The sequence below is a fragment of the Vallicoccus soli genome, from assembly GCF_003594885.1.
GTDB classification, from domain to species: domain Bacteria; phylum Actinomycetota; class Actinomycetes; order Motilibacterales; family Motilibacteraceae; genus Vallicoccus; species Vallicoccus soli.
Map to the genome: position 1 here is coordinate 55,142 of NZ_QZEZ01000001.1, position 55,897 is coordinate 111,038.

A 55,897-nucleotide genomic window follows, 5' to 3' on the forward strand; every position below is an offset into this window, starting at 1 on the left:
GGCTTGCGCACGTGCAACTCGGTGACGACGTTGGGGTTCCCGTCGACGAGCCGCGCCTGCTGGGCCCGGTGCCAGTCGCTGCCGGCGCGGATGCGGGCTAGCCAGTCGGGCAGCCCGCGGCGGACCGGGGGCACCGCGTCGGCGGCCCGCGCGGCGGCGGCCACCTCGTCGGCGTGGCGGGCGGCGTCGGAGGCGGCGTCGGCGGCCTGGACGCCCTTGTTGACGGCCTTGCCGCCGGTGGCGAACCAGCCGGCGACCGGGATGGCGCCGGCGGCGGAGAGCCCGGCGTTGAGCTCGTCGCCCTCCGCGCCGTACCAGGCGGCGTTGGCCAGGTCGGCGGGCTCGCCGACGACCGGGATGAGCCCGGCGCCGTCGAGCAGGAGGTGCCCGGCGTCGCTCCACCAGGGCCGGTCCTCCTCCGGCGGCGGGGGTGGCGTCGGCGGTGCGGGTGGGCGCGCGGTCATGGCCGCGAGCTCGGCCGTGAGCCCGTCGAGGGCTGCGGCGGCGGCCGCGCTGGCCTGCGCCTCGCGCTGCACGGCGGCGTCCATGTCCGCGGCGGCGCCGCTGACCCGCCCGGCGGCCCGGGAGAGCTGGTCGCGCACGTCGGGGTCGTTGCGGACCGCGGGCGCCAGCGCGGCGACGCTCGCGCGCAGCTCGGACTGCGCGCCCAGCGCCGCCCGGTGCGCGCTGCTCGCCGCGTCCCAGGCGGCCTGCGCGGCGCGCAGCTCGGCGGCGTACGCCTCCAGGGCGGTCGCCGCGTCGGGGCAGACGTCCCCGCCGACGGAGGTGCGGTGCCCGAGGAAGGTGATGCCGTCGAGCGCGGCGTCGGCGGCGTCGCCGGTCCACTCGGCGGTGACGTCGAGCGCGTGCACACCGACGGACACGGCGGCGTCGGCGAGCCCGGCGCCGGCCTGGCGCAGGGTGCGCGCGGCCGCCTCGACGGCGGCCGGGTCGCCGGGGATCACGTACGAGCCTCCTTCAGCGGCCGAGCAGCTCGGCCGCGCCGGTGTCGGTCGCCCAGTAGACGCAGGCGTTGCCGGCGAGCGCCTGCCCCGCCGTGGCGACCGCGGCGCTCATCTCCCCGCTGCGCGCGCCGAGCTCGGCAGCGAAGGCGTGCAGGGCGCCGACGACCGGCCCGGGGGCGCAGGCGCCGGCCGCGGCGGTCGCCGCGGCCGCACCGGCGCTGCCCTCGGTGCCGATCGCCTCGCCGTCCTCGGCGAGCCAGCCGGCGCCCGCCTCGAGGACCGGGGGGCGGACGTCGTACGACCCGCCGCCCCCGCTCTGCGCGCCCATCAGCCCCAGGACGCCGTGTTGGCGGCCTCGCCGGCCTGGTAGTCGGCGTTGGCGACGTCCGTGGCGCGCTGGAACTGCCCGAGGGCCTCGGTGAGGTCCTGCCAGGCGGCGTCCCACTTCTGCTGGTGCGCGTAGTACGCCGTCTGGGCGGAGCCCTCCCACGTCGCCACCATCGGGGCGATGTCGGCCTTGAGCTCCTGCAGGCGCTGGCCCTGCGCGGCGACACCGGCGGCGATGTCGCCGACCGCGGTGTCGAGCGAGCCGAAGGTCACGCGGATCTGGTCAGCCATGGTGCTCGTCCTCTCGTCGGTCGGTGCTCAGAAGCCGGGCGCGTCGAACGCCGCGCCGGAGGTGCTCAGGCCGCTCTGCGCCTGCGCGTCGTCCGCGGAGTAGCGCGCCTCGTTGGCCTTGATGAGCTCGCCGATCGCCGTGAGCGCCTGGTTGAGCCGGGCGTTCGCCGACTGGTAGCGCGCCTCGGCGCCGACGAAGGCGGTGCGCCCGTCGCCGAGCCACTGCCCCTCGAGCGCCATGAGGCGGTTGAGCAGGGCGTTGAGGTCGGCGCGGATCGACTCCGCGTCGGAGAGGACCTTCTGCGAGGTCGCCTGCATCGTCGCGGTCGAGGTGTCGAACAGACCCGCCACCGGGTGCCTCCCCTGCTCGTCGGTCCGGGGATCCGGCACCCGGGCACGGGGGCGCGACGGCAGCCCCCGTACCGGGTCACCCCGGTCTGCGGGCCGCAATCTGTCACACAGCGGGGCACGACGGGAAGCCCGCCGAGGGTCAAGCGCTCGTCAAGGAGCGCGCTCAGCCCTGGGTCTCGACCACGGCGCCGGTCGGCGCGAGCGCGAGCCAGGCCCCCGGCAGCAGCACGGTCTGCTCGCGCCGGTAGCCGAGCGCCCGCAGGGCGTCGAGGTCGGCCACCTCGTGCGCCAGGCCGTCGGCCACGAGGCGGATCCCGCCGCTGCCCCGCGCGCTCGTGCCCGCCGGCGGCGGCGCGTCGAGGTCGGGCGGCCCGACCAGGGCGCCCTGGCCCGGCGCGAGGTGCCAGCGCACGGTGACCGGCGGGTCCGTCGGCGCCTCGCGCGGCGTCGACGGGCGCGTCCCGCGGTCCTGCGCGCTGCGCAGCAGGGACAGCTGCCCGTCCGAGCTGCGGGTGCACGGGACGACCGGCGTCGACGGGTCCGGCACGGCGGGCGGCTCCGCCGGGGCGCCGGGGACGCCGACCGGCGGACCCTCCGGCGCGGCCTCGAGCGCGGCGTCGGGCACGGCGCGCACCGGGCGCGGGGCCAGCAGCTCGCTCGTGCGGTCGAGGAACGGGCGGACGGTGCCGCGGCTCACGAGGTACGCCCGCCCCGTGCCCCGGCTCGCCACCACCTCCCCGCCCTGCCCCACGCCGCGCACGCCCTGCCCGGCCGGCTCGGGCGGCACGGCCAGCGGTCGCAGCGCGGGCCCGCTCGGGACGAGCGCGAGCCACGCCGCGGGCACCTCCCGCACCTGGGCCGGGAAGAGGCCCAGCGGGGCGAGGGCGTCGCCCGCGACCGGGTGCGCCCGCGCACCGGCGAGGAGCACGAGCTGCGTGCTGCCGGGCGTGCGCACCAGCAGGCCGGTGGCGTCGGCGGGCGCCCCGCCCGGCGCCCCCGCGTGGACGTCCACCGCGGCCGGCGCCGTGAGGCAGGCGGTGAAGCCGGTGGGGCGCTCGGGGAGCCCCGGCGGGGCCTCGGGCAGGCCCGCCCCGCCCAGCGCCGCGCCGAGGGGGGCGGCCGCGACGGCGTCGTGCGGGACGAGGACGGGGTCGGTCCGCCCGCCCGCGAGGAGCACGCTCGTGAGGGTCGGCGCGGGGCGCAGGCGCCCGTCCTCGGCGAGGAACCGCGCCCCCGTCTCGCGGTCGAGCACCAGCGTCCCGTCGCGCTGCCAGCCGGAGGGCTCGCGCCCGGTCACGAAGGCGGTGCCGGCCGTCGCGGCGGCGGCGAGCAGGGCGAGGACGACGCCGGCGGCGAGCGCGGCGTTGGGGCGGCGCGGCACCTCCTCGACGTCGAGGCTGTCCCCGCGCAGCAGCGCGGCGACGCCGCGGCGGCGCGCGAAGTCCTCGGCGTCGATGAGCACCCGGCGGCTGGCCACGGCAGGAGCGTAGGCGCCCGGTCGCGCACCGCACGTCCCCCTCGTCACCCCTTGACCCGGTCCGCCCAGCCGGTACGGTCTGCGCCGTGCACGAGGAGCAGCGGGGGAGCGCGCGGCCGGGGTCCGGCGCGGTGCGCGGTGCCAAGGGGGCCGGCGGCGGGCTCGTCGTCGGCCTGACGCTCGGCCTGGCCGTGGCCGCGGCCGCCAGCGGGCTCGGCGGCGGGGGCGACACCATCTCCGCGTCGGGCGCGCCGGCCCGCGAGATCAGCCGCGCCCTCGCCGAGGAGCCGCTGCCCGTCGAGGCGCTGCCCGTGGAGGACGTCCCGGCGCTCACCGCGGCCGCGACGGCGCCGCTGCCGCAGCGGCCCCCGGCGCCGCGCCGCACGGCTCCGGCCGCCGCGCCGGCGCCCGACCCGGTGGCTGCCGCGGCCCCCGCCCCCGCGCCCGTCGAGACGCAGGTCGTCGTCGTGCGCGTGGAGGTCCCGGCGGCCGAGCCGCCGGCCGCCGCGCCCGCCGCCCCCGACGCCGCGCGGGACGCCGCCCGGCAGGCCGCGCTGCGCGAGCAGCGGGCGCAGGCGGTGCGCGAGCGGCGGGCCCTCGTGGCCGAGCAGCAGCGGGCGCAGGCGGTGCGGGCGCAGCGCGCCGCGGCGGTCCGCGGGCAGCAGGCGCTCGCGGCCCAGGAGCAGCGGGCTGCGGCGGTGCGGGAGCAGCGGGCTGCGGCGGTGCGAGAGCAGCGGGCTGCGGCGGTGCGGGAGCAGCGGGCTGCGGCGGTGCGGGAGCAGCGGGCTGCGGCGGTGCGGGAGCAGCGGGCTGCGGCGGTGCGCGAGCAGCAGCGGGCGGAGCAGCGCCGGCGGGACGGGCGCGACGGGGCCGGCGCGCCCCTCACGGCGTACGAGCGCGCGACGTGGCGCCACGTCGTGGAGCCCGCCCTGCTGCGCGGGACGGACCGGCCCGCGGCGCGGCGGCTCGTCGAGCGCCTCGAGGGGTCGGGGCAGGCGCTGCACGTGCAGCGCGCCGCCGCGCGCGTCGTCGCGGAGGGGCACCGCCGCGCCCTGGTGCGCGCGCTGTCGCGCCACGGCGCGGCGCGCGCCACGCACGTCGGGGCCCTGCGCGACGCGGTCCTGGACCGGGTCCGGCAGGTGGCCCGGGCCGAGGGCGTCGACCTCTGGCCGGCGCAGCCGGTGCGCGGCGACCGGCGCTGACGCACGGGCGCGCCGGGCGCCGGCGGCCAGGAACATCCGGGGCCCGGGTCCGGTTGCGGGGGCGACCGAGGAGGGAGCCCCATGACCAGCACCCCGGGGACCGGCACCCCGCCGACGACCACCCCGCCGGCGACGTCAACCGCCCTCGCCGCGCCCGCCGCGCTGGCGGCGCTCGTCGCGCCGGCGCAGGACGACGCGTACGCGGCCTACCGCGAGGCCGAGCTGCTGCTCGACGCGGGCCGCGCCGCCGAGGCGGCGCGGGTCGCCGCGACCGTGGTGGCGGCCGCGCCGGGGGACGTGGCCGCGCTGGAGCTGCACGCGCGGGCCCTCTTCGCCTCCGCGCAGCTGCGCCGGGCCGAGGCGGCGCTGCGCGCGCTCGTCGAGCGCCGGCCGGACGACGGGTGGGCCCGCTTCGCGCTGGCGCGCACCCTCGAGCGGCAGAGCCGCGGCGCCGAGGCCGGCGAGCACCGGCGCCTGGCGGCCGCGCTCGGCGTCACCGGCTGAGGGGGCCCCTCAGGCGGCGGCAGCGCGGAGCGGCGCCGGCTCGTCGAGGGCCCGCAGGGCGCGGGCGAGCTCGCGCCGGGTGAGCGCCAGGGGCGCCTGCCCGGGCGCGAGCAGCTCCCACAGGTCGCGGCGGGGCTGCACGCGCACGTGCGCGGGGCCGAGCAGCGCCACCCAGCCGTGCGGCGTGCGGCGCAGGTCGCGCAGGGCGCCCGGGCCGCGGAGCCCCGCCTCGGCGGCGAGGTCGAGGAGCACCTCGGCGACCCGCCGCCCGGCGAGCCGCTCGACGAGGTGGTGCGCGTACGAGCCCATGCGGTCCTCCGGTCCTGCGCGTCGCTGGTCGTCCCCCATCGGCGCGCGGGCGCCGCGACCTGAGCGGGCCGGGCGGCGTCAGCCGCGCGCCACCCGGACGGCGGACAGCGCGTCGAGGGCGCGCCCGTACGAGGCGGGGGCGGCCCGGGCGAGCAGGTCCGGCACCCGGGCGCTCGCGCCGACGAGCACGCGCGGGCGGCGCCGTTCGACGCCGCGCAGCACCGCCTCGGCCGCCGTGCGGGGCGCGATGGTGAGCAGCCGGGCGAAGGCGGCGCGGGCCGCCGCCGCGCGCTCGGGGTCGACGCCGGCCCCGACGCGCGCGGTGGCCGCGATGCGGGTGGCCACGCCGCCGGGGTGCACGCACGTGACGCCGACCTCGCCCGCGAGCTCGTGGCGGAGCGCCTCGGTGAGCCCGCGCAGCCCGAACTTGCTCGCCGCGTACGCCGCCTGCCCCGCCGGGGCGACGAGGCCGTACACGCTCGACACCGTCACCAGGTGCGCGCCGGGGTTGCGCCGCAGCACCGGGACGAGGGCGTGCGTGAGCACCACCGCCGCGCGCAGGTTGACGTCGAGGACCCACTCGACGTCCTCGAGCGACACCTCGTCGTAGCGCCCGGCCAGGGCGACGCCGGCGTTGCTGACGACCAGCGTCGTCCCCGGGTGCCCGGCCGCGACCGCCCGGGCGGCGTCGACGGCGGCCGCGCGGTCGGCGAGGTCGACGACCCGGGTGGCGACCTGCAGGCCGGGGTGCCGCGCGCGCAGCCCGGCCGCGACCGCCCCCAGCCGCCCGCCCTGCCGGTCCAGGAGCACCAGGTGGCTGCCGCGCCGGGCCAGGCCCTCGGCGAGCGCCTCCCCGATGCCCCCGGCGGCCCCGGTGACGATGGCGGTGCCGCCGGCGAAGGCGTACGGCCCGAGCCGGCTCACGCCGCCCGCCCGGGCGCCGGCGCGTCGAACCGCACCCCGTCGGTGAGCGGGCCCCAGCGCAGCAGCCGCAGGTCGCGCAGGTAGTCCTGGTGCAGCCGCCACGGCGCCGCCGGCCCCTGCCGCGGCAGCCGGCCCGCACCCCGCAGGACGTAGCCGGACCGCAGGTCGATGAGCGGCACGAGGTCCTCCTCGGGCAGGTCGGGCGCGACGGGGACGACCGAGCGGTGCCCGGTCCGGTCGAGGTGGCGCAGCAGCCGGCTGACGTACGTCGCCACGAGGTCGGCCTTGAGCGTCCAGGACGCGTTGGTGTAGCCGACCGTGAGGGACAGGTTGGGCACGCCGCCGAGCATGAGCCCCTTGTACGCCAGGGTGCGCGCCGGGTCGACCTCCTCGCCGTCGACGACGAGGCGCAGGCCGCCGAGCGCCAGGAGCTCCAGGCCCGTGGCGGTGACGACGACGTCGGCGGGCAGCGTACGGCCGCTGGCAAGGGCTATCCCGTCGGTCACGAACCGCTCGACCGCGTCCGTGACCACCTCGGCCCGGCCCTCGCGCACGACGCGGAACAGGTCGCCGTCCGGCACGACGCACAGCCGCTGGTCCCAGGGGTCGTACGACGGCGTGAAGTGGGTGGCGACGTCGTAGCCGGGCGGCAGCTGCGCCGCGGCCCGCCGCTGCAGGAGCGCCGCGACCCGCTGCGGCCGGCGCCGGCTGGCGCGGTAGAGGGCCCGGCTCAGCAGCACGTTCTTCCAAAGGACGACGGGGCGGACCACCGGCCCGGGGAGCGCCCGCCGCAGCCGGCGCGCCAGCGGGTCGTCCGACGGCAGCGCCAGGACCCACGAGGGCGAGCGCTGCAGCATCGTCACCCGCGCCCCCCGCGCGGCGAGCGCCGGGACGAGCGTGACCGCCGTCGCGCCGCTGCCGACGACGACCACGTCGCGCCCGGCCACCTCGAGGTCCTGCGGCCAGTGCTGCGGGTGCACCACGTCGCCGCGGAACGCCTCCCGCCCGGGGAAGGCCGGCGCGTACCCCGCGTCGTAGCGGTAGTAGCCCGTGCAGGCGGCGAGCCACGAGCAGGTGAGGCGCAGCTCGTCCCCGGTGTCCCCGCGCGCGACGGTGAGGGTCCAGCGGGCGTCGGCGGACGACCACGCGGCGGCGACCACGCGGTGGTGCAGGCGCACGCGCCGGTCGACGCCGGTCTCCGCGGCGGTCTCGCGCAGGTACGCCAGGATCGACGCCCCGTCGGCGATGGCCCGGGGGCCCCGCCAGGGGCGGTCGGCGTACCCCAGGGTGTGCATGTCCGAGTCGGAGCGGACCCCGGGGTAGCGGAACAGGTCCCAGGTCCCGCCCGTCGCGCCCCGGGCCTCGAGCACGGCGACGCTGCGGTGCGGGTGGTCCCGCAGCAGGCGCGCGGCCATGCCGGTGCCGGACAGCCCGGCCCCCACGACGACGACGTCCACGTGCTCCACGCTGCGGGCCCTCCTCCTCGACGGCCCGTCCACGCTAACCCGTTGCCTCAGGCCACGTCCCGCCGCCGGTAGCCGGCCAGCGCCCCCGCCGCCAGGGCGGCGGCGAGGGCGGTGAGGACGGCCAGCGGCAGCACCCGCAGCGGCGCGGCCGGCAGGCCGGGCACGTGCCAGAACGGCGAGAGCGCCGCGACGGCGTCGGGGAGGGACAGCAGGTCGCCGAGCCAGCCCACCACGAAGCACCCCGCGAGCAGCGCCCACGCCGCGAGCGCGGCGCCCGGCGCCCAGCCGACGAGCAGCGCGGCCACGCCCGCCACGACGAGCACGGCGGGCACGTGCGCCAACGCGGCGCCGAGCAGCCCGGGGACGGCCGACGCGTCGCCGGTCGCCAGGGCGTGCGAGGTGCCCGCGCCGAGCCCGCCCGCCGCGACCACGAGCACGGTGCCCGCGACCGTGACGCCGAGCGAGCCGAGCAGCCAGCGGCCGCGGGAGAGCCCGGTCGCGAGCAGCGCCTCGGCGCGCCCCGCCGCCTCCTCGGCGCGCACCCGCAGCACGGAGCCGACGGCGTACCCCGTGGACAGCAGCGCGAGCAGCAGCACCACGGTCGCGAAGAACGCGTCCACGACGTCGGCGCCGCCCGCCGCGAGGACCTCGCCCAGGTCCGGGTTGCCCTCGACGATCGACTCCACCTCCCGCCCGAACGCCCCGAAGGCGAGGCCGGCCAGCAGGACGCCGGCCGTCCAGCCGAGGAGCGAGCCGCGCTGCAGGCGCAGCGCGAGGCCGGCGCCGCTGCCCAGGAGCGCGCCCCCGCGCGCAGGGCCCGGCCGGTCGGCGACGAGCCCGCCGCCGAGGTCCCGCCGGCCGAGCAGCGCCACCGCGGCCGCGGCGAGGAGGACCGTGGCCGCGAGGCTCGGCAGCAGCGGCCACCAGCGGTCGCCGCCGTACGCGTGGACCCCCTGGGACCAGCCCAGCGGGGACGCCCAGGACCAGGCGGTCCCCGTGACGTCGCCGACCGCGCGGAGCAGGAAGGCCGCCGCGAGCACCGCGCCGGCGAGCCCGAGCGCCCCGCGGGAGTGCGCGGACACCTGCGCCGCGCACGCGGCCACCGCGGTCAGCACGAGCCCGGCCGCGGCGACGGAGGCGCCGTACAGGAGCGAGCCCCGGGCCGGCAGGCCGAGGGGGAGCAGCGAGAGCGCGATCCCGGCCCCGACGACGAGGCAGGCGGTGCCCACCACCAGCAGCGCCGCGGCGAGGGGCGCCGCCCGGCCGACGGGGGCCGAGCGCAGCAGCTCGGTCCGCCCCTCCTGCTCCTCGCCGCGCGTGTGGCGCACGACGAGGAACACGCCCATGAGGCAGGTGGCGAGCAGCGCCGTCGTGCTGGACTCGAACACGACGATGCCGCCGAGCGTGTCGAGCGCGACGGGCGGGCCGTTGAGGGCCGTGCTGGCCGGGCTGCTGCCGACGGTCCGCTCGTACGCCGCCACCTCCTCCGGCGTGCCGTAGAGCGACGGCAGCGCGGCGGCGGTGGCGTGCACCAGCCCGACGACGGCGACCACCCACACCGGCAGGCGGACGCGGTCGCGGCGCAGGGCGAGCCGGGCCAGCGCGCCCGTGCCCGCGAGCGCGTTCACGGCGCCACCGCCGCCGGCTCCTCGACCCGGTCGCCGTAGTGGCGCAGGAACAGCTCCTCGAGCGTGGGCGGGTGCGCCGTCAGGCTCCGCACGCCGAGCGCCGCCAGGTGCCGCACCGCCCCGTCGAGGTGGTCGGCGTCGACGTCGAAGGACACGCGCCGGCCCTCGAGGCGCGGCGAGCGCACGCCCGGGACCGCGCCGATCCCGACCGCCGGCCGCTCGGTCTCGGCCACCACCGTCGTGCGGGTGAGGTGGCGCAGGTCGGCGAGGGTGCCGCTCTGCACGGTGCGCCCGGCCCGGACGATGCTCACCCGGTCGCAGAGCGCCTCCACCTCCGCGAGGACGTGGCTCGACAGCAGGACGGTGCGGCCCGCGCCGCGGGCCTGCGCCACGCAGTCGCGGAACACCGCCTCCATGAGCGGGTCGAGCCCGGACGTCGGCTCGTCGAGGACGAGCAGCTCCGCGTCGGACGCGAGCGCAGCGACCAGCGCGACCTTCTGCCGGTTGCCCTTCGAGTAGCCGCGGGCCCGCTTGGACGGGTCGAGCTCGAACCGCTCGAGCAGCGCGTCGCGCCGCCGGGGGTCGAGCCCGCCGCGCAGCCGGCCGAGCAGGTCGACCGCCTCGCCGCCGGTCAGCTGCGGCCACAGCGTGACGTCGCCGGGGACGTACGCGAGCCGGCGGTGCAGCGCCACCGCGTCGCGCCACGGGTCGCCCCCGAGCACCCGCGCGGCGCCGCCGTCGGCCCGCTGCAGCCCCAGCAGCACCCGGATCGTCGTGGACTTGCCGGCGCCGTTGGGGCCGAGGAAGCCGTGCACCTCGCCGGTGCGCACCCGCAGGTCCAGCCCGTCGAGGGCGCGGGTGCGCCCGAACCGCTTGACGAGCCCCTCGGCCACGATCGCGTCGTCCACGGCGCCGAACGTACACAGCCTTCACCACCTTGTGAAGATCGAGAAGGTCGTGCACAGTGAGCGCCACCGGCGAGGGGAGCGGGCGTGGAGCAGGACGACGGGCGCGACGACCTGCTGCGGGCGGTCGAGCTCGTGGCGCAGTCGCTGGAGTCCTCGGGCATGCCCCGGATGGCGGCTCGCGTCTTCGCGTACGTCCTCGCCGAGGACGCCGAGCGCTACACCGCCGCGGACCTCGCCGAGGGCCTGCGGATCAGCCCGGCCGCGGTCTCCGGGGCGGTGCGCTACCTCGTCCACGCCCGGATGCTGTTCCGCGAGCGCGAGCCGGGCCGCCGGGGCGACGTCTACCGGGTCTACGACGACGACGTCTGGCGGGCGATCATGCTCGCCCAGCTCCCGGTCATGGAGCACTGGGAGGCGGTGGTCGGCGAGGCGGTCGCCCTCGTGGGCGCCGACCGCCCGGGCGGCGCGCGGCTCGCCGAGACGCAGGAGTTCTTCCGCTTCCTGCGCGAGGAGATGGCCGGGGTGGTGGCGCGGTGGGGCGAGCACCGGGGCCGGCTCCGGGCGCCTGGCACGATGGGGCCGCCGGGAGGGCTCGCCTAGTGGCCGATGGCGGCGGTCTTGAAAACCGCTAGGGGCTCGCGCTCCTCGTGGGTTCGAATCCCACGCCCTCCGCCGGGAGGACGGCGCCGCAGGTACCCCCTGGGGGTACTTGCGGCGGCCGTCCGGGCGGCGTACCGTCGTACCCCGTAGGGGTACCCGTGCCGCGGGTGCCCGCACCCGACCGGGGAGGACCCCATGAGGACGCCGGTGAAGGTCGCCGCGTACGTCGCCGCGCTCGGCGCGGTCCTCGCCGCCGCCACCGGCGTGGGGGCCGCGGTGGGGCCGCTCGACGAGCCCGCGCCGCCCGCCCACGCGGCCGGGCACGCCGCTGGGAACGCGACCGGGCACGCGACCGGGCACGCCGCCGCAGAGCCCGTGCGGGCCCCGGCGCCCGGCGGCCTGGCGGTGGCGCAGGACGGCTACGCGCTGCGCCTCGCGCAGCGGGCGTTGCCGGCCGGGGAGGGCGTCCCGCTCGCGTTCCGCCTCGAGGGGCCGGACGGGCGTGCCGTGACGGCGTACGACGAGCGCCACGAGCGCGACCTGCACCTCGTCGCCGTGCGCCGCGACCTCACCGGCTTCCAGCACGTGCACCCCCGCCTCGGCGCCGACGGCACCTGGAGCGTGCCGCTCGACCTGACGCCGGGGGCGTGGCGGGTCGTCGTCGACACCGCCCCCCGCGGGTACGACGGCTCCCTCGTCCTCGGCGCGGACCTGCTCGTCCCCGGCGACCACGAGCCGGAGCCGCTGCCGGCGCCCGCGACGGCCGCGACCGCCGACGGCTACGAGGTCACCCTCGACGGGGGGCTCGTGCCCGGCGAGCCGTCCACCCTCGCCTTCACCGTGACCCGCGACGGCCGCCCCGTGACCGACCTGCAGCCCTACCTCGGCGCGTACGGCCACCTCGTCGCCCTGCGCGACGGCGACGTCGGGTACCTCCACGTCCACCCCGAGGGCGAGCCCGGGGACGGCACCACCGAGCCCGGGCCGCGCGTCGCGTTCACCGCGACGGCGCCGTCGCCCGGGGACTACCGCCTGTTCCTCGACCTGCGGCACGGCGGGACCGTGCGCACGGTGGCCTTCACGGTCCGCGCGGGTGAGCCGGCCGGGGACCCCGCCGCCGACCCGGCCGACCCGGCCGACCCGGCCGGAGCCCCGCGCACCGACCACCCCGCCGACCACCCCGCCGACCACGACCACTGAGGGGACCCCCGTGAGCACCACCGACGACGGCACCCGCGTCGAGCTCGCCATCGGCGGGATGACCTGCGCCTCCTGCGCCGCCCGCGTCGAGAAGCGCCTCAACCGGCTCGAGGGCGTGACGGCCACCGTCAACTACGCGACGGAGAAGGCGCGCGTCACGCACGACGGCAGCGTCCCCGTCGAGGACCTCGTGGCGGCCGTGGAGCGGGCCGGGTACACCGTGCGGGTCCCCGAGCCGCCCCGGCCCGCCACCCCTGAGGGGGCCCCCGAGGCGGCCGCCGACCCCGTGCGGCCGCTGCGCGAGCGCCTCCTCGTCTCGGCCGCCCTCGCCGTGCCCGTCGTGCTGCTGGCGATGGTGCCGGCGCTGCAGTTCACGTACTGGCAGTGGCTCTCGCTCGCCCTCGCCGCGCCCGTCGTGATCTGGGGCGCCTGGCCGTTCCACCGGGCCGCGTGGACCAACCTGCGCCACGGCACCTCGACCATGGACACGCTCGTCTCGGTGGGCGTGCTCGCCGCCTTCGGGTGGTCGCTGTACGCGCTGTTCCTCGGCACCGCCGGCGAGCCCGGGATGGTGCACGGCTTCACGCTCGCGGTGGAGCGCGGCGACGGCAGCGACGACGTCTACCTCGAGGTCGCCGCCGGCGTGACGACGTTCCTGCTCGCCGGGCGCTGGCTCGAGGCGCGCTCGAAGCGGCGGGCCGGCGCGGCCCTGCGCGCCCTGCTGGAGCTCGGCGCCAAGGAGGTGACCGTGCTCCGCGGCGGTCGCGAGGAGCGCGTCCCGGTGGAGCAGCTGCGCGTCGGGGACGCGTTCGTCGTGCGGCCCGGGGAGAAGCTCGCGACCGACGGCACGGTCCTCGAGGGGTCCTCGGCCGTCGACGCGTCGATGCTCACGGGCGAGTCCGTGCCGGTCGAGGTGGGCCCGGGCGACGCGGTCGTCGGCGCCACCGTCAACGCCGGCGGCCGGCTCGTCGTGCGCGCCACCCGGGTCGGCGCGGAGACCCAGCTGGCGCAGATGGCCCGGCTCGTGGAGGACGCGCAGGCCGGCAAGGCCGAGGTGCAGCGCCTCGCCGACCGCGTCTCCGGGGTGTTCGTGCCCGTCGTCATCGGCCTGGCCGTCGCCACCCTCGGCTTCTGGCTCGGCGCCGGGGCGGGCACGGCCACCGCCGTCACCGCCGCCGTCGCGGTGCTCATCATCGCCTGCCCCTGCGCGCTCGGGCTCGCGACGCCGACCGCCCTCATGGTCGGCACCGGCCGCGGCGCGCAGCTCGGCATCCTCATCAAGGGCCCCGAGGTCCTCGAGCAGACCCGCCGCGTCGACACCGTCGTCCTCGACAAGACCGGCACCGTCACGACCGGGCGCATGGCGCTGCTCGACGTCGTGCCCGCGGCGGGCGAGGACCGCGAGGAGGTCCTGCGGGTCGCCGGCGCGCTCGAGGCCGCCTCGGAGCACCCCGTCGCCCGGGCCGTCGCCGAGGCGGCGGCGCAGGCCGGCCCGCTGCCCGCGGTCGAGGGGTTCGCGAACGTCGAGGGGCTCGGCGTGCAGGGCGTCGTCGAGGGCCGCGCCGTCGTCCTCGGCCGTCCCCGCCTGCTCGCGGACTGGTCCCAGGAGCTGCCCGACGACCTGGCCGCCGCGCGGGCGTCGGCCGAGTCCGAGGGCCGTACGGCGGTCGCGGTCGGCTGGGACGGGCGGGCCCGCGGCCTGCTCGTCGTCGCCGACGCGGTCAAGCCGACCTCCGCGGAGGCCGTGCGCCGGCTCCGCGCGCTCGGCCTGCGCCCGGTGCTGCTCACCGGCGACAACGCCGCCGTCGCCCGCGCCGTCGCCGCGGAGGTCGGCATCGACGCCGACGCCGTCGTCGCCGAGGTCCTGCCGCAGGACAAGGTCGACGTGGTCGCGCGGCTGCAGGCCGAGGGCCGGGTCGTCGCGATGGTCGGCGACGGGGTCAACGACGCCGCCGCGCTCGCCCGGGCCGACCTGGGCCTGGCGATGGGCACGGGCACGGACGTCGCCATCGAGGCCTCCGACCTCACCCTCGTCCGCGGCGACCTGCGCGCCGCCGCCGACGCGATCCGGCTGGCCCGGCGCACGCTCGGCACCATCAAGGGCAACCTCTTCTGGGCGTTCGCCTACAACGTCGCCGCCCTGCCCCTCGCCGCCGCGGGCCTGCTCAACCCGATGCTCGCGGGCGCGGCGATGGCGCTGTCGTCGGTCTTCGTCGTCACGAACAGCCTGCGGCTGCGCCGCTTCCGACCGCTCGCGGACGACGCGGTCGACGGCGGGGCCGGGGCCCAGCGGCCGGTCCCCGCGCCGGAGGGGGTCGGGGCGGCCCGCCGCGGGTAGGCCGCCGACGCCCGTACCACCGGACCCCGGAGCCCGACCGTGGCGTTCCTCGCCCGCCTCACCGCGTACGCCCTCGCCGGCGCCGTCCTCGGCCTCGCGGCCGGGCTGCTCCTGCGCGCGCTCGGCGTCGTCGACAACCCCTTCTGGGCCGCGAGCGCCGGCATCCTCGCCGGCGCCGTCCTCTGCCCCCTGCAGGAGCAGCGGCGCCGCCGGCCCGGCGGCTGAGGCGATGACTCCGCGCCCGCCCGGCGGTCCACCGTCGGGCCGGTGAGGACCGGCGGCGACCGGCGAGGGCGAGGAGGGGCCGTGGTCATCGTGGCAGGGGCGTTGTGGGTGGACCCCGCGGCGCGGCAGGCGTACCTGGAGGACTGCGCGGACGTCGTCCGCCAGGCGCGGCGGGCCGAGGGCTGCCTCGACTTCTCCCTCGCCCCCGACCTGCTCGACCCGGGGCGGGTGGACGTCTACGAGCGGTGGGCCGGCGAGGCCGAGCTGCACCGCTTCCGCGGCGCCGGCCCCTCCGGCGGCGCGTGGGACGCGATCCGCGAGGCGCGGGTGGAGGACTACCGGGTCGTCGTGGCGGACTGACCCGGCGCCGCGGGGCCCGCGGGGCCCGCGGGCTCCCGCACTCGGCGCTCGGGCGTCTCGTACGGTCCCCTGTCCGGTTTGCGCAACGGATGCGCGGCGCGTCGCGCCCGCAGGCCGCCGACACGCCGCTCCGGGGGCACCGTCGCGTGCGCAGGACGGGCACGGGGTGCGCGCAGCGTGCGCACACCCGGGTCCCGCCGCCGGCCGGGCACCGTCGTGTGCGTACACCCCCGGGGGACGCGCCCGGCGCCGGGCCCCTGTCCGGTTTGCGCAACGCATGCGCGGCGTGTCGTGCGGCTAGGCCCCCGACACGCCGCTCCGGGAGCACCGTCGTGTGCGCAATCCGGGCAGCTGCGGCGGACGCGCCGCTCCGGGTGCCCCGTCGTGTGCGCAAATCGGGCAGTTGCGGCGGACGCGCCGCTCCGGGTGCACCGTCGTGTGCGCAATCCGGGCGGTTGCGGCGGACACGCCGCTCCGGGTGCACCGTCGTGTGCGCAATCCGGGCGGCTCCGGCGGACACGCCGCTCCGGGAGCACCGTCGTGTGCGCAAGTCGGGCAGCCCCGGCGGACACGCCGCTCCCGGTGCCCCCGTCGTGTGCGCAATCCGGGCAGCCCCGGCGGACACACCCCTCAGCGGGCGCAGTCGATGCAGCGGGTGGCGCCGGGGCGGGCCTCGAGGCGGGCGGGGGCGATGGGGCGGCCGCAGGAGGCGCAGGTGCCGTACGTGCCGTCGGCCACCCGGCGCAGGGCGCCCTCGAGCTCGTCGCGGGTGCGCAGGGCCTGCTGGAGCAGGTGGTCGACCTGGGCGCGCTCGAAGGCGATGGTGGCGCCCTCGGGGTCGTGCTCGTCGTCGGCGTTGGACGCCTCGGAGGCGGCGACGATGCCGGCGTGCTGCGCCTCGAGGGCGGCGACGTCGGCGCGGACCTGCGCGAGGCGGGCCCGCAGCCCGTCCTCGGGGGTCACCCGGCGGCCCGTACGGCGTCGGGCTCCGGCTCGGCCTCCAGGGTGCGGCCGGTGAGCTCGGGCAGGCCCCACGCGGCGAGGGCGGCGAGCGCGAAGGCCGCGGCGAAGACGCCGAACACCAGGCCGTTGCCGCCGGCGTCGCGCAGCGGCGGGACGGCGAGGGGGGCGAGGATCGAGGCGATGCGCCCGAAGCCGGCGGCCCAGCCGGCGCCGGTCGCGCGCAGGGCGGTCGGGTAGACCTCGGGGGTGGCGGCGTACAGGGCCCCCCAGGCGCCGAGGTTGAAGAAGGACAGCGCCATCCCCCAGGCGAGCACCGTGGTGGTGCTCCCGGCGGTGCCGAAGAGCGCCGCGGCGACGGCCGAGCCGGCGAGGAACGCCGACAGGGTGCGGCGCCGGCCCCAGCGCTCGACGAGCCAGGCGGCGACGGCGTACCCCGGGAGCTGGGCCAGGGTGATGACGAGGGTGTAGCCGAACGACCGGACGAGGTCGAGCCCCGAGGCGACGAGCAGCGTCGGCAGCCAGATGAAGGCGCCGTAGTACGAGAAGTTGATGCCGAACCACACCGCCCACAGCGCCGCGGTGCGCCGGCGCCGGCCGGGCGCCCACAGCGCCGCCGGCCCCGGTGCGGGCGCGTCCGGGTGCGGCGCGGGCGGCGGCCCGTCCGGGGCGGGGACGCCGGCGGCGCGCTCGAAGCGGCGCACCGCCTCCTCGGCCTCGGCGTCGCGGCCGCGCCGCTCGAGGAACCGCACCGACTCGGGCAGGCCGCGGCGGACCACGACCGCGTACGCCGCGGGCGCCGCGCCGAGCACGAACGCCCAGCGCCACCCGTCGTCGCCCTGGGGGACGACCACGTACCCGATGACGGCGGCGAGGACCCAGCCGACCGCCCAGAACGCCTCGAGCAGCACGACGACGCGCCCGCGGATGCGGGCGGGGGCGTACTCGCTGACGAGGGTGGAGGCCACGGGCAGCTCCGCGCCGAGCCCGACGCCGATGAGGAAGCGGAAGACGAGCAGCGACGCGACCGACCAGGACAGGGCGGCGGCGCCGGTGGCGACGCCGTACACGAGCAGGGTGAGGGCGAAGACCTGACGGCGGCCGACCCGGTCGGCGAGCAGCCCGCCGAGGCTCGCGCCCAGCGCCATGCCGACGAAGCCGACCGAGCCGATCCACGACAGCTCGCCCGCGGACAGGTCCCACTGCACGGCGAGCGCCGCCATGACGAAGCTGATGAGCCCGACGTCCATCGCGTCCAGGGCCCAGCCGACGCCGGAGCCGACGACGAGCCGGCGGTGGGCCGGGGTGAAGGGCAGGGCGTCGAGCCGCTGCGCGCGGCTCGGCGCGGTCGGGGGGTGCGCCATGGGGACCTGCGTACCCACCGACGGCCGGTCCACGACCGCGGTTCCCGCACCCGCCGGCGCGGGCAGGGGGCGGGGTACGGCGCCGGCGACGGCCGGGGAGCGCCGGGCGCGGGGGAAGGGGACGCACGTGGCGCAGGAGCGGCAGGTCGTGGTGGTCACCGGGGCGAGCGCGGGGGTGGGCCGGGCGGTCGCCCGGGCGTACGCCGAGCGCGGGGCGGCGGTCGCGCTGCTCGCGCGGGGTGAGACCGGGCTGGCCGCGGCCGCGCGCGACGTGCGGGCCCGTGGGGGCGAGGCGCTCGAGCTGCCGGTGGACGTGGCCGACGCGGAGGCGGTGCGCGAGGCCGCGGAGCGCGCGGAGCGCGCGCTCGGGCCGGTCGACGTGTGGGTCAACGGCGCGTTCTCCTCGGTCTTCGCGCCGTTCCGCCGCATCGCCCCCGACGAGTTCGAGCGGACGACGGCGGTGACGTACCTCGGGTTCGTCAACGGCACCCGCGCCGCGCTGGACCTCATGGTGCCGCGGGACCGGGGCGTCGTCGTGCAGGTCGGCTCGGCGCTGGCCTACCGGGGGATCCCGCTGCAGAGCGCGTACTGCGGTGCGAAGCACGCCATCCAGGGCTTCACCGAGTCGGTGCGCTGCGAGCTCCTGCACGAGGGCAGCCGGGTCCGGCTGACGATGGTGCAGCTGCCGGCCGTCAACACCCCGCAGTTCGACTGGCTGCGCAACCGGCTCCCGCGGCACGCGCAGCCGGTGCCGCCGATCTACCAGCCCGAGGTGGCCGCGCGCGCGGTGCTGCACGCCGCGGACCACCCCCGGCGGCGCGAGTACTGGCTCGGCGCCAGCACCGTGGGGACGATCCTCGCCGACAGGGTCGCGTCGGGGCTGCTGGACCGCTACCTCGCCCGCACCGGCTACGCGAGCCAGCAGGACGACCGGCCGAACGACCCGTCGCGGGAGGGCAACCTCTGGTGGCCGGCGGACGGGCCCGACGGCGAGGACCACGGCGCGCACGGCACCTTCGACGACGTCGCCCACGCCCGCTCCCCGCAGTGGGAGCTCAACGTGCGCAAGGGCCGGGTCGCGGCCGCCGCCGCCGGCGTCGCCGCCCTGGCCCTCGGCGCCCGCCGCCGCTGAGCGCGCCGCGGCCCGGCCCCCGTGGCGAGGACCGGGCCGCGGGAGCGCGGGTCAGGCGGGCTGCGGCGCGCCCTCCGGCCGCGGGGCCGGCGCGGGCGCCGGCTCCGGGACCTCGAGCCGCCCCTCGACGTGCAGCGCGGGCACGGCGCGGTCGAGCCAGCGGGGCATCCACCAGTTCGCCCGGCCCAGCAGGTGCATCGCGGCGGGGACGAGGAGCAGGCGCACCACCGTGGCGTCGACGAGGATCGCCGCGGCCAGGCCGATGCCGATGACCTTGAGGAACACCGCGGGGCTCGGCACGAACGCGCCGAAGACGACGACCATGATCGCGGCCGCGGCGGTGATGACGCGCGCGGTGCCGGCCAGGCCGGCGAGGACGGAGCCGGCGTTGTCGCCCGTGCGGACCCACGCCTCGCGCATCCGGGCCACGAGGAAGACCTCGTAGTCCATCGAGAGCCCGAAGAGCACCGCGAACATGAGCACCGGGATGAACGCCGGCAGCGGCGTCTCGCCGTCGATCCCGACGAGCTGCCCGGCCCAGCCGCCCTGCAGGACGAGCGCCACCACCCCGTACGCCGCGGCGATGGACAGCAGGTTCATCACGGCCGCGGTGAGCGCGACGACGACCGAGCGGAACGCGGCGACGAGCAGCAGCACCGACAGGGCCACCACGCCGCCGATGAGCAGCGGCAGCCGCGAGGCGACGTCCTCGTTGGAGTCGACCGCGGAGGCGGTGACGCCGCCGACGTGCACGAGCGCGCCGGTGCCGGCGGTGGCCGCGGGGACGACGTCGTCGCGCAGGCGGTGGACGAGGTCCTCGGTGGCCGAGGACTGCGGGCCGCTCGTCGGGACGACGGTGAGGACGGCGGTGTCGCCGGCCGGGTTGGGCTGCGCCGGGGTCACCGACGCGACGCCCGGGGTCGCGGCCAGCGCCGCGCGCAGCGGGTCCAGGGCCGCGGTGTCGCCGGGCCGCCCGAGCTCGGCGGCGAGCAGCAGCGGGCCGTTCGCGCCCGGGCCGAAGCCGTCGGCGACGAGGTCGTACGCGGTGCGGGTGGAGGTGCCCACCGGGTCGTTGCCGGCGTCGGGGAAGCCGAAGCGCAGCCCGAGCGCGGGAGCGGCGAGCACGAGCAGCGCTGCGACGCCCGCGACCGCGGCGAGCACGCGGTGCCGCTGCACGGTGCGGCTCCACGCCGTCCAGCGCGGCGACGGGGCGTGCCCGGCGGCGCGGGCCCGGGCGCGCCGGGGCAGGGGCAGGCGCAGCCGGTCGACGTGCCGGCCGAGGTAGCCGAGCAGGGCCGGGAACAGCGTGACGGACGCGGCCAGCACGACGAGCACGGCGAGGATGGTCACGAGCGCCGCGCCGCGCATGTAGGTCAGGCCCATCGCGAAGAGGCCGAGCATGCTCACGACGACCGTGGTGCCGGCGACGACGACCGCGCGGCCCGCGGTGTCGAGCGTCGCCCCCGCGGCCTCCTCCGAGCCCAGACCGGCCTCGCGCCACTCGCGGTAGCGGGTGACCATGAGCAGCGCGTAGTCGATGCCGATCCCGATGCCCATCATCGTCGCGAGCGACGTCGACCAGTCCGGCACGGCGACGAGCCCGGCGACGACCCCGGTCAGCAGCCCGCTGACCGCGAGGCCGCCGAGCGCGACGAGCAGCGGCAGGCCCGCGGCGACGACCGACCCGAAGACGAGCAGCAGCACCACGGTCGCGGCGGCCAGGCCGATCGCCTCCGAGCCGACCTCGCCCTGCTGCGCCTGCGCGACCACCTGGCCGCCGAGGGCGACCTCGAGGCCCGGGCGCTCCGCGGCCTCGGCGATCGCGAGCATCTCCTCGGCGTCCTCGACCGGCACGTCGACGGGGTTGACGACGTCGAGGCGCAGGTGCCCCAGCGCCGTGCGCCCGTCGGCGCTGACCGAGCCCGGCTGCGCGTACGGGTCCTCGACCGCCGCCACGTGGGGGGCGCCGCCGAGCTCGGCGAGCAGGGCGGCGACGTCCGCGCGCACCTCCGGCGCCGTCACCGGGCCCTCGGAGCGCACCACGACGTCGACCGTGTCGCCGCTGGCGGCGGGGAACCGCTGCTGGAGCAGGTCCTGCGCCTGGCGGCTGTCCGAGCCCGGCACCGAGTAGTCGGCCTCGAACTCGCCGGACGCCGTCACCGACAGCACGAGGGCGCCGACCAGGGCGGCGACCCACAGCAGCACCACCCGGCCGCGGCGGCGGTGGGCGAGCCGGCCGAGGCGGCCGAGCGGGCCGAGGCCGCCGAGGTCGGGCAGGCCGGACGGGCCGGGCGCGCCGGGCGAGGGGGGCGAGGGGGGCGAGGGGGACGGGTCGGGCGGAGCGGTGCGCGGTCCGGGCAGGCGGGGCATGCCGGGTCCTTCCATGACGAGACGTCAGCGAGGTGACGAGGACTCTGATCCGTGAAGCGCCTTCACGAAAGCGCAGGGCCGTCACGCTGTCAAGGGTGTTAACGTCGGTGACGACCATTCGCACGACGAGGAGGCCGCATGGCGGAGGGAGCCGCGGGAGGCGCCCCGGGATACGTGCCGACGAGGCGCGAGCGCGCCCGGGCGGCGACGGTGGACGAGATCAAGCAGACCGCGCTGCGCCTCGTGCGCGAGCGCGGCACCACCGACGTCCCGTTCGCCGACGTGGCGCGCGCCATGGGGATGACCGCCCCGGCGCTCTACCGCTACTTCGCCGACCGCGACGCGCTGCTCACCGCGCTGCTCACCGACGCGTACGGCGACCTGGCCGACGCGCTGGCCGGGGCCGCGGCGCAGGTGCCGGAGGACGACCTCGGGTCCCGCCTGCTCGTCGTGGGCCGCGCCTACCGCGACTGGGCCCGGCGCGAGCCCCAGCGGTTCGCGCTGATGTTCGGCCTGCCCGTCCCGGGCTACCACGCGCCGGAGGAGGGCCCGCTCACCGAGGCCGCGAAGCGGGCGGTGCGCAACCTGCACGGGCTCATGACCTCCGCCGCCGCCGCGGGGCGGCTCGGGCCGCCGCTGCTCACCGGGGTGGCGGAGCCGGTCGCGCAGGAGATGTGCGCGACCCAGGAGGGCTGGTACGACGACCCGCTGCCGGCCGACAGCTACCAGGCGATGCTGCACCTGTGGTCGCTGCTGCAGGGCGCGGTGACCCTCGACGCGTACGGGCACTTCGACTGGCTGTCCGAGGCGACCCGCGACGCCCTCTTCGACGCGCAGGTCCGCCTCGGTGCGCGCCTGGCCGGCCTCCCGGAGCCGCCTGAGGGCGCCTGAGCGGCGCGGGCACCGCCGTCCCGGGCCGCCTCGGGGGCACCCTCAGGCGGGCGGGCGGCCGTCCCACCGCGCCGCGGCGAGGTCGACCCGCCCGTCCTCGACCGGCACCCCCTCGGCGGCGAGCCGGGCCAGGGCGCGCTCGCGCCCGACCGGCGCGGGCCGGCCGTCGGCGAGCACGACCCGCCACCACGGCACGTCGTGCCCGTGGTGCGCGAGCACCACCCCGACCGCCCGCGGGCTGGACTCGCCGAGCCACTCGCGCACGTCGCCGTAGGTCATCACGCGCCCGGCCGGCACCTGCGCGACCACCTCGAGCACCCGCTCGGCGTACGCGCTCGGCTCGTGCGCGCTCCTCGGTCCCACCGCCCCGCCCACGCGGCGCAGCATGCCCGATGCTGGGGCCGTGCCCACCCGCCCCGCCGTCCGCGCCGAGCCCGACACCACCGACCTGACCGCGGACGTCGCCGTGGTGGGGGCCGGCGCCGCGGGGCTCGCGCTGGCCGACGCCCTGGCCCGCCGCGGCGCGGGCGAGCGGGTCGCGCTGCTCGAGACGCCCCGGGCGGACCTGCGCAGCCCGGAGCGCACCTGGTGCTCCTGGCAGGACCCGGCCTCCCCGGCGCTCGCCGGGTCGGTCGGCGCGGTGTGGCCGCACGCCGACGTCGTCGGGCCCGGCGGCGCCCGGCAGCGGCTCGACCTGCCCGTGCCGTACGTCCTCGTGCGCAGCGGCGACCACGCGCGGGCGGTGGGCGCGCGGCTGGCCGCCGCCGGTGCCCGGCGGCTCGCGGTGACGGTGACCGGGCTGCGGGACTCCCCGGACGAGCCGCGCGCGGTGGTGCGCGGGCACGACGCCGAGGGCCGGCCGGTGCGGGTGCGGGCCCGGTGGGTCGTCGACACCCGCCCGCCGCGCCTGCCCCCCGAGGTGCCGCCCGGGCGCACCCGGCTGCTGCAGCACTTCCGCGGCTGGTTCGTGCGCACCCGCGAGGACGCCTTCGACCCGGCGGCCGCCGTGCTCATGGACTTCCGCCCGCCGCAGCCGCCGGGCGAGGTGGCCTTCGGCTACGTCCTGCCGACGTCGCCGCGCGAGGCGCTGGTCGAGTACACCGGGTTCTCCGCGGCGCCGCTGGACGGCGCCGGCTACGACGCGGCCCTGCGGGCGTACGCGGCCACGGCGGGCCTGCCGCCGTTCGACGTGGTCGCGGTGGAGCAGGGCGTCGTGCCCATGACCGACGAGCCGCTGCCGCGGGTCGTCGGGCCGCGCACGGTGCGCCTCGGCACCGCGGGCGGGGCGACGCGGCCCTCGACGGGCTACACGTTCGCCGCCGCGCTGCGCCAGGCCGAGGCCGTGGCCGGCGCCCTCGTCGCCGGGCGCCCGCCGGTGCCGCCGCGAGCGTACCGCCGACGGCACCTGGCCATGGACTCCCTGCTCCTGCGCGCCCTGGTGACGGGGCGGGTCGAGGGCGCGGCCTTCCTCGCCGACCTCTTCGCCCGGCACCCGGCCGAGCGGGTCGTGCGCTTCCTCGACGGCGCGACGTCCCCGTGGGAGGACCTCGCGCTCATGCGGACCGCCCCGCGCGGCCCGATGCTCGCCACGGTCGCGGAGCGCGCCCTGCCGCGGGGACTGCGCCGCCAGCCCCGGGGGTAGTCGGTCGCCCGTGGCGGAGACGGGCGGCACGACCAGGACGGTCCTCGTGGCGACGGCCGCGAACGGGCTCATCGCGGTGGCCAAGGGCGTGGCGGCCGTGCTCACCGGCTCGGCGGCGCTGCTCGCCGAGACGCTGCACTCGGTGGCGGACACGGCCAACGAGGTGCTGCTCTTCGTGGGCCTGCGCCGCAGCGAGCGCCGGGTGGACCCCGAGCACCCCTTCGGCTGGGGGCAGGAGCGCTACTTCTGGTCGCTGCTCGCCGCCGTCGGCATCTTCGTCGTGGGCGGGGTCGCCTCGGTGTACGAGGGCGTGCGCGCCCTCCGCGAGCCCGAGCCGCTCGGCTCGGTGTGGCCGGGCGTCGCCGTGCTGGTCCTCTCGGCGGCCCTCGAGGGCTGGTCGTGGCGCACGGCCCGGCGCGAGCTGAGCGGCGACGCCGCCCGGCGGCGGATGTCGCGCCGGCGCTTCATGCAGGTGTCCTCCGACCCCGCGGCGACCACGGTCTACCTCGAGGACTCCGCGGCGCTCGTCGGCATCGCGCTCGCCCTGTCGGCGCTGCTCCTGCACGCCGCCACCGGCGACGCGGTCTGGGACGGCCTCGCGAGCATCCTCATCGGCCTGCTGCTCGTGGCCGTCGCCTTCGTGCTCGTGCGGCGCAACCAGGCCCTGCTCGTGGACACCTCCGCCCCGCAGCCCCTCGTGGACGACCTGCGCCGCGTGGTCGGCGCGCACGGCTGGGTCCGCGAGGTCCCGGCGCTCAGCGCCGTGTGGATCGGTCCGCGGCGCCTGCTCGTCGTCGTCGACGTCCGGGTCGACCCCGAGGGCCCCGCCGCCGGCCTCGTGCAGGACGTGGCGCGGCTGCGCGAGGAGCTGCTGCACCGCCCGTACGTCGCGCGGGCCGAGGTCACGCCGGTCCCGTAGGGGACCGCGCCCGTCAGGGCAGGACGATCTCCTCGCGCCGCAGGTCCACGCCGCCGGTGATGGCCACGAGGACGCGCTCCGGGGGCACCGGCCGGCCGAGGAAGTAGCCCTGGCCGATGCGGAAGTCGAGGTCGGCGACGGCCTGCAGCTCCGAGGCGGTCTCCAGGCCCTCGACGACGGCCTCGAGCCCCAGCGCGGCGGCGAGGTCGGCGACCGCGCGCACGATGGCCTGGTTGTCCGGGTCGGTGTCCAGGCCGACGACGAAGGAGCGGTCGACCTTGACCGCGTCGACCGGGAAGCGCCGCAGGTAGGCGAGCGAGGAGTAGCCGGTGCCGAAGTCGTCCACGACGAGGCGCACCCCGAGGGCCCGCAGGCGCTCGAGGGCCTCGGCGGTCGTGGGGATGTCGCGCATGAGGACGCCCTCGGTCAGCTCGAGCCCCAGGCGGTCGGGCGCGAGCCCGCTGCCCTCGAGCGTGCGGGCGACGACGTCGACGAGCCGGGAGTCCGCCAGCAGGCGCCCGGAGACGTTCACCCAGACCGCGGGGCCGGCGTCACCGAGGTCGCGCCCCCAGGCGGCGGCCTGCCGGCACGCCTCGGCGAGCACCCAGGCGTCGAGGTCGGCGAGCAGCCCGGCCTCCTCCGCGGCCGGCAGGAACGCGCCGGGCCCGAGCAGCTGCCCGTCGGGGTGCGCCCAGCGCACGAGCGCCTCCACGGCGCGCACCTGCCCGCTCGCGAGGTCCACCAGCGGCTGGTAGTGCACGCGCAGCTCGCCGCGCGGGATGGCCCGGTGCAGCGCGGTCTGCAGCTGCATCCGCTCCAGCGCCCGCGCGCGCATCCGCTCGTCGAACACCTTGACGGCGGCGCGCCCGGCGCGCTTCGCGGCGTACATGGCGGCGTCGGCGTCGCGCAGCAGGTCCTGCCCCGGCACCGGCTTCTCGGAGGTGGCGACGCCGACGCTGCCGGAGGAGTAGAGCTCGCGGCGACCGAGGACGAACGGGCGGGCCAGGGCCTGCGCGACGCGCCCCGCGACCTTCTCGGCGGTGGCGGCGTCGGGCAGGTCCTCGCAGAGCACGACGAACTCGTCGCCGCCGAGGCGGGCGAGCGTGTCCTCGGGCCGGATGGCCTCGCGCAGCCGGGTGGACACCTCGACGAGCAGCTGGTCGCCCACGCCGTGGCCGAAGGAGTCGTTGACGTCCTTGAAGTTGTCCAGGTCGGTGTAGATGAGCCCGATCGTCCCGGGGTGCCGGTCGAGCCGGGCGAGGGCGTGGTCGAGCCGGTCGAGCAGCAGCGCGCGGTTGCCGAGCCCGGTGAGGGGGTCGTGCAGCGCCTGGTGCTGCAGCTCCTCGCGGAAGGCGAGCCGCTCCTCGACGCTCTCGGACAGCGCGACGGCCATCCGCCGGACCCGGGCGCGCCACAGGCCCGCGGCGACGGCGGCGCCCGCGGCGCCGGCGGCGAGGGCGGCCTCGCGGGCCGCGCGCCGTACGGGTCGACCGTTCCCGTCCATCCTCGCCATCCCGGTAGGTCATCGCAGAGTGGTCATTGCGCCACGAACAGTACGGGGCCGGGCGGGGGACGTCGTCCCCGGCCCGGCCCCGTCCCCCGTACGGGGGAGCGTCAGCGCTGCTGCACGTCCTGGCGCGCCTGCTGCGCGTGCTCCTGGGCGTCGCCCTTCACGCCCTGCGCGGCGGAGGTGCCCTCCTCCTTGACCGTCTGCGCGGCCTGCGTGGCGGTGTCCTTGACCGACGCCACGGCCTGCTGCGCGGCCGGCTGCATGTCGTCCTTGATCTGGTTGGCGACCTGCTGCGCCTGCTCCTTGAGCGGCTCGGCCGCGCTCTTCGCGGCCTCGGTGAGCCGCGACGCCGCCTGCTGCTCCTTCTCGCTCGCCGGCAGCAGGCTCGACACGAGCCAGCCGACGCCGAAGGCGATGAGCCCGGCGGCGAGGGGGTTGCCCTCGGCCTTGGCGCGCGCCTGGTGCGCGACGTCCTGACCGGTGCCGGCCGCGTGGTCGCGGGCCGAGGCGAGGCGGTCGCCCACGCCCGGGCCGTCGGACGAGGAGTGCATCCGGTCCTGCACGACCGAGACCTTGTCGTGGGCGGAGCCCATGATCCGGTCCTTGAGGCCGGTCGCCGCGGTCCTGGTCCGGGTGACCCGCCGCTCGACGACGCGACCCGGGTTCACCTTCTCGTTCAGCGCGTCGACGTCGTACGTCAGCTCCCGGCGCGTGTCCTCGATCTCGCGCCTCAGCTGCTCCGGGTCCGTGCCCATTCCGCGTCCTCCTTCAGGGTCTCGATCGTCTGCTCGGGCTTGGGGTTGACCAGCGCCATCTGCTTCTTGGCCCGCGAGTACAGGACCGCGCCGGCGATGGCCCACAGGAGGGTCACCACGAGGGCGCCGAGCCAGGTGAGGTCGGTCAGCTCCGCGATCGCCCACATGATCGTCAGGGACAGGAACAGCACGGCGAAGTAGCCGGCCACGCCCGCGCCGCCGAACATGCCGGCGGCCTTGCCGGCCTTGGTCGCCTCCTGGCGGACCTCGGCCTTGGCCAGCTCCACCTCCTGGCGCATGAGCCGGGAGAGGTCGCTCGTCAGCTCGCCGACGAGCTCGCCGACCGAGCGCCCCTCGACGTCGGGGTGCCCGTCCTCGGTGTACGCCTCGCCGACGACCTGCGGGCGGGCGTCCTGCTGCACGACGGGGCGGTCGGTGCCGGTGCCGGCACCGCTCCCCACGGAGTGCGCACCGCTCACAGCGCGCCCCCTCCCGCGTCCCCGCGGGTGCGGGTCGGCGCGTCCAGGTCGAGGACGTCGTCCCCGGTGGCGAGCGGGCCGGTGGTCGGGTTGCGCTCGCCGAGGGCGTCGTGCCCCGTCGTCGTGGTGCCGAGCGGCGGGGCGCCGGTGCCGCCGTACGGGGCGGCGTCGCCCGCCGCGCCCGCGGTGGTGGCGAAGCCGGTGCCGGTGCCGTAGCCCGGGGTGGCGTAGCCGGGGGTGTCGGCGTACGCGCTCTGCCCGGCCGGCAGCGCGGGCCGCTGCTGGCCGCCGGAGGACGAGTGCGCGTCCTTCGCGCCGCGGGTGATGCGCCCGGCGACGAGGCCGGCCACGGCCGCCCCGGCGAGGAACGCCATCGGCCGGCGGGCGGCGTACGAGCGCAGGTCGTCGAGCAGGTCCGCGGGCTCGCGCCCCTCGATCCGGCTCGCGACGGTGCGCAGGCGCTCCGCGGCCTGGCGCGCGACCTCGGCGAGGGTCCCCTCGCCGCTGCCCTCGCCCCGCGCCATCTGCTCGAGCTCGTCGCTCAGCGAGTGCAGCGAGGTGACGGCGCGGTCGCGCTGGGCGCCCGCCTGGCTCGTCACCTGGGTCTTGAGCTCGCCGGCGAGGTCGCGCGCCTGGGCCTTGGCCTCCTGGGCGACCTCGGCGACCTGCTGCTTCGACGTGTCAGCCACCTGCGACGCCGCCTGGCCGGCGCTCTGCCCGACCTGGCTGGCGTGCTCCTTCGCCGTGTCCTTGACGGCGCTGCCGGTGCCCTGCGACCCCCCGCCCTGGCCCGTGCCGTACGTCTGGGATGTGCTCATCACGACTCCTTCCGCGGCCGGTCGGCCGCGCTGGGTCGTGAGTTGCCCCGAGGGCGGCAGCCTAACCCGGGGTCGGCCCGCGAAGATCGCGGCCGGCCGCCGGGTCCGGCAGCGACCACAGGCGCACCCCGCCGTGCAGGCCGGCGTTGTTGTGCACGACGTTCACCGGTCCGTGCGCGCGCATCCGCTGCACCTGGTGGGGGCGCAGCCGTCGCGCGTTGCCCCCGCCGAGGTGCAGGTGGTCCCACCACAGGACGGGCCACAGCGCCTCCACGGCGGCGGCGACCCGCCGCGACCAGCGCTCGTCGCCGACCCGGCGCCGGGCGCGGTTGCCGAGCCGCTCGTCGTACGTCGCCCGCCGCTGCGACAGGTGCTGCGACAGCTCGAGCTTGGGCAGCAGCACCCCGCCGTCGAACTGGGCGAACCCCAGCCCGGTGCCGAGGGTGAGCACGACCTCGTACCCGCGGCCCTCGATGACCGCGAGCCCGGCCATCTCGGCGTCGTTGACGACGCGGGCGGGCACCCCGAGCGCCTCGGCGAGCGCCGCCTGCGCGTCGAAGCGCGCCCAGGCCTCGACGAGGTCGGGGCGGCGGGGGCTGAACGGGCCGGACTCGGTCACGTAGTGCGGTGTCGCGTGCACCACGCCGTGGCGCACGAGGCCGGGCATGCCGACCGAGGCCCGGTCAGCGCCCTGCAGCTCCTCGGCGAGCGAGAGGACCGTGGCGACGTACACCTCGGGAGGGCACGGGTACGGCGTCAGCACGCGCAGGCGCTGCGAGACCATCGCGCCCTGCGCGTCGAGCACGCAGGCCTTGATGCCGGTGCCGCCGCTGTCGACCGCGAGCGTCAGCGGCCCGGGCTCGCCGCCCGGGCCGCTCGCGGGGCTCGGGGCGGTCATGCCGTCACCCTGCCACGCGGCCCGGCGCGGCCCGGTCCGGGGCGCGCGCTAGGCGACCGGCGCGCCGCGCAGGCGCGCCGCGGAGCCCACGACCTCGCCGAGCTGCCCGAGCCGCCACAGCTCGGAGCGGTGGAAGGCGGGCCCGCCGGTGCGCACGACGAGCAGGCCCAGCGCGCCGGCCTCGACCGGCAGCAGGGCGCCCTCCCCCCACGGCCCGGTGAGGGGGCGCAGGCGCAGCGCCCCGGTGACGTCGTCCGCCGCGAGGCCGGGGCACCCGGTGCTGGCGCCGAGCACGGCCACCGCGGCGCCGTCGGTGCCCCACCGCAGCAGCGCCGCCCAGTCGGCGCCGACGCTGCCGGGCAGCATGTCGACCGCGGTGCGCAGCGCGTCCTCGGGGCGCGCCACGACGGCGGCGGCCAGCTCGAGTTCGGCGTGCCCGCTCACCGGCGGCGCCGTGCGCTGCAGGCCCTCCACGCTGACCCCGCGCACGGCGGCGACCCGCTCGGCCACGCGGTCGAGGTGGGCGCCGTCGCGGACCTCGACGAAGAGGTCGTCCAGGGCCCGGCCGGAGCCGCTCTCCAGCACCTCGAGGCGCACGATGTCGCCGGACGCGCCGCCGACCGCGCTCGTGAGCAGCCCCAGGCTGCCGGGGCGGTCGGGGACGCTGACGCGCAGGCGGGCGAGCACGGTGGCCTCCAGGAGGGGAGGGGGCGGGGCTCCGCCGACGACGCTGCCGCGCGGGGTCGGGCCAGTGTGCCGGACCGCGCCGCGCCCCGCGCCCCCGCCCGGACCGCTTGTGCTCCCGCCGCGCGCCGCGGGAGCCTGCGGCCGTGACGGACACGGCGCAGGGGCGCGAGTACGACGTGGTGGTGGTCGGCGGCGGGCCGACCGGGGAGAACGTGGCCTCGCGGGCCGTGGAGGGGGGGCTCACCGCGGTGCTCGTGGAGCACGAGCTCCTCGGCGGCGAGTGCTCGTACTGGGCGTGCATGCCCAGCAAGGCGCTGCTGCGCGACACCGAGGTGCTCGCCGAGGCGGCCGCGCTGCCCGGGGCCGCGGCCGCGGTGACCGGCCGGGTGGACGTGCGCGCGGTGCTCGACCGCCGCGACGCGTTCACCTCGCACTGGAGGGACGACGGGCAGGTCGCCTGGGCCGAGGGCGCCGGCATCGCGGTGGTGCGGGGGCACGGGCGGCTGGCGGGCGAGCGGCGGGTCGTCGTCGAGGGCGCGTACGAGGGCTCGCAGCCCCTGGAGCTGCGGGCCCGGCACGCCGTCGTGCTCGCCACCGGCTCGGTCGCCGCGGTGCCGCCGGTGCCCGGGCTGCGCGAGGCCCGGCCGTGGACGAGCCGCGAGGCCACGAGCGCGGAGCAGGTGCCCGAGCACCTCGTGGTGGTCGGCGGCGGGGTCGTGGGCTGCGAGATGTCCACGGCGTGGTCCCGGCTCGGCGCCCGCGTGACCCTGCTCAACCGCGGCGACCGGCTCTTGCCGGGCCTCGAGCCGTTCGCGGGGGAGCTGGTGGCGCAGCGGCTGCGCGACGGGGGCGTCGACGTGCGCCTCGGCGCCTCGCCGGCCGCGGTGCGCCGCGACGGCGACGGCCCGACGACGGTCGTGCTCGAGGACGGTGCGGAGGTCACGGGCGACGCGCTGCTCGTCGCGACGGGCCGGCGGCCCGCCACCGCCGACGTCGGCCTCGACGCCGTGGGGCTGGAGCCGGGGTCGTACCTCGACGTCGACGACACCCTGCGGGTCGCCGGCGTGCCCTGGCTCTACGCCGCCGGGGACTGCAACGGGCGCAACCTCCTCACCCACATGGGCAAGTACCAGGCCCGCTGCTGCGCCGACGCCGTCGTGGCCCGGTCGCGGGGCGAGCAGGCGTCCCCGGACGACCGGTGGGCGCGCTGGACGGCGACCGCCGACGCCGGCGCCTGCCCGTCGGTCGTCTTCGCCGACCCGCAGGTCGGCACGGTCGGGCGCACCGAGGCCGCCGCCCGCGAGGCGGGGCTGCGGGTCCGCTGCGTCGAGGTCGACCTCAACGGGGTGTCCGGCGCGTCGCTGCTCGGCGACGACGACGCGGGCCGGGCCAAGCTCGTCGTCGACGAGGACCGCCGGGTCGTCGTCGGCGCGACCTTCGCCGGGCGCGGGACCGCGGAGCTGCTGCACTCGGCCACGGTCGCCGTCGTCGGGGAGGTGCCGCTGGAGCGGCTCTGGCACGCCGTGCCCAGCTACCCGACGGTGAGCGAGGCGTGGCTGCGGCTCCTCGAGGCGTACGGCCTCTGACGGCTTTGCGAGCACTCCGGGCCGGGCGGTACCCTGCCGACGTCTCCTGGAGGCGTCGCCTAGTCCGGTCTATGGCGCCGCACTGCTAATGCGGTTTGGGCTAACCGCCCATCGGGGGTTCAAATCCCCCCGCCTCCGCCGACACCGAGGGGCCCGGCCGCCACTGGCGACCGGGCCCCTCGTCACGCCCCGGCCGCGATCATGCAGCCGCCCGGCGGCGATCATGCAGCCCTCCGGTCGCGATCATGCAGTCCCGGTCCCTGGGGGAGGCGTACCGAGCCGGGCGGCGAGCCCGTCGAGCTCGGCCCGCAGGGCCGCCGGGACGCTCGGCCCCAGCCGTTCGAACCACGCCGCGATCCCGGGCAGCTCCGCGCGCCACTCGTCGGGGTCGACGGCGAGGGCCGCCTCGAGGTCCTCCCGCGGCAGGTCCAGGCCGCGCAGGTCGAGGTCCCCGGGGCGGGGCACCCGCCCGACGGGCGTCTCGACCGCCCCCACGGCGCCGTCGAGGCGGTCGGCGACCCAGGCGAGGACGCGGGCGTTCTCGCCGAAGCCCGGCCACAGGAAGCACCCGTCCTCGCCGCGGCGGAACCAGTTGACGTGGAAGATGCGCGGCAGCCGCGCGGCGTCGTGCGCCTTGCCGACCTCGAGCCAGTGGTCGAGGTAGTCGCCGGCGTCGTACCCGAGGAACGGCAGCATCGCCATCGGGTCGCGGCGCACGACGCCGACCTCGCCGGTCGCGGCGGCGGTCGTCTCCGAGGAGAGGGTCGCGCCGAGGAAGACGCCGTGCACCCAGTCGCGGGACTCGACGACGAGCGGCACCGTGGTGCGCCGCCGGCCGCCGAAGAGGATCGCGTCGACCGGGACGCCGCGGGGGTCCTCCCACTCCGGCGCCATGGTCGGGCAGTGCGCGGCGGGGGTGCAGAAGCGGGCGTTCGGGTGCGACGACGGCTCGGCGGACGCGGGTGTCCAGTCCCGGCCGCGCCAGTCGGTCAAGTGGGCGGGCGGCTCGTCGGTCATGCCCTCCCACCACACGTCGCCGTCGTCCGTGCGGGCGACGTTGGTGAAGACCGCGCCCCCGCGCTCCAGGGTGCGCATGGCGTTGGCGTTCGTGGCCCAGCCGGTGCCGGGGGCGACGCCGAAGAAGCCGTTCTCCGGGTTGAGGGCGCGCAGCCGGCCCTCCTCGTCGAAGCGCATCCAGGCGATGTCGTCGCCGAGGGTCTCCACCCGCCACCCGGGCAGCGCCGGCTCGAGCATCGCGAGGTTCGTCTTGCCGCAGGCGCTGGGGAAGGCGGCGGCGACGTACCGGGCGACGCCCTGCGGGCTCGTCAGCTTGAGGACGAGCATGTGCTCGGCGAGCCAGCCCTCGTCGCGCGCCATGGCGCTGGCGATCCGCAGCGCGTAGCACTTCTTGCCCAGCAGGGCGTTGCCGCCGTAGCCGGACCCGTACGACCAGACGGTCCGGTCCTCGGGGAAGTGGCTGATGTACTTCGTCGGGCTGCACGGCCACGGCACGTCGGCCTGGCCGGGCTCGAGCGGGGCGCCGACGGAGTGCAGGCAGGGCACGTACGGCGCGTCGGTCCCCATCCGCTCCAGCACCCGCGTCCCGGTCCGGGTCATGATCCGCATCGAGCAGGCGACGTACGCCGAGTCGGTCACCTCGACGCCGAACAGCGGCCGGTCGGCGTCGAGCGGGCCCATGCAGAACGGGACGACGTACATGGTCCGCCCGCGCATGCAGCCGCGGTAGAGGTCGGTCATGGTCCGGCGCATCTCGGCGGGGTCGACCCAGTGGTTGGTCGGGCCGGCGTCGCGCGGGTCGCGCGAGCAGATGAACGTCCGGTCCTCCACCCGCGCGACGTCGGAGGGGTCGGACGCGCAGTGGAACGAGCCCGGCCGGGCCGGGAGCGGGGTGAAGGTGCCGGCCGCGACGAGGGTGTCGGTGAGCCGCGCGTGCTCCTCGTCCGAGCCGTCGCACCACACGACGCGGTCCGGGGTCGTCAGCGCGGCCACCTCGCGCACCCAGGCCAGCAGCCCCTCGTGCCGGGTCGGCCCCTCCACCGCGGGCGGCCCCGCCGCCCCCTGCCCGGTCGTGGTCCCAGCGGTCATGCGGTCCCTCCCCACCGCCCGCTCGTGGCGGGCTCCGACGGTCCCCGGCTCACGGGGTGCCGAGGACCGTAGGGCCGTGGGGCGGGGCCGGACAGGGGCTGCGCCGTGACGCGGGCCACACGTTGCCGCCGTCTTGCAGCAGCGCCCCGGCCGTTGCAGGTTGTCGTCGTTGTCACGACGCAACGCGCGCTGTGGCGACGGCCACGCGGGCGAGGTGCGGGGCCGGCGCCGAGTGCCTGTATGCTTCTGCACCGTGCCGCGGGCGACCGCGTCACCTGCGCCCGTAGCTCAACGGATAGAGCATCTGACTACGGATCAGAAGGTTAGGGGTTCGAGTCCCTTCGGGCGCGCGCTGGGTTGAGACAGCTGACCTGCGGGTCCTCCCTCCGGGGAGGGCCCGCAGCGTCGTCTCCGGGGTCCTGCTGCGGGCCGGCGCGACGAGCGCGAGGCGCCTGTCGAGGCTTGAGTAAGGGCAGCCTCACCTCCTAGGGTGCTCGCGTGCCGAGCTCGCTGCCCCGCCGGACCGTCCTCGCCGCGGGCGCGGCCCTCCTCGTGGGCGCGTGCTCCCAGGAGCAGGCGGGGCGGCGCACGACGGGCGGCCGGGCGGCGGGCGGTGCGTTCCCACGCACCGTCGAGCACGAGCGCGGCGCGACCGAGGTCCCGGCCGCCCCGCGGCGGGTGGTGGCCGTCACCGACGGGGCCGAGCTGGCGTCGCTGCTCGCGCTGGGGGTCCGCCCGGTGGGGTTCGGCCAGCGGACGGACCCGCTGCAGCCGTGGACGCAGGAGGGCCTCGGGCAGGTCGGCGGGCAGGTGCCGACGTACGACCTGTCGAGCGGTGAGGTGGACCTCGAGCAGCTGGCCGCCTGGCGCCCCGACCTGCTGCTCGTGCAGGACGGGTTCGACGCGGACGGCATGTTCGAGCGGCTGTCCGCCCTCGCGCCGACCGTGACGACCTCGTTCATCGACTGGCGCCGCAGCGTGCGCCAGGTGGCCGACGCGGTGGGACGGCCCGAGGACGGCGGGCGCCTCGTGTCCCGCACGGAGGCGGTCGCCCGGTCGGCCCGGGGTCGGCTGTCCCCGTACCGGGGGGCGCGGCTGGCCATGGTCGTGTCGTTCGCCAGCGGCGAGGACTTCCTCCTCAACGCCGCCAGCCCGGTGGGCAAGCTGGCCCCGGCGCTGGGCCTCGCGCCGTTCCCCGCGTCGCGCACGCCCGGCGAGGCCGTGGAGCAGGTCTCCGCGGAGCTGCTGGGCGACGCGCTGGAGGGGGCGGACCTCGTCGCGGTCCTGGCCTTCGAGGACGGCGACCCCGCCCTGGCGCGGGTGGTCGAGCGGCCGGAGCTGGCCGGCGTCCCCGCCGTCGCCGCGGGGCGCGTCGCGGCGCTGTCCGTCGAGGAGTCCAACGGCGCCTACTTCGACTCGGTCCTGACGGTGCCGCGGAACGTGGCGCTGCTCGAGCGGCTGGCGCGCCTCGGGGCGTGATGCGCCCGGGCGTCCCGCGCCGCGCCCGGACGCGAGGGGGCACCCGCAGGGCTCCCGGCCGTCCCTAGGCTGTGCGGATGCCTGCGGACGACGGCGAGCGCCTCGCGACGTACCTCGCCCCGGTCGAGGCGGCGTCCCCGGTGGCGGCGGTGGAGGTCTTCGCCGCGCAGCTGGGTGAGCAGGTCGGGGCCCGCGAGGTCAGCTTCCTCATCACCGACTTCGCGGGGCGGTCGCTCGTGCGGCTGGGCCGGTCGGGCTCGCAGGGGGCCCAGCAGGGGGCCGACCAGGTGCCCCTCGACGACGAGGGGCTGCCGTACCGGCGGACCGTCGTCGACCAGGAGGTGCAGGTCCTCGAGGAGGCGGACGGCGCCCGGGTGCTGGCGCCGGTGACGGCGCGGGGGGACGCGATGGGCGTGCTCGAGCTGGTCCTGCCGGCCCGGCCGGACGGGGGGGCGGTCGCGGCCGTGGCCGCCGCCGCCCACGCCCTCGCGTACGTGGTGACCAGCGAGCGCCGCCACACCGACCTGTACGAGTGGGGCCGGCGCAGCCGCCCCGTGTCGCTCGCGGCGGAGATCCAGCGGCGGCTGCTGCCGGAGGCCTTCACCTGCGAGGCGGGCCAGTTCACCCTGGCCGCCTGGCTGGAGCCGGCGAGCACGGTCGGCGGCGACACGTTCGACTACGCGCTGGACGCCGACCGGCTCTACCTGTCGATGACCGACGCGATGGGCCACGACGTCGACGCCGCCCTCATGGCCACCCTCGCCGTCGGCAGCCTGCGCAACGGGCGGCGCGCCTCGTCGGACCTGCAGGCCATGGCCGGGGGGACGAGCAGGGTCATCGACGAGCACTACGGCGGGGCGGGCTTCGTCACCGGGCTGCTGCTGAGCGTGGACCTGGCGTCGGGCCACGTCGAGGCCGTCGACGCCGGTCATCCGCCGCCGCTGCTCGTGCGCGGCGACGGGGTGCGGGCGGTGCCGCTCGAGGCCGACCTCCCGCTCGGGGTGGCGCCGGACGTCCCCTACCGGGTGCAGCGCTTCCGGCTCGAGCCGGGTGACCGCCTCGTCCTGCTCACCGACGGGATGCTCGAGCGCAACGCGCGCCAGGTGGACCTGCCCGCGCTGCTGCTGCAGCACCGGGACGACCACCCGCGCCAGCTCATGCAGGTCCTCACCCAGGCGGTGCAGGACGCGGTCGAGGGCGCGGCCCTGGTCGACGACGCCACGGCGCTGTGCCTGCAGTGGCACGGCGGCAGCCCGCACCGGCGGGCGAGCGCGGGCGCCAGCACCCCCTGAGCCGCCGCGGGAGGGACGCGAGCGGCACGCTCCACTGGAGGGCCGCCCTGGAGCGGTCGCCGCGCCGACCGGCCGGCGGGCGTGCACGCGACGGGCCCTATGCTGCGCGGCGGGTCGAGACCGCCGGCCGTCCGCCGCGAGGCGGGTCGCGCTGCGACGTGCCCGCCGACGGAGCGAGGTGGCCCATGCCGACCCCCCGCAGGGCCCCCGACGGCCCGCAGCGCGCATGAGCGGGCGCCCCGCGGTCGACCAGGCCGCCCTCACCCGCGTCCTCGGCGAGTTCGCCGCCACCGTGACGGGCGAGTTCGACGTGCAGGACATCGTGCGCCAGCTCGCGGTCGGCGTCGTCGAGGTCCTCGACGTGGACGGCGCGGGCGTCATGGTCCCCGCGGAGGGCGAGCTGCTGCGCTTCGTCCACGCGACGGGCAGCCGGCACGGGTCGGTGGCGCAGCTCGAGCGCGTGCAGGAGGTGGTGCAGGACGGGCCGTGCCACGACGCGCACCGCGACGGGCGGGTCGTCAACATCGCGGACCTGCCCGTCGAGGGCGCGTGGCCGCGCTACATGGCCGAGGCGGAGGCGCTGGGCCTGCGCGCGGTCTGCGCGATCCCCCTGCGCGCCCGCGGCCGCCGCTGGGGGGTCATGGACCTCTACCGCGGCAGCCGGCGGCGGCTCGACGAGCAGGAGCTGCAGGCCGCGCTCATGCTCGCCAACCTCGCGACGTCGTACCTCGTCGTGACGGCGGACCGCGACGCGGCCCGGCTGGCCCAGGAGCAGCTGGCGCACCGCGCGATGCACGACCCGCTCACCGGCCTGCCGGTGCGGTGGGTCTTCCTGGAGCAGCTCGAGCACGCGCTCTCCCGCTCCGCCCGGGTGCCCGGGCGGGTGGCCGTCATGTTCCTCGACCTCGACGGGCTCAAGTACGTCAACGACACGTACGGCCACGAGGCGGGGGACCGGCTGCTGCGCACCTGCGTCGAGCGGGTCCGGGCGGCGCTGCGGCCCACCGACGTCGTCGCCCGCCTCGGCGGCGACGAGTTCGTCGTGCTCATGGAGGACCTCGAGGACGCCGACGTCGTCCACGGCATCGCCCAGCGCGTGCTCGAGCGGATCGCGCAGCCGTACGCCCCCGACGGGTACGTGATCCAGCCCTCGGCCAGCATCGGGGTGGCCCTCGCCGGCGAGCCGCAGCAGACGCCCGACGCGCTCGTCGCCCGGGCGGACGTCGCGATGTACCAGGCCAAGCAGTCCGGGCGCGGGCGCTACCGGGTGTTCGACGCGTCCAGCTACGCCGCCGACCGCGCGCAGGCCGCGTCGCTGGACCGGCTCGTCGCCGCGCTGCGCCGCCCCGGGCCGCCGCACGGGCGTCTCGAGCTGCACTACCAGCCGGTGGTCGACCTCGACGCGCCCGCGGGCTCCCGCACCCGGGTGCACGCGGTCGAGGCGCTGCTGCGCTGGCGCCACCCGGGGCAGGGGGTGCTCCCCGCCGGGGCCTTCCTGCCCGACGCCGAGCAGGGCGGCCTGCTCGGCGAGCTCGGCGCCTGGGTGCTGCCGACGGCCCTGCGCCAGCTCGCGGACTGGGACGCGCGGCTGGGCGACGCGGCCCCGCGACGGGTCTTCGTCAACGTGTCGGCGCAGGAGCTGCTCGGGGAGGGCTTCGCCGGCCGGGTGTCCGCGGCGCTCGAGGCCGCGGGGCTGGGCCCGCACCGGCTCACCTTGGAGATCACCGAGACGGGGCTGCTCGAGGACCCGGCCGCGGCCGCGGCCGTCGCCGCCGAGCTGCGCGCGGGCGGCTGCGAGCTCGCGATCGACGACTTCGGCACCGGCCACTCCTCGCTCGGGCGCCTCGTCGCCATCCCCGCCACGACCATCAAGGTGGACCGCTCGCTCGTCGGGGCGCTGGCGCAGGGCGAGGCCGCCCGCGCGGTGGTCGCGGCGGTCCTCGGGCTCGGGCGCTCGCTGGAGCGGGCGGTCGTGCTCGAGGGCGTGGAGGACGAGGCGGCCCTGGACGAGCTGCGCTCGCTCGGGGCGCGCCTCGTCCAGGGCTACCACCTGGGCCGGCCCGTCCCTCCCGGCGAGCTGGAGGAGCGGCTGACCGGCGCGGCCGGCCGCTGAGACCGGCGCGGGCGGCGACCGGTGCCCTCGGGGCGCAGCGGGTGCCCGGGTTGCGTGGGAGCGTCGCCGTGGCGCACGCTCGCGGCTGTGCCGGACGACGAGGACGACGGGGTCCCGGGCGAGGCGGGGGCGCCCGAGGGGGCCGCTCGCGGCGACGCCCCGCGCGGGCCCGGCGGGCGGGTGGTGGACCTGCGCTGCCTGCGGGGAGCGGACCCGCACCGGGCGACGGGGGACGTGCGCGCCGCCACCGAGCGCTTCCTGCGCGAGCTCCTGGGCCCCCTGGGCGAGGGCGGTGCCGGTCCCCGGGTCGGTGAGGTCCGCGCGGACCCGCGCCGCCGGCACCTGCGGCTGGTCGGCGAGGGTGACGGCGGGGACCGTGGCGACGAGGGGGACCAGGGCGGGGACCAGGGCGGGGACGCGGCCGCGGACGGCGGCCGTGACGGCACCGGCCCGGCCCCGCGCACCTAGGCGGGCGGCCCCGCACCACGCCCGTACGGGCCCGCGCCGCCCCGCCCGGGGCCGCGCCCGCGAGGATGGGCCCGCCCGGCCCGGTGCCGGGCGCCGGTGCCCGGCGGGGCGCCGGCGGCAGGCGGGCTCAGGGGAGGCGGGCCATGGCGCAGAGCGGGCGGGCGCCGCTGCGGCGCGACGCGGAGCGCAACCGCGCGCGGATCGTCGAGGCGGCGCGCGACCTCGTCGCCGCGTCCGGGCTCGGCGTGGGCCACGACGAGATCGCCCGGGCCGCGCAGGTCGGCGTGGGCACGGTCTACCGCCGGTTCCCCCGCCGCGAGGAGCTGCTCGAGGAGCTGTTCGGCGCGCAGGTCGAGCACGTCGCCGGCCTGGCGCGCGCCGCGGCGGGGCAGGCGGACGCGTGGGCCGCGCTGCGCCGGTTCCTGGAGGAGGTCGTGCGCCTGCAGGCGGCGGACCGGGGCCTGCGCGAGCTGCTCGGCGGCTCGCCGCACGCGCCCGCGCTGGCGCGCTCGGCCCGCGAGCGGATCGCGCCCGAGGTCGCGGGCCTGCTCGCCCGGTCGCAGGCGGACGGGCGGGTGCGCGCGGAGGTGGGCGTGGCGGACCTGGCGCTCGTCCCGCTGATGACGGCGGCCGTCCTCGCCGCCGGGGCCGGGCCGGACGTCGCGGGGCGTGTGCTCGCCGTGCTGCTCGCGGGGCTCGAGGCGGTGCCCGGCGCCGCGCCGCTGCCCGGCGCACCCGCCCCCGACGAGGTGGTCGACCGGGTGCTGGCGGGCCCGCCCGCGGGAAGTTGAGCGACCCCTCCGTTTCCGTGGCAGGGTGGCGGGGCACGAGCGGAGGGACCTCTCCGCTCCCACCCCGGCCCCAGGAGGCCCCTGTGCCCCAGACCGTGCCCCAGACCGTGCCCCAGACCGTGCCCCAGACCGTGCCCCAGACCCAGACCGTGCTCCTCGCCGGCGGCACCGGCATGCTCGGCCGCCGCATCGCCCACCACCTGCTCGCCACCGGGGAGGCCGACCTGCGCCTGCTCGTCCGGCCCGGCGCCGCCGACGACCCGCGGCGCCGCGCCGCCCTCGCCCCGCTCGTCGCCGCGGGCGCCCGGCTCGTCGAGGGTGACCTCGCCGACCCGGCGGGCCTGCCGGCCGCCGTCGAGGGGGCCGAGGTCGTCGTGTCGGCCGTGCAGGGCGGTCCCGCCGTCGTCGTCGACGGGCAGGTCGCGCTCGCCGGGGCGGCCGCCCGCGCCGGCGCCCGCCGCTTCCTGCCGTCCGACTTCGCCCTCGACGTGTTCAAGGCCCGTCCCGGCGACGTGGCCTCGTACGACGTCCGCCGCGAGGCGGGCGAACGCGTCGAGGGCCTCGGGCTCGAGGTGGTGCACGTCCTCGGCGGGGCCTTCCTCGACCTGTTCGTCGAGCCGCGCGGCGTGCTCGAGGTCGACGACGCGACCGGCACCGCCACCTGGTGGGGCACCGGCGACGAGCGCTGGGAGGCGACGAGCGTCGACGACACCGCGCACTACGCCGCCCTCGCCGCGCTCGACCGCGACCTGCCGCCGGGCAAGCTCGCGGTGGCGGGCGACCGCCCGTCGGCGCGCTCCATGCTCGAGGCGCTGGGGCGGGCCCGCGGCCGCCGCTACGAGGGCTCCAGCCGAGGGAGCGTCACCGCGCTCGAGGCCGGCGTCGCGCGGGCGCGCGGGCGCGACCCGTGGTCCGTGGAGGCGACGGTCGGGGGCTACCTCGTCTGCATGCTCACCGGGCGCACGGCCCTCGAGGACCTGCAGGGCGGGCGCTACCCGCAGGTGCGCCCCCGGACGTACGAGGAGCTCGTGGGGGCGGCGGCCGCCGCCTGAGCGCAGCGCCGGGCCCGGTGCCGCGCGCCGGGCCCGGCGGCGGCGTCAGTCCGTGCCCGACTCCATGGCGGCGGCGTCGAGCAGCTCCGCGTCGTCGCCCGCCCGCCCGCCACCCGACGCGATGGCCTCGGCGCCGCCCGCGTCCATCGCGCCGATGAGCCCGGTGGAGGCGGCCTGCGCGGCGCCGATGAGGGCCGGGTGGGAGCTGCCGACCATGCCGAGCCGGGCGTACTGCTCGAGCTTGGCGCGCGAGTCGGCGATGTCGAGGTTGCGCATCGTCAGCTGCCCGATGCGGTCGACCGGGCCGAAGGCGGCGTCCTCGGTGCGCTCCATCGACAGCTTGTCGGGGTGGTAGCTGAAGGCCGGGCCGCGGGTGTCGAGGACCGAGTAGTCCTCGCCGCGGCGCAGCCGCAGCGTCACCTCGCCGGTGACGGCCGTGCCGACCCACCGCTGCAGCGACTCGCGCAGCATGAGCGCCTGCGGGTCGAGCCACCGGCCCTCGTAGAGCAGCCGGCCCAGGCGCCGGCCCTCGACGTGGTAGCTCGCGAGGGTGTCCTCGTTGTGGATCGCGTTGACGAGGCGCTCGTACGCCGCGTGCAGCAGCGCCATGCCCGGCGCCTCGTAGATCCCGCGGCTCTTCGCCTCGATGACGCGGTTCTCGATCTGGTCGGACATGCCGAGCCCGTGCCGGCCGCCGATCGCGTTGGCCGCGAGCACGAGGTCGACGGGGCTGTCGAAGGTGCGCCCGTCGATCGCCACCGGCCGGCCCTGGGCGAACTCGACCGTCACGTCCTCGGGCGCGATGTCCACCGCGGGGTCCCAGGAGGCGACGCCCATGATCGGCGTGACGATCTCCAGGCCGCTGTCGAGGTGCTCCAGCGCCTTGGCCTCGTGCGTCGCGCCCCAGATGTTCGCGTCGGTCGAGTACGCCTTCTCGGTGCTGTCGCGGTAGGGCAGGCCGCGCTCGGCGAGCCACTCCGACATCTCCTTGCGCCCGCCGAGCTGGCGGACGAAGTCCGCGTCGAGCCACGGCTTGTAGATGCGCAGGGACGGGTTGGCGAGCAGCCCGTACCGGTAGAAGCGCTCGATGTCGTTGCCCTTGAAGGTCGACCCGTCGCCCCAGATCTGGACGTCGTCCTCGAGCATCGCCCGCACGAGCAGGGTGCCGGTGACGGCCCGCCCCAGCGGCGTCGTGTTGAAGTAGGTGCGCCCGCCCGAGCGGATGTGGAAGGCGCCGCACGCCAGGGCCGCGAGGCCCTCCTCGACGAGGGCCGCCCGGCAGTCGACGAGGCGGGCGACCTCGGCGCCGTACGCGGAGGCCCGCCCGGGGACCGAGGCGATGTCGGGCTCGTCGTACTGCCCGATGTCCGCGGTGTAGGTGCAGGGGACGGCGCCGTTCTCGCGCATCCAGGCGACCGCCACGGAGGTGTCGAGGCCGCCGGAGAAGGCGATCCCGACGCGTTCGCCGGCGGGCAGGGCAGTGAGGACCTTGGACACGGGTAGGAGTCTATGCATGGTCCTGCATGACCATGCACTCGGGGGTGGCCCGTCACCCGCCGGCCACCCGGCGTGCACCGCGCCGTCGGCCGGGACCGCCACGATGCGCCGCGTGGACCTGACCTCCCGCCGCACCTTCCTCGCCGGCGTCGGCGGCCTCGCCGGCGCCGCCGCCCTCGCCACGACCGACGCGGGCCCCGCCGCCGCGGCACCGCCGCTGCGCGAGGACCCCTTCACCCTGGGCGTCGCCTCCGGCGACCCGTGGCCCCGCTCGGTGGTCCTGTGGACCCGCCTGGCCCCCCGCCCGTTCGAGCCCGGCGGCGGCATGCCGCGCCGGCGCGTCGCGGTGCGCTGGGAGCTGGCGACGGACCCGCGCCTGCGGCGCGTCGTGCGGCGCGGCACCGCGTGGGCCGACCCCGCCCTCGCGCACGCGGTGCACGTCGAGGTGGACGGCCTCGAGCCGGGCCGCGAGCACTGGTACCGCTTCACCTACCGCGGGCACGCCTCCGCGGTCGGGCGCACGGTGACGGCGCCCGCGCCGCACGCGCGGGTCGGCGCCCTCGACCTCGCGTTCGTCTCCTGCCAGGACTGGGCGAGCGGCTACTACCCGGCGTACGAGCACGTCGCCCGCGAGGACGTCGACCTCGTGCTGCACCTCGGCGACTACGTCTACGAGGGTGACGTGCCCGCCGACGGCGGCCTGCGCCGGGAGGCGCCGCCGGAGCCCGCGCGCGCCGCCCCGCGCACCCTCGAGCAGTGGCGGATGCGCTACGCGCTCTACAGGAGCGACCCCCAGCTGCAGCGGGCGCACGCGCACGCGCCGTTCGTGGTCACCTGGGACGACCACGAGGTGCAGAACGACTACGCCGCCGACCAGAGCCAGTACGAGGGCGGGATCGGCGCGCTGCGCGCCGCGGCCTACCGGGCCTGGTACGAGCACCAGCCCGTGCGCCGCCGCTCCCTGCCGCGCCCCGACGGCGAGGTGCGCGTCTTCCGCCGGCTGCACTGGGGCGACCTCGCGCAGCTGCACGTCCTCGACGGCCGGCAGTACCGCGACGTCCCGCCCTGCGGCTGGGGCGAGGCCCAGGCGTGCGAGGAGGCGTACGACCCCTCGGTGAGCATGCTCGGACGGGCGCAGGAGCGCTGGCTGGGCGAGGGCTTCGCGGCGAGCGGCGCGCGCTGGGACGTCCTCGCCAACAACGTCATGGTCGGGCGGCTCGACCACGACGGCGCCGCGGGCGACCTGCTGTGGCACGACGCCTGGGACGGCTTCCCCGCCGCCCGCCGGCGGATGACCGACGCGTGGACCCGCACGGGGGTCCGCAACCCCGTCGTCCTCACCGGCGACTGGCACTCGACGTTCGTCAACGACGTCCACTCCGACTACGACCGCCCGGGCTCCCCGGTCGTCGGCACCGAGTTCGTCGGCACCTCGGTCTCGACGAACGGCGACGGCGAGGTGTACGGGCCCTACTACGGCCCGATGATCGGGGACAACCCGCACATCCGCTTCTTCGACGGCGACCGCCGCGGGTACGTCCGCTGCCGGGTGCGGCGGGACCACTGGCGCACCGACCTGCGCATGGTCGGGACGGTGAGCCGGCCCGACGCCGCCGTGCAGACGCTGGCCCGGTTCGTCGTCGAGGACGGGCGGCCCGGCGCCGTACGGGTCTGAGGCCCGCCCCGCGCGCCGGCCCCCGCGCCCGTCAGGTCGGGCGCGGGGGCAGGGCGAGGACCTGCTCGAGGGGCTCGCCGGGGTGCTCGACGACGTGGCGCGCGATGTCGCGCAGGCGGCGGTTGGTCGCCTGGCTGAGCCGGCTGAGCACGGCGAAGGCCTCCTCGGGGTCGCAGCCGAGCCTCGCGGCGACGATGCCCTTGGCCTGCTCGATGGTCGCGCGGCTGACGAGCGCCTGCTGCAGCTGCGCGGCGAGGGTGCGCAGGCCCTCCACCTCGCGCACCTCCTCCGCCAGCGCGCCGACGGCCTCGGCGAGCAGCGCCGCCAGCTCCTCCGCCTCCTCGTCGAAGGCCCGGGGGGCGCCCGCGTGCACGGCGAGCACGCCGCGCACCTCGTGCCGGACGACGACCGGCACCGCGAGCACCGAGCGGACCCCGCCCGACCGCGTCCCGCCCAGCCGGGGCCACCGCGGGTCGGCGCCGAGGTCGTCGGTGCGCACGACGCGCCGGCCGGTCCACGCGTCGAGGCCGGGACCCTCGCCGGCCTCGCGCTCCACCCGGTCGGCGACGAGGGCGAGCGGCGCGTCCCCCGCGAGCAGCTCGGGCTCGCGGGGGTCGCCGAGGACCAGGCCGGCCGCCTCGGCACCGGGCAGGGCGCGGTGGGCGAGCGTCGACGCGCGCTGGGCGAGCCCCCGCAGGCCGGCGTCGGCCGGGGTGCGGCAGAGCTCGGCGAGCGCCTCCGCGACGACGAGGGCCGCGGCCGGGCGGCTGCCGGGGACGGGCGGGTCGGGCACGAGCAGCCAGCGCAGGGCGCCCCCGGCCTCGAGCGGCACGACGACGGCGCTGGCGGGGACCTCCGGGCCCGCGGCGAGGAGCCGCAGCCGCGCGCGCTGCACGCGCCCCGGCAGGGCGTCGCCCAGCACGCGCCGCAGGGCGGGCTGGTCGGCCTCGTGCACCAGCGCGGCGAGCGGGGCCCCCGCGACCGCGACGAGCCGGCGGCGGAGCACCGCCAGCGCGGGCGCGTTGGCCTCGCGCACCGTGCCCGCGGCGTCGGTGACCAGCACGGGGACGGGCATGGCCCCCGCCAGCCGGTCCTGCAGCCGCCGCTCGTCGTCGAGCCGCTGCAGCAGCCCGTCGACCCGGGCGCGCAGCAGGTGCAGCTCCTCGTCCGCCGCGCGGAGGTCCTCGTCGGCGCCGCGCAGCTCGGCGTGCACGACCTCGAGCTCCGCGAGCGCCTCCCGTGCCCCCGGCGGGTTCCGGCGCAGCCCCGCCATCGTGCTCTCGCGCTCCGCCGGCCCCCGGCGGTCGCCCCGCCCGCGGGTCCCGCTCGTCCCGCTCGTCCCGCTCGTCCCGGACGTCCCGGACGTGCTCGGCACCCCCTGCTGCGGCCCCACGACCTCCACGGCGCACCTCCCGTCCCGTCCGTGAGCGGTCCTCGGCCCTGGGCGTACCCCCACCCGCGGTGACTGGATCATCCGGGTCGGTGCCTGCTACCGTCCGGACGGGTCGAGAGCGCGGCTCGCACGCACTCCCCCTGGGGGGCGCACATGTCCCTGGCGGCACCGACCACTGCCGAGCGGGCCGAGTCGCGGGCGAGGGCCCGCGAGACCTTCCGGCTCCTCCGGCGCACCGACAGCACGTACGAGAGGGCGGTGCTGCGCGAGCAGCTCGTCACCGACCACGCCTGGTTGGCGCGCAGCGTCGCCTGGCAGTTCCGCGGCCGCGGCGAGCCGCCGGACGACCTCCTGCAGGTCGCGACGGTGGGGCTCATCAAGTCCGTGGACCGCTTCGACCCCGACCGCGGGGTCGACTTCCCGGCGTACGCCCTGCCCACGATGACGGGCGAGGTCAAGCGCTACTTCCGCGACCTCGGCTGGGCCGTGCGCGTGCCCCGCGCGCTGCAGGAGCGGCGCCTGGCCCTGCGCAGCGCCACCACCGAGCTCAGCCAGCGGCTCGACCGCGCGCCGACGGTGGCCGAGCTCGCGGGCTACCTCCGCCTGTCCGAGGAGGAGGTGATCGAGGGCCTGGCCGCCTCGGCGGGCTACCAGGCCATGTCGCTCGACGCGCCGCTCCCGGGCGACGACAGCGGCGACGAGGCGGGCTCCTGGCTCGGCCTCATGGGCGACGAGGACCCGGGGATCGCCGAGGTCGAGGCCCGCGAGTCGCTCACCCCGCTGCTCAACGCGCTGCCGGAGCGCGAGCGCAGCATCATCGCCATGCGCTTCTACGGCGGCATGACGCAGACGCAGATCGCGGCGCGGGTCGGCATCAGCCAGATGCACGTCTCACGGCTCATCAGCCAGACGCTGGCGCGGCTGCGCTCCGCGCTGGAGGAGGGGTGAGCGCGCCGGCCCGGGAGGCGCCGGTCGTGCGGTCCGGCCCCTGGTGCGCGGCAACCTGCCGCTGCGGCTGGGCGTCGCCCCGGCGCAGCAGCGAGCGCCGGGTCGAGCGCGACCTGGCCGAGCACGCCTGCCTCCTCGACCCCGCGCGCGGGTCCGGGGCCGGGGCCGCGGGCGCCGCCGGCGCCTGAGCGACCCTGCCGCGCGCAGCGCCCCCCGGGACGGGTCACCCCGCAGGGCCGCGCAGCCACTGCAGGGCCGCGCCGAGGCGCTCGGGTGGGACCTCGTCGGCGACGGTGCCGGCGAGGTCGGCGATGGTCACGGACCGCAGGCTCGCCCGCCAGGCCCGCTCGGCGTCGTGCATGGCGCGGGCGATCGGGCAGGCACGCGCGCAGTCCCGGGGCGGCGCGGGGAACGGTCCGCACTGGCGCACCTCGGTGCACACGAAGGCGGGGCCGGCGCCGTCCACCGCCTCGACCACGTCGAGCACGGTGACCTCGCCCGGGTCGCGCACCAGGGCGTAGCCGCCGGCCGCGCCCTGGCTGGAGCGGACGATCCCGGCGCGCGACAGCGCCTGCAGCTGCTTGGCCAGGTAGGTCGGCGACACGTCGTGCAGCTGCGCCAGCCGCTGCGCCGGCACCGGCCGCTCGGCCCCGGACAGCACGACGCAGCAGTGCAGCGCCCACTCCACCCCGCCGGACATCTTCACGGCGCCAGGGTACTTGACGCGGACAGCCAGTGTCCGAGTAGTGTCCCGGACATGAGGTGTCCGAGTAGGGCGGGCGCCGTCGAGCGGGAGGAGAGGCGGATGCGGGTCGTCGTCGCGGGAGGCACCGGGCGCACCGGGGCGGAGGTGGTGGCGCGCCTGCGCGCCGCAGGCCACGAGGCGGTCGCGGCCGCCCGGAGCACGGGGGTCGACGTGGTCACCGGCGACGGGCTGGCCCGGGCCCTCGCCGGGGCGCGGGTGGTCGTGGACGCCACCGGCACCACGGCCGGGCAGCCCGAGGAGCCGCTGCGGCTCTTCGAGGGCGGGGCGCGGAACCTCGCCCGGGCCGCGCGGGACGCGGGGGTCGCCCACCACCTCGTCCTGTCGGTGGTCGGCGCCGACGCGCTGCCGGACAGCCCGTACCTGCGGGCCAAGCTCGCCCAGGAGGACGTCGTGCGCGGCGCGGGCACGCCGTGGACCGTGCTGCGCGCCACCCAGTTCCACGAGTTCGTCGGGACGGTCGTCGAGGGCGCGTACGACGGCCGGGTCGTCCGGGTCTCCGCCGCCCGCATGCAGCCGGTCGCCGTCGACGAGGTCGCGGACCTCCTCGCCGGGCTCGCCGTCGGCGCGCCCGCCGGGCTCGTCGAGCTCGGCGGGCCGCAGGCCCTGCCCGTCGGGGACCTCGCCGCGCGCTGGCTCGCCGCCCACGGCGACCCGCGCGAGGTCGTCGTCGACCCGGCGGCGCGGTACGCCGGCGCCGTCCTGCAGGACGCGTCCCTGCTGCCCGGGCCCGGCGCGCGCACCGGGACCACGACGTTCGCGCAGTGGCTGCGCACCCCGGTGGGGCAGCGGTGAGCGCGGACCGTCCGCAGGTCGTCGTCGTCGGCGGCGGCTTCGCCGGCTTCCACGCCCTGCGCCGCCTGCAGCGCGACCTCGCTCCGGGCACGGCCGACCTCGTCCTCGTCAACCCGACCGACTACCTGCTCTACAGCCCGCTGCTGCCGGAGGTCGCGACGGGCGTCGTCGAGGCCCGGCACGTCGCGGTGTCGCTGCGCCGGGCCCTGCCGCGGGTGCGGCTCGTCCTCGGGCGGGTCGAGGACGTCGACCTGCAGGGGCGCGCGGTGCGCGTCGCGCGCAGCGCCCGCGCGGGCGGGTCGACCACGCTGCGCTGGGACCGGCTCGCGCTCGCCCCCGGCTCGGTGACGCGCCAGCCCCCGGTCCCCGGCGTGCCGGAGCACGGGCGCGGGCTCAAGACGCTCGTCGAGGCGGTGTTCCTGCGCGACCACCTGCTGGAGCAGCTCGACCTCGCCGACGCGACGCCGGACACCCCGGCGGGCCGCGCCGAGCGGGCCGCGCGCCTCACCGTCGTGGCGGTCGGCGCCGGCTACACGGGCACCGAGGTGGTCGCGCAGACCCAGCGGTGGCTCCGCCGGATCGAGGGCCGCTGGAGCCGCACCCGGGCGCAGGACGTGCGCTGGGTGCTCGTCGACGTCGCGCCGGCCGTGCTGCCCGAGCTCGGTGCCGAGCTGGGCCGCCGGGCGCTCGCCCTGCTGCGGCGGCGGGGGGTCGACGTCCGGCTCGAGGTGTCGGTCGCCCACGTCGACGAGGAGGCCGTACGGCTCACCGACGGCACCACGGTCCCGACCCGCACCCTGCTCTGGGGCGCCGGCGTCGTGCCCAACCCGCTCGTCGGGCGCCTCGGGCTGCCGCTGCGCCGCGGCCGGCTCGTCGTCGAGCCCGACCTCTCGGTGCCGGGGGCGCCGCACGTGTGGGCCGCGGGCGACGCGGCCGCCGTCCCCGACCTGGCCCTCGCCGAGGGGCCGCAGGGCCGGTCCGACACGCCCCCCACGGCGCAGCACGCCCAGCGCCAGGGCGTCGTCATGGGGCGCAACATCGCCGCCAGCCTCACCGGCGGGCGGGCGCGCACGTACTGCCACCGTGACCTGGGCCTCGTCGCCGACCTCGGCGGCTGGGACGCGGTCGCGAAGCCCCTCGGCATCCCGCTCACCGGGCCCCTCGCGAAGGCCGTCGCGCGCGGGTACCACCTCTACGCCCTGCCCTCCACCCCGAACCGGGTCCGGGTCGCGGCGGACTGGCTGTTCCAGGCGCTGCTGCCGCCGGAGTCGACGCAGCTGTCGGTGGTCCGCGCGGACGACGCGCGCGTCGCCGTCGCCCAGGGGCTGCTGCCGCCGCAGCCGTCGGGGCCGGACGTCGCAGGGGCCGCGCCGCGCAGCCCGCGCCCCGCGCCGGCGGGCGTCGACTCCTTACCTCATTCCCTGTAGGGTCACTGGGGTACGGGCAGAGGTCTGACCACGGGAGGTGCCCGCGTGGGCGCAGCGACCGACGGCGTGGCCGTCGTCGAGGACGTGCGGGGCACGGCGCTCGACGCGCTGGCCCGCAGCAGGGCGGTGGTGCGGGACGAGGGCGCCTGGGCGGACCCCGCCGCCCTGCGCCGGGCCGCGGACGGCGCCGCCGTCCTCGTCGTGCGCAACCGCACGCGGGTGGACCGTGCGCTCCTCGAGGACCTGCCCGCGCTGCGGCTGGTGGCGCGCGCGGGCGTCGGCCTCGACAACATCGACGTCGCCGCGGCCGACGACCTGGGCGTGGTCGTCGCCGCCGCCGCGGGGGCCAACGCGGTGAGCGTCGCGGAGCACGCGCTCGGGCTCGCGCTCGCCGTCGCGCGCGGCACGGTCGCCTCCGACGCGGCGGTCCGGCGCGGGGCCTGGGACCGGGCGCCCGGCCTGGAGCTCGCCGGCGGGACCTGGGGCCTGCTCTCGTTCGGGGCGACGGCGCGCGCGACGGGCCGCCTGGCGCGCGCCCTCGGCCTGCAGGTGCTGGCGCACGACCCCCACGTGCGCGACGACGACCCGGACCTGCGGGCGCTGGGGGCGCGGCTCGTCGGCCTGGAGGAGCTGGCCGCCGGCTCCGACGTGCTGAGCGTGCACGCCCCCGCCACGCCGGCCACGCGGCACCTCGTGGGCGCGCCGTTCCTGGCGCGGATGCGGGCCGGGGCGGTGCTCGTCAGCGTCGGGCGCGGCGAGGTCGTCGACGAGGCGGCCCTGGCCGACGCCCTGCGGCGCGGGCACCTGCGCGGCGCCGGGCTCGACGTCCGCGAGCAGGAGCCGCCGGTGGCGGGTCCGCTGGACGGCCTGCCGGGCGTGGTGCTCACCCCGCACGTCGCCGGCATCACCGGGGCGGCCCAGGAGCGCGTCGTCGCCGCGCTGTGCCGCGACGCCGAGGCCGTCCTCGGCGGCGGCGAGGCCCGCGGCGCGGTGGGCCGCCACCGCAGCCCGGCGCGCGGGCGGGTGCCCTCGTGGACGTGACCGCGGGGGAGGCGCTCGAGCTCGTGGGCGGGCTGCTCGTCGACGCCGGCGTGCCGCGCGAGCGGGCCGCGGCGGTCGCGCGCGTGGTGGTGGTGGCCGAGGCCTGGGGGATCGCGAGCCACGGGCTGCAGCGGGTGCCGACGTACGTCGACCGCACCCTCGCCGGCGGCCACCCGCCGGACGCCGAGCTCGTCGTGGTGCGCGACACGGGCCCGCTGCTGACGCTGGACGGCGGCGGCGGTCTGGGCCACTGGCAGGTCGCGCACGCCGTCGCCGAGGCGGTGCCGCGGGCGCGGCGGTACGGCGTCGCGCTCGTCGCCGTCGGCGACTCCGGGCACTGCGGGGCGCTCGGGGTGTACGCCGCGGACGTCGCCGCCGCGGGGCTGGTCGGCCTCGTGCTCTCGTGCGGACCGGCGGCCATGGCGCCGTGGGGCGGTGCGCGCCCGCTCCTGTCCACCTCGCCGGTGGCCGGGGGCCTGCCGACGAGCGGCGGGCACGCGGTGGTGGACATGGCCCTGAGCACGGTCGCGCGCGGCACGGTCGCCCGCTACGCGCGCGAGGGCCGGCCGCTGCCGGAGGGGTGGGCGCTCGACGCGCAGGGGCGCCCGACGGCCGACCCGGCCGCCGCGCTGCACGGCATGCTCGCCCCCCTGGGCGGGGCCAAGGGGTCCGCGCTCGCGTTCCTGGTCGAGGCGCTGACCGCCGGCCTGGTGGGCCCTTCGCTGTCCGCTGACGTGGCCGACTTCTTCGACCCGGCCGCGCACGGGCGCCGCCAGGGGATCGCCCACACCGTCCTCGTCGTCGACCCGGCCGCCACCGACGGGCGCGGGGACCCCGCCGGGGCGCGCCGGCGCCTGGACGACCTCGCCGCGCGCACCGTCGAGGCCGGCGGCCGCGTCCCCGGCGCGCGCCGCTCCCGGCCGGACGACCTCGACCCCGCCGCGCCGCTCGCGGTCGACGGTGCGCTGTGGCGCGAGCTCCTCGCGCGCCGCGGCGCCGCCCCCGCGGGGCGGCGGCGGTAGCGGCGGTAGCGTCCGGGGCAGGCCCGACGAGGAGCGCTGCGATGACCCTTTCGAGCGACGGCGGGTGGCGCCCCCTGGGCGGCTCGCTCAACGGGCGGATCCGCGAGGAGATCCTGCGGTTCGTCGAGGCGGGCGGGCTGAGCCCGGGTGAGCGGCTGCCGCCCGAGCGGGAGCTGGCCCTGCTGCTGCGGGTCAGCCGGCCGTCCCTGCGCGAGGCGCTGCGCGCGCTGCAGGCGGAGGGGCACCTCGTCGTCCGCCACGGGCAGGGCGTGTTCGTCGCCGAGCCGGTCGCGCAGCGCGCGCTGCGCTCGTCGCTCGCCGACCTCGACCACGACCTGGGGGAGCTCTTCGCCATGCGCGAGGTGCTCGAGGTGCCGGCCGCGCGCTGGGCGGCCGAGCGGGGCGACGAGGTCGCGCTGGGGCGGGTGCGCGAGGCGTACGAGCGGCTCGACGCCGCGCTCGCGGCGGCGGAGCCGGACGTCGCCGAGGTGCAGGCGCTCGACGCGCTCTTCCACCTGCGCATCGTGCAGGCCGCGGGCAACGGCCTGCTCGTGCAGACGCAGGGCGTCGTGGACGACCTGCTGCGCACCGGCATGCGCACCACCCTCGCCGTGCCGGGCCGGGCCCGGCGCTCGCACGAGGAGCACCGGCGGGTCCTCGCCGCGCTGCTGGCGGGCGACGGGCCCGCGGCCGCCCGCGCGGCCCGGGCGCACGTGCGCAGCACGCGGGCGGCCGCGGAGCGCCGGCTGCGCGAGCTCGCCGCCCGGGACGCGGCCGCCGCGCGCTGAGCCGCCCCCGGGCGGGTGCCCGGGGGCGGCTCGGGGCCCTCGGCGTCAGGCGCTGCGGTAGAGCTTGGTGAGCGTGAACTCGCGGTGGCCCAGCGACTCGGCCGCGGTGAGCCGCCCGTTGATCGTGCGCTCCACGAGGTCGATGAGCGCGTCGCCCGCCTCCTCGAGGGTGCGCCGGCGCGACAGCAGGCCGGAGCAGTCCACGTCCACGTGGTCCGCCATGAGCTGCGCCGTCCGCGGGTTGGCGGTGATCTTGACGACGGGCTGCACGGGGTTGCCGATCACGTTGCCCTGGCCCGTGGGGAACAGGTTCACGACGCCGCCCGCGGCCGCCATGAGCGTCACGCACTCCGCGGCGGCCGACGAGGTGTCCATGAAGTGCAGGCCCGCCCGGGTGGGGGCCTCGGCCGGGGCGAGCGCCCCGACGACCGGCGCGGTGCCGGTCTTGACGATGTTGCCCATCGCCTTCTCCTCGATCGTCGACAGGCCGCCGGCGATGTTGCCCTGCGTCGGCTGCGACCCGAGGAGGTTGGCGCCGGTCGCCTCGATCATCGCGACGTAGTCGTCGTAGAAGGCCTGGAAGCGCGCCCGCACCGCGTCGTCGAGGCACCGCTCCGCGATGAGGTGCTCGCCGCCGGTGAGCTCGCTCGTCTCGCCGAAGATCATCGTGCCGCCGGCCTCGACCCAGCGGTCGCTGAGGTAGGCCGTGACGCGGCACGACCCGAGCCCGGTCGTCGTGTCGGACTCGCCGTCCTTGGTCGTCAGCACGATCTCCGCGCGCTCCACGGGCTCGCGCACCAGCTCGCTGGCGTCCTGCAGGTAGCCCTGGGCCACGCGCGCGGCCCGCTCCACCACCCGCAGGTCGCCCAGCCCCTCGACCGAGAAGCCCTCGACCGGCTTGCCGCTCTTGGCGATGCCGTCGACCACCCGCTGGGTCCAGTTCGGCTCGATGCCGATGACGACGACGGCGGCGACGTTCGGGTTCGCGCCGATGCCGATGAGGGTGCGGAACGTCAGCTCGAGGTCCTCGCCGAACTGCAGGCGGCCGAAGGCGTGGGGGAGCGCCATGGTCCCGGGGACCAGGGCGGCCACGCCCTCCGCGGCGGCGTTGGACAGGTCGTCGACCGGCAGGACGACGACGTGGTTGCGGACCCCGACGGCCCCGTTGGCCCGCCGGTAGCCGGTCAGGCGACGCTGGTGTGCCACCGGGCGCTCCTCACGTTGTGGATGTGGACGTGCTCGCCGCGCCGGACGGCGGCGCTGGCCAGGGCGGTGCGGACGCCGTACTCGACGACGTCCTGCCCCGGCTCGAGGTCGGCCAGGGCGACCTTGTGCCCCAGCGGGACCGGCGTGGTGACGAGGACCTCCTCGTCCGCGGCTCCGTCGAGGAAGCCCACGCGGGCGGGTCCGGGCTCGACGTCGTGGACCGCGACGGCGACGGCGTCGCCGTGCCGGTGGCCCAGGAAGTCGACGGGGGGTGGTGCGGCCATGCTCTCCTCCTCCTGGTGGCCAGGGGTCTGACCACGCGGGTCGTACGGGGTCTCGGGGCGCGCCCGCGTCAGGCGCGCTGGGGCGCGGCGGCCAGCGCGAGGAGGCGCCGGTCGTCGGCCGGGGACGGGCGGCAGGCCAGGCGGTCGGCGAGCAGGCGCGCGGCGTCCCGGCCGCGCCCGCTGCGGGCCAGGCAGAGCAGCAGCGCCTCCTGCAGCGCCTCGCGCTGCGCGGCCGAGCCGCCGACCCGGTGCAGCACCGGCAGCAGCTCGGTGAGCAGGCCGGCCGCCTCCGCCCAGCGCTCCTCGACGAGGGCGAGCAGCGCCTCGCACACGTCGGCGACCGTGGTGCGCAGCAGGGGGTCGCGCGCGGCGCGGCAGTGCCGCCGCAGGTCGCGCAGCGCCCCGCCGTCGTGGGCCGCAGCCAGGCCCATGGCCGCGTGCAGGGCCGTGAAGGGCGTGCGCGGCCGGGCCAGCAGGTCCGGCCCGACCGCGGCCAGCACCTCGCGCACGTCGGGCGCGCCGGTCCCGTCGTCGGCGACGAGCTGCCAGCGCCAGAGCAGCGACGCCGCGTCGACGAGGGCGCGGACCCCGGTGACCGCGGGGGGCGCGAGCTCGACGGCGTAGCGCCGGCGCACCGCCTCGACGTCCCCGAGGGCCAGCTCGTGCAGGGCCGCGTGCCACGAGAAGTGCGCGCGGTGGCTGGCGGAGCGCCCGCTCTGGCGGACCCAGTGGTCGAGCCACGCGCGGCCCTCCTCGTGCCGCCCGGTCTCGTAGAGGACGTGGGCCTGCGCGTGCACCGCGTGGCCGGAGGACGGCTCGCAGGACAGGGCGCTCTCGGCGAGCAGCCCGGCCTCCTCGTACCGTCCCTGGTCCTGGCGGGTGAAGGCGAGCAGCGAGATGAACCACCAGTGGTCCCCGTACGCGGGCGCCAGCCCCTCGAGCAGGTCCCACGCGTCCTGCCGGACGTCCACCAGGCCCGAGAAGGCGATGGTGGGGACGGCGGCGGAGACCGCGAGCACGTCCCGCGGGTAGCGGGCCACGTGCTCCACCAGCGCGGCGGCCCCGGCGCCGCGGGGGTCGCGCACCCGCAGGCGCACGACCTCCACGAGGCTGCGCTCGCGGTCGTCGCCCCGCTCGCGCACGGCGCGCCGCGCCGCCTCGAGCGAGGCGGCCACGTCGGCGTCCGCCCCCGCCTCGTGACCGAGCAGCGCCAGGGCGGCGTGGGCCAGGGCGAAGCCGGGGTCGGTGCGCGTCGCGTGCCGCAGCAGGCCCTCGGCCCCGTCCTGCAGCCGCATCACGCGCTCGAGGCCGGCGGCGTACGCCGCCGCCGCCTCGGCCGTCGTGGAGACAGGCAGGCCGAGCGGGTCGCGCGGGCGGGCGAGGGGGTGGTGCCCGCCGACGAGGCGGCCGTCGGCCAGCCGCCGGGGGAGCGGCGCCACGGCGTCGAGGACGCCGGTCGCCAGCGCCAGCGCCTGCGCCCTGATCTCGGGGACGGCCGTGGACTCCCACAGCTCGCCGCGACGCAGCGCGCCGAGCGCCCAGACGGGCGCGTCCGCCTCCCCCGCGCCGGTCACGAGGCGCCCGTCGACCGTCCGCAGCCCCATGCCGGCGGTCGCCGGCAGCGCCAGGGGGCCGCCGCCGCGAGGTCGCAGCAGGTCGTCGAGCAAGCGGTTGCCGAGCGTGCGGACGTCCGTGGCCGGACCCGTGCAGTTGACGACCCAGCCGACGTCCACCGGGCCCGCTGCGCCGAGCCCGACCCGCAGCCCGCCGCCGGGCAGCGGCTCGGCGCCGGTCACGCGGCCCGCCGACACGTGCAGCGCGCCGCAGGCCCGCAGGGCGCCCAGCAGCCGGGCGCTCGAGGGCGGCATGCGGTGGCGCAGGACCCCCCACGGGCCGGCGTCGTGCGCCAGCAGCTCCCGGCGCTCGTCCTCGCCGAGGCGCTGCCACAGCTCGGCCAGCCGGAAGCGGAGCCCGTCCACCCCGGGGCGCCAGTCGCCCGTGCTGCGCGCCACGTCGGCCAGGTGGCGCCGCACCGCGTCGCGCAGGCCGGGCAGGTCGGCGGGCCAGTCCGCCACGTCGGGGATCGCCGCGAGCCGGGGCGCCGGGGCGTGGGGGCGCGGGGGGCGCCCGCTGCGCGACAGCGCGAGCAGGCGTCGCCCGGCGCGCGCCCGGTGCCCGCTCAGCGACAGGACGACGTCGACCATGGTCAGGCCGGTGCCCACGAGCAGGACGTCGGGCGGGCCGGACCGGTCGCGCGCCACGACGTCGAGGGCGCCGGGCGCCCACGGGTCCGGCACGAGGAAGGCGGAGCGCGCCAGCGCCTCGGGCGCCCACCCGGTGCCCGGCGCGGGCAGGCCGGTGGCCACGACCAGCGCGTCGGCCTCGAGGGCGCTGCCGTCCTGCGCGGTCACCGCGACCCCGCGGCCGGTGCGGTCCACCGCGACGAGCTCCTGGCGCAGGTGCCGCAGGGACACCGCCCCGGACGCGGCGGCGAGCGCCTCGCGCAGCCGGTCGTCGAGGTAGAGGGCGAACTGCCGGCGCGGGGCGAAGGAGTAGGGGTCGCGCACCCCGTCGCCGTGGCGGGTGCGCCAGGCGACGAAGTCGCCCGGCTCCTCGGGCAGGGCGGTCATGCCCGAGGCCGGCACGTTGAGCAGGTGCCGGTCGTCGGCCG

General features: G+C 78.4%; 53 protein-coding genes and 3 tRNA genes (2 of these 56 cut by a window edge). 29 read left to right on the forward strand and 27 right to left on the reverse strand.

What is annotated here, in order from left to right; all coding sequences use genetic code 11:
• From D5H78_RS00285 to D5H78_RS00305, 5 genes are all read right to left on the reverse strand, one after another.
• Window positions 1-965, reverse strand: the 5' portion of a protein-coding gene (locus tag D5H78_RS00285; protein WP_119948422.1) for a hypothetical protein. It extends 316 nt beyond the left edge of the window; 965 of the gene's 1,281 nt are visible here — the first part of the coding sequence; the start codon lies at window positions 963-965; its stop codon lies beyond the left edge, outside the window.
• A gap of 13 nt (window positions 966-978) precedes the next feature.
• On the reverse strand, window positions 979-1,293 hold the full coding sequence (locus D5H78_RS00290) for a hypothetical protein (protein ID WP_119948423.1): 315 nt from the start codon (window positions 1,291-1,293) through the stop codon (window positions 979-981).
• Window positions 1,293-1,583 carry a WXG100 family type VII secretion target gene (locus tag D5H78_RS00295; RefSeq protein WP_119948424.1) on the reverse strand — a complete coding sequence of 97 codons (291 nt, stop codon included), beginning with the start codon at window positions 1,581-1,583 and terminating at the stop codon, window positions 1,293-1,295. The genes D5H78_RS00290 and D5H78_RS00295 overlap by 1 nt, the downstream gene beginning before the upstream one ends.
• Before the next feature lie 27 nt (window positions 1,584-1,610).
• Complete coding sequence (locus D5H78_RS00300) at window positions 1,611-1,934, reverse strand: WXG100 family type VII secretion target (RefSeq protein WP_119948425.1); 324 nt, start codon at window positions 1,932-1,934, stop codon at window positions 1,611-1,613.
• A gap of 163 nt (window positions 1,935-2,097) precedes the next feature.
• The gene (locus D5H78_RS00305) at window positions 2,098-3,411 is read right to left on the reverse strand and encodes a type VII secretion protein EccB (RefSeq protein WP_133411968.1); all 1,314 of its coding nucleotides are present in this window, start codon (window positions 3,409-3,411) and stop codon (window positions 2,098-2,100) included.
• An 86-nt stretch (window positions 3,412-3,497) separates the two neighbouring features.
• Between D5H78_RS00305 and D5H78_RS00310 the strand changes: the two genes are divergently transcribed.
• Both D5H78_RS00310 and D5H78_RS00315 read left to right on the forward strand, forming a co-directional pair.
• The gene (locus D5H78_RS00310) at window positions 3,498-4,613 is read left to right on the forward strand and encodes a hypothetical protein (protein ID WP_119948427.1); all 1,116 of its coding nucleotides are present in this window, start codon (window positions 3,498-3,500) and stop codon (window positions 4,611-4,613) included.
• Window positions 4,614-4,694: 81 nt separating this feature from the next.
• On the forward strand, window positions 4,695-5,117 hold the full coding sequence (locus D5H78_RS00315) for a tetratricopeptide repeat protein (protein WP_119948428.1): 423 nt from the start codon (window positions 4,695-4,697) through the stop codon (window positions 5,115-5,117).
• A gap of 9 nt (window positions 5,118-5,126) precedes the next feature.
• Here the strand turns inward: D5H78_RS00315 and D5H78_RS00320 are convergent, their stop codons facing one another.
• The 5 genes from D5H78_RS00320 to D5H78_RS00340 form a co-directional block, all read right to left on the reverse strand.
• The gene (locus tag D5H78_RS00320; protein ID WP_119948429.1) at window positions 5,127-5,426 is read right to left on the reverse strand and encodes a hypothetical protein; all 300 of its coding nucleotides are present in this window, start codon (window positions 5,424-5,426) and stop codon (window positions 5,127-5,129) included.
• 78 nt (window positions 5,427-5,504) lie between these two features.
• Entirely contained in the window at window positions 5,505-6,350 is an 846-nt protein-coding gene (locus D5H78_RS00325; protein WP_119948430.1) for an SDR family NAD(P)-dependent oxidoreductase, read from the reverse strand.
• A complete protein-coding gene (locus D5H78_RS00330) occupies window positions 6,347-7,816 on the reverse strand; it encodes a flavin-containing monooxygenase (protein ID WP_245941564.1) in 1,470 nt (489 codons plus the stop codon). The genes D5H78_RS00325 and D5H78_RS00330 overlap by 4 nt, the downstream gene beginning before the upstream one ends.
• Window positions 7,817-7,863: 47 nt before the next feature.
• Entirely contained in the window at window positions 7,864-9,444 is a 1,581-nt protein-coding gene (locus tag D5H78_RS00335; protein WP_177891075.1) for an ABC transporter permease, read from the reverse strand.
• Entirely contained in the window at window positions 9,441-10,352 is a 912-nt protein-coding gene (locus tag D5H78_RS00340) for an ABC transporter ATP-binding protein (RefSeq protein WP_119948431.1), read from the reverse strand. Before D5H78_RS00340 ends, D5H78_RS00335 begins: the two co-directional genes overlap by 4 nt.
• A gap of 84 nt (window positions 10,353-10,436) precedes the next feature.
• Here D5H78_RS00340 and D5H78_RS00345 point away from each other — a divergent pair, with 84 nt between their 5' ends.
• The 6 genes from D5H78_RS00345 (at window position 10,437) to D5H78_RS00370 (ending at window position 15,075) form a co-directional block, all read left to right on the forward strand.
• Window positions 10,437-10,952, forward strand: a complete 516-nt coding sequence (locus tag D5H78_RS00345; protein WP_218566067.1) for a GbsR/MarR family transcriptional regulator — start codon at window positions 10,437-10,439, stop codon at window positions 10,950-10,952.
• Window positions 10,938-11,024 (forward strand) — tRNA-Ser (locus D5H78_RS00350). The genes D5H78_RS00345 and D5H78_RS00350 overlap by 15 nt, the downstream gene beginning before the upstream one ends.
• Window positions 11,025-11,147: 123 nt before the next feature.
• Window positions 11,148-12,152 carry a hypothetical protein gene (locus D5H78_RS00355; RefSeq protein ID WP_133411969.1) on the forward strand — a complete coding sequence of 335 codons (1,005 nt, stop codon included), beginning with the start codon at window positions 11,148-11,150 and terminating at the stop codon, window positions 12,150-12,152.
• A 58-nt stretch (window positions 12,153-12,210) separates the two neighbouring features.
• A complete protein-coding gene (locus D5H78_RS00360; RefSeq protein ID WP_119949227.1) occupies window positions 12,211-14,490 on the forward strand; it encodes a heavy metal translocating P-type ATPase in 2,280 nt (759 codons plus the stop codon).
• 39 nt (window positions 14,491-14,529) lie between these two features.
• The gene (locus tag D5H78_RS00365) at window positions 14,530-14,715 is read left to right on the forward strand and encodes a hypothetical protein (protein ID WP_119948433.1); all 186 of its coding nucleotides are present in this window, start codon (window positions 14,530-14,532) and stop codon (window positions 14,713-14,715) included.
• A gap of 81 nt (window positions 14,716-14,796) precedes the next feature.
• Entirely contained in the window at window positions 14,797-15,075 is a 279-nt protein-coding gene (locus D5H78_RS00370) for a putative quinol monooxygenase (protein WP_119948434.1), read from the forward strand.
• 630 nt (window positions 15,076-15,705) lie between these two features.
• On the opposite strand, the gene D5H78_RS00375 is transcribed toward D5H78_RS00370, so the two are convergent.
• Entirely contained in the window at window positions 15,706-16,038 is a 333-nt protein-coding gene (locus D5H78_RS00375; RefSeq protein WP_119948435.1) for a TraR/DksA family transcriptional regulator, read from the reverse strand.
• Complete coding sequence (locus D5H78_RS00380) at window positions 16,035-17,399, reverse strand: MFS transporter (RefSeq protein WP_119948436.1); 1,365 nt, start codon at window positions 17,397-17,399, stop codon at window positions 16,035-16,037. The genes D5H78_RS00375 and D5H78_RS00380 overlap by 4 nt, the downstream gene beginning before the upstream one ends.
• A gap of 127 nt (window positions 17,400-17,526) precedes the next feature.
• Here D5H78_RS00380 and D5H78_RS00385 point away from each other — a divergent pair, with 127 nt between their 5' ends.
• Window positions 17,527-18,531, forward strand: coding sequence for an SDR family oxidoreductase (locus D5H78_RS00385; protein ID WP_218566068.1), 1,005 nt, complete (start codon window positions 17,527-17,529; stop codon window positions 18,529-18,531).
• Between the two features lie 51 nt (window positions 18,532-18,582).
• Here the strand turns inward: D5H78_RS00385 and D5H78_RS00390 are convergent, their stop codons facing one another.
• On the reverse strand, window positions 18,583-20,901 hold the full coding sequence (locus D5H78_RS00390; protein WP_119948437.1) for an MMPL family transporter: 2,319 nt from the start codon (window positions 20,899-20,901) through the stop codon (window positions 18,583-18,585).
• A gap of 174 nt (window positions 20,902-21,075) precedes the next feature.
• Here D5H78_RS00390 and D5H78_RS00395 point away from each other — a divergent pair, with 174 nt between their 5' ends.
• Window positions 21,076-21,792 (forward strand): TetR/AcrR family transcriptional regulator, encoded by a 717-nt coding sequence (locus D5H78_RS00395; protein WP_165865535.1) that lies wholly within the window; start codon window positions 21,076-21,078, stop codon window positions 21,790-21,792.
• A gap of 42 nt (window positions 21,793-21,834) precedes the next feature.
• On the opposite strand, the gene D5H78_RS00400 is transcribed toward D5H78_RS00395, so the two are convergent.
• Window positions 21,835-22,179, reverse strand: a complete 345-nt coding sequence (locus tag D5H78_RS00400) for an MGMT family protein (RefSeq protein WP_119948439.1) — start codon at window positions 22,177-22,179, stop codon at window positions 21,835-21,837.
• Between the two features lie 16 nt (window positions 22,180-22,195).
• Between D5H78_RS00400 and D5H78_RS00405 the strand changes: the two genes are divergently transcribed.
• Together D5H78_RS00405 and D5H78_RS00410 are read left to right on the forward strand one after the other, a co-directional pair.
• Entirely contained in the window at window positions 22,196-23,434 is a 1,239-nt protein-coding gene (locus D5H78_RS00405; protein ID WP_218566069.1) for a lycopene cyclase family protein, read from the forward strand.
• A gap of 10 nt (window positions 23,435-23,444) precedes the next feature.
• Window positions 23,445-24,353: a cation diffusion facilitator family transporter gene (locus D5H78_RS00410; protein WP_119948441.1), complete on the forward strand. Its 909-nt coding sequence runs from the start codon at window positions 23,445-23,447 to the stop codon at window positions 24,351-24,353.
• A 13-nt stretch (window positions 24,354-24,366) separates the two neighbouring features.
• Here D5H78_RS00410 and D5H78_RS00415 read toward each other — a convergent pair whose 3' ends face one another.
• The 6 genes from D5H78_RS00415 to D5H78_RS00440 all read right to left on the reverse strand — a co-directional run bounded on the left by D5H78_RS00415 (window position 24,367) and on the right by D5H78_RS00440 (window position 29,500).
• Window positions 24,367-25,857: a putative bifunctional diguanylate cyclase/phosphodiesterase gene (locus D5H78_RS00415; protein WP_165865536.1), complete on the reverse strand. Its 1,491-nt coding sequence runs from the start codon at window positions 25,855-25,857 to the stop codon at window positions 24,367-24,369.
• Window positions 25,858-25,967: 110 nt separating this feature from the next.
• Window positions 25,968-26,618, reverse strand: coding sequence for a DUF3618 domain-containing protein (locus D5H78_RS00420; protein WP_119948443.1), 651 nt, complete (start codon window positions 26,616-26,618; stop codon window positions 25,968-25,970).
• Window positions 26,594-27,097 carry a phage holin family protein gene (locus D5H78_RS19620; RefSeq protein WP_218566070.1) on the reverse strand — a complete coding sequence of 168 codons (504 nt, stop codon included), beginning with the start codon at window positions 27,095-27,097 and terminating at the stop codon, window positions 26,594-26,596. Before D5H78_RS19620 ends, D5H78_RS00420 begins: the two co-directional genes overlap by 25 nt.
• Window positions 27,094-27,915 (reverse strand): F0F1 ATP synthase subunit B family protein, encoded by an 822-nt coding sequence (locus tag D5H78_RS00430; RefSeq protein WP_119948444.1) that lies wholly within the window; start codon window positions 27,913-27,915, stop codon window positions 27,094-27,096. The genes D5H78_RS19620 and D5H78_RS00430 overlap by 4 nt, the downstream gene beginning before the upstream one ends.
• Window positions 27,916-27,976: 61 nt before the next feature.
• Entirely contained in the window at window positions 27,977-28,813 is an 837-nt protein-coding gene (locus D5H78_RS00435; RefSeq protein WP_119948445.1) for an ROK family protein, read from the reverse strand.
• Between the two features lie 48 nt (window positions 28,814-28,861).
• Window positions 28,862-29,500: an ACT domain-containing protein gene (locus D5H78_RS00440; RefSeq protein WP_119948446.1), complete on the reverse strand. Its 639-nt coding sequence runs from the start codon at window positions 29,498-29,500 to the stop codon at window positions 28,862-28,864.
• 143 nt (window positions 29,501-29,643) lie between these two features.
• Here D5H78_RS00440 and D5H78_RS00445 point away from each other — a divergent pair, with 143 nt between their 5' ends.
• A complete protein-coding gene (locus D5H78_RS00445) occupies window positions 29,644-31,086 on the forward strand; it encodes a dihydrolipoyl dehydrogenase family protein (protein ID WP_218566071.1) in 1,443 nt (480 codons plus the stop codon).
• A 48-nt stretch (window positions 31,087-31,134) separates the two neighbouring features.
• Window positions 31,135-31,224 (forward strand) — tRNA-Ser (locus D5H78_RS00450).
• A gap of 105 nt (window positions 31,225-31,329) precedes the next feature.
• On the opposite strand, the gene D5H78_RS00455 is transcribed toward D5H78_RS00450, so the two are convergent.
• A complete protein-coding gene (locus tag D5H78_RS00455; protein WP_119949231.1) occupies window positions 31,330-33,192 on the reverse strand; it encodes a phosphoenolpyruvate carboxykinase (GTP) in 1,863 nt (620 codons plus the stop codon).
• A gap of 277 nt (window positions 33,193-33,469) precedes the next feature.
• Between D5H78_RS00455 and D5H78_RS00460 the strand changes: the two genes are divergently transcribed.
• The 7 genes from D5H78_RS00460 to D5H78_RS00490 all read left to right on the forward strand — a co-directional run bounded on the left by D5H78_RS00460 (window position 33,470) and on the right by D5H78_RS00490 (window position 40,387).
• Window positions 33,470-33,542 (forward strand) — tRNA-Arg (locus tag D5H78_RS00460).
• A gap of 148 nt (window positions 33,543-33,690) precedes the next feature.
• Window positions 33,691-34,671, forward strand: coding sequence for an ABC transporter substrate-binding protein (locus tag D5H78_RS00465; RefSeq protein WP_119948447.1), 981 nt, complete (start codon window positions 33,691-33,693; stop codon window positions 34,669-34,671).
• A gap of 77 nt (window positions 34,672-34,748) precedes the next feature.
• Window positions 34,749-35,963: a PP2C family protein-serine/threonine phosphatase gene (locus D5H78_RS00470; protein ID WP_119948448.1), complete on the forward strand. Its 1,215-nt coding sequence runs from the start codon at window positions 34,749-34,751 to the stop codon at window positions 35,961-35,963.
• A gap of 226 nt (window positions 35,964-36,189) precedes the next feature.
• The gene (locus D5H78_RS00475) at window positions 36,190-38,076 is read left to right on the forward strand and encodes a putative bifunctional diguanylate cyclase/phosphodiesterase (RefSeq protein ID WP_119948449.1); all 1,887 of its coding nucleotides are present in this window, start codon (window positions 36,190-36,192) and stop codon (window positions 38,074-38,076) included.
• Between the two features lie 87 nt (window positions 38,077-38,163).
• Window positions 38,164-38,544, forward strand: a complete 381-nt coding sequence (locus tag D5H78_RS00480) for a hypothetical protein (protein ID WP_119948450.1) — start codon at window positions 38,164-38,166, stop codon at window positions 38,542-38,544.
• Between the two features lie 143 nt (window positions 38,545-38,687).
• The gene (locus tag D5H78_RS00485; protein ID WP_165865537.1) at window positions 38,688-39,335 is read left to right on the forward strand and encodes a TetR/AcrR family transcriptional regulator; all 648 of its coding nucleotides are present in this window, start codon (window positions 38,688-38,690) and stop codon (window positions 39,333-39,335) included.
• Window positions 39,336-39,418: 83 nt separating this feature from the next.
• Entirely contained in the window at window positions 39,419-40,387 is a 969-nt protein-coding gene (locus tag D5H78_RS00490) for an NmrA family NAD(P)-binding protein (protein ID WP_119948452.1), read from the forward strand.
• A 45-nt stretch (window positions 40,388-40,432) separates the two neighbouring features.
• On the opposite strand, the gene argG is transcribed toward D5H78_RS00490, so the two are convergent.
• The gene (gene argG / locus D5H78_RS00495; RefSeq protein WP_119948453.1) at window positions 40,433-41,884 is read right to left on the reverse strand and encodes an argininosuccinate synthase; all 1,452 of its coding nucleotides are present in this window, start codon (window positions 41,882-41,884) and stop codon (window positions 40,433-40,435) included.
• A 103-nt stretch (window positions 41,885-41,987) separates the two neighbouring features.
• On the opposite strand from argG, the gene D5H78_RS00500 reads away from it, so the two are divergent.
• Complete coding sequence (locus D5H78_RS00500; protein ID WP_119948454.1) at window positions 41,988-43,559, forward strand: alkaline phosphatase D family protein; 1,572 nt, start codon at window positions 41,988-41,990, stop codon at window positions 43,557-43,559.
• 31 nt (window positions 43,560-43,590) lie between these two features.
• On the opposite strand, the gene D5H78_RS00505 is transcribed toward D5H78_RS00500, so the two are convergent.
• Window positions 43,591-44,961 (reverse strand): ANTAR domain-containing protein, encoded by a 1,371-nt coding sequence (locus D5H78_RS00505; protein ID WP_165865538.1) that lies wholly within the window; start codon window positions 44,959-44,961, stop codon window positions 43,591-43,593.
• A gap of 144 nt (window positions 44,962-45,105) precedes the next feature.
• Between D5H78_RS00505 and D5H78_RS00510 the strand changes: the two genes are divergently transcribed.
• Window positions 45,106-45,900, forward strand: a complete 795-nt coding sequence (locus D5H78_RS00510; protein WP_119948456.1) for a SigB/SigF/SigG family RNA polymerase sigma factor — start codon at window positions 45,106-45,108, stop codon at window positions 45,898-45,900.
• Window positions 45,897-46,088, forward strand: coding sequence for a hypothetical protein (locus tag D5H78_RS00515; protein ID WP_119948457.1), 192 nt, complete (start codon window positions 45,897-45,899; stop codon window positions 46,086-46,088). Before D5H78_RS00510 ends, D5H78_RS00515 begins: the two co-directional genes overlap by 4 nt.
• A 35-nt stretch (window positions 46,089-46,123) precedes the next feature.
• On the opposite strand, the gene D5H78_RS00520 is transcribed toward D5H78_RS00515, so the two are convergent.
• Window positions 46,124-46,600 carry an RrF2 family transcriptional regulator gene (locus D5H78_RS00520; RefSeq protein ID WP_119949232.1) on the reverse strand — a complete coding sequence of 159 codons (477 nt, stop codon included), beginning with the start codon at window positions 46,598-46,600 and terminating at the stop codon, window positions 46,124-46,126.
• Between the two features lie 105 nt (window positions 46,601-46,705).
• On the opposite strand from D5H78_RS00520, the gene D5H78_RS00525 reads away from it, so the two are divergent.
• Genes D5H78_RS00525 through D5H78_RS00545 form a run of 5 tightly spaced genes read left to right on the forward strand, consistent with a single transcriptional unit; the run spans window position 46,706 to window position 51,736 of the window.
• Window positions 46,706-47,458 carry an SDR family oxidoreductase gene (locus D5H78_RS00525; RefSeq protein WP_119948458.1) on the forward strand — a complete coding sequence of 251 codons (753 nt, stop codon included), beginning with the start codon at window positions 46,706-46,708 and terminating at the stop codon, window positions 47,456-47,458.
• Entirely contained in the window at window positions 47,455-48,885 is a 1,431-nt protein-coding gene (locus D5H78_RS00530) for an NAD(P)/FAD-dependent oxidoreductase (RefSeq protein WP_119948459.1), read from the forward strand. Before D5H78_RS00525 ends, D5H78_RS00530 begins: the two co-directional genes overlap by 4 nt.
• 45 nt (window positions 48,886-48,930) lie before the next feature.
• Entirely contained in the window at window positions 48,931-49,926 is a 996-nt protein-coding gene (locus D5H78_RS00535) for an NAD(P)-dependent oxidoreductase (RefSeq protein ID WP_119948460.1), read from the forward strand.
• On the forward strand, window positions 49,923-50,948 hold the full coding sequence (locus D5H78_RS00540) for an Ldh family oxidoreductase (protein ID WP_165865539.1): 1,026 nt from the start codon (window positions 49,923-49,925) through the stop codon (window positions 50,946-50,948). The genes D5H78_RS00535 and D5H78_RS00540 overlap by 4 nt, the downstream gene beginning before the upstream one ends.
• Window positions 50,949-50,989: 41 nt before the next feature.
• Window positions 50,990-51,736: a FadR/GntR family transcriptional regulator gene (locus D5H78_RS00545; RefSeq protein WP_119948462.1), complete on the forward strand. Its 747-nt coding sequence runs from the start codon at window positions 50,990-50,992 to the stop codon at window positions 51,734-51,736.
• Between the two features lie 45 nt (window positions 51,737-51,781).
• Here D5H78_RS00545 and D5H78_RS00550 read toward each other — a convergent pair whose 3' ends face one another.
• The 3 genes from D5H78_RS00550 to D5H78_RS00560 form a co-directional block, all read right to left on the reverse strand.
• On the reverse strand, window positions 51,782-52,942 hold the full coding sequence (locus tag D5H78_RS00550; RefSeq protein WP_119948463.1) for a UxaA family hydrolase: 1,161 nt from the start codon (window positions 52,940-52,942) through the stop codon (window positions 51,782-51,784).
• The gene (locus tag D5H78_RS00555) at window positions 52,921-53,226 is read right to left on the reverse strand and encodes a UxaA family hydrolase (protein WP_119948464.1); all 306 of its coding nucleotides are present in this window, start codon (window positions 53,224-53,226) and stop codon (window positions 52,921-52,923) included. The genes D5H78_RS00550 and D5H78_RS00555 overlap by 22 nt, the downstream gene beginning before the upstream one ends.
• Before the next feature lie 68 nt (window positions 53,227-53,294).
• Window positions 53,295-55,897, reverse strand: the 3' portion of a protein-coding gene (locus D5H78_RS00560; protein WP_119948465.1) for an FAD/NAD(P)-binding protein. The gene runs 172 nt beyond the window's last position; only the last 2,603 of its 2,775 coding nucleotides appear in the window; the start codon falls outside the window, past its right edge; it ends in the stop codon at window positions 53,295-53,297.

Bases quoted from the DNA above. Each gene is read 5' to 3' on its own strand.
- D5H78_RS00290 (WP_119948423.1), bottom strand. From the start codon at position 1,293: ATGGGCGCGCAGAGCGGGGGCGGCGGGTCGTACGACGTCCGCCCCCCG.
- D5H78_RS00295 (WP_119948424.1), bottom strand. From the start codon at position 1,583: ATGGCTGACCAGATCCGCGTGACCTTCGGCTCGCTCGACACCGCGGTC.
- D5H78_RS00315 (WP_119948428.1), top strand. From the start codon at position 4,695: ATGACCAGCACCCCGGGGACCGGCACCCCGCCGACGACCACCCCGCCG.
- D5H78_RS00320 (WP_119948429.1), bottom strand. From the start codon at position 5,426: ATGGGCTCGTACGCGCACCACCTCGTCGAGCGGCTCGCCGGGCGGCGG.
- D5H78_RS00355 (WP_133411969.1), top strand. From the start codon at position 11,148: ATGAGGACGCCGGTGAAGGTCGCCGCGTACGTCGCCGCGCTCGGCGCG.
- D5H78_RS00360 (WP_119949227.1), top strand. From the start codon at position 12,211: ATGACCTGCGCCTCCTGCGCCGCCCGCGTCGAGAAGCGCCTCAACCGG.
- D5H78_RS00380 (WP_119948436.1), bottom strand. From the start codon at position 17,399: ATGGCGCACCCCCCGACCGCGCCGAGCCGCGCGCAGCGGCTCGACGCC.
- D5H78_RS00390 (WP_119948437.1), bottom strand. From the start codon at position 20,901: ATGCCCCGCCTGCCCGGACCGCGCACCGCTCCGCCCGACCCGTCCCCC.
- D5H78_RS00400 (WP_119948439.1), bottom strand. From the start codon at position 22,179: ATGCTGCGCCGCGTGGGCGGGGCGGTGGGACCGAGGAGCGCGCACGAG.
- D5H78_RS00415 (WP_165865536.1), bottom strand. From the start codon at position 25,857: ATGGACGGGAACGGTCGACCCGTACGGCGCGCGGCCCGCGAGGCCGCC.
- D5H78_RS00420 (WP_119948443.1), bottom strand. From the start codon at position 26,618: ATGGGCACGGACCCGGAGCAGCTGAGGCGCGAGATCGAGGACACGCGC.
- D5H78_RS00430 (WP_119948444.1), bottom strand. From the start codon at position 27,915: ATGAGCACATCCCAGACGTACGGCACGGGCCAGGGCGGGGGGTCGCAG.
- D5H78_RS00435 (WP_119948445.1), bottom strand. From the start codon at position 28,813: ATGACCGCCCCGAGCCCCGCGAGCGGCCCGGGCGGCGAGCCCGGGCCG.
- D5H78_RS00455 (WP_119949231.1), bottom strand. From the start codon at position 33,192: ATGACCGCTGGGACCACGACCGGGCAGGGGGCGGCGGGGCCGCCCGCG.
- D5H78_RS00470 (WP_119948448.1), top strand. From the start codon at position 34,749: ATGCCTGCGGACGACGGCGAGCGCCTCGCGACGTACCTCGCCCCGGTC.
- D5H78_RS00475 (WP_119948449.1), top strand. From the start codon at position 36,190: ATGAGCGGGCGCCCCGCGGTCGACCAGGCCGCCCTCACCCGCGTCCTC.
- D5H78_RS00485 (WP_165865537.1), top strand. From the start codon at position 38,688: ATGGCGCAGAGCGGGCGGGCGCCGCTGCGGCGCGACGCGGAGCGCAAC.
- D5H78_RS00500 (WP_119948454.1), top strand. From the start codon at position 41,988: ATGCGCCGCGTGGACCTGACCTCCCGCCGCACCTTCCTCGCCGGCGTC.
- D5H78_RS00510 (WP_119948456.1), top strand. From the start codon at position 45,106: ATGTCCCTGGCGGCACCGACCACTGCCGAGCGGGCCGAGTCGCGGGCG.
- D5H78_RS00520 (WP_119949232.1), bottom strand. From the start codon at position 46,600: ATGTCCGGCGGGGTGGAGTGGGCGCTGCACTGCTGCGTCGTGCTGTCC.
- D5H78_RS00525 (WP_119948458.1), top strand. From the start codon at position 46,706: ATGCGGGTCGTCGTCGCGGGAGGCACCGGGCGCACCGGGGCGGAGGTG.
- D5H78_RS00545 (WP_119948462.1), top strand. From the start codon at position 50,990: ATGACCCTTTCGAGCGACGGCGGGTGGCGCCCCCTGGGCGGCTCGCTC.
- D5H78_RS00555 (WP_119948464.1), bottom strand. From the start codon at position 53,226: ATGGCCGCACCACCCCCCGTCGACTTCCTGGGCCACCGGCACGGCGAC.